General features: G+C 33.2%; 54 protein-coding genes (2 of these 54 running past the window's edge). 31 read left to right on the top strand and 23 right to left on the bottom strand.

The features are described from left to right. The 13 genes from NCC77_RS11295 to NCC77_RS11235 all read left to right on the top strand — a co-directional run. On the top strand, nt 1–452 hold the 3' portion of the coding sequence (locus NCC77_RS11295; protein ID WP_250835652.1) for a TlpA family protein disulfide reductase. It extends 46 nt beyond the left edge of the window; only the last 452 of its 498 coding nucleotides appear in the window; its start codon lies off the left edge, out of view; it ends in the stop codon at nt 450–452. 84 nt (nt 453–536) lie between these two features. Beyond that, the gene (tpiA, locus tag NCC77_RS11290; RefSeq protein WP_109192832.1) at nt 537–1,289 is read left to right on the top strand and encodes a triose-phosphate isomerase; all 753 of its coding nucleotides are present in this window, start codon (nt 537–539) and stop codon (nt 1,287–1,289) included. A 206-nt stretch (nt 1,290–1,495) separates the two neighbouring features. Continuing rightward, nucleotides 1,496–2,329 carry a 50S ribosomal protein L11 methyltransferase gene (gene prmA, locus NCC77_RS11285; RefSeq protein WP_250835651.1) on the top strand — a complete coding sequence of 278 codons (834 nt, stop codon included), beginning with the start codon at nt 1,496–1,498 and terminating at the stop codon, nt 2,327–2,329. A 36-nt stretch (nt 2,330–2,365) separates the two neighbouring features. After that, the gene (locus NCC77_RS11280; RefSeq protein WP_095927736.1) at nt 2,366–2,641 is read left to right on the top strand and encodes an ATP-dependent Clp protease adaptor ClpS; all 276 of its coding nucleotides are present in this window, start codon (nt 2,366–2,368) and stop codon (nt 2,639–2,641) included. A 176-nt stretch (nt 2,642–2,817) separates the two neighbouring features. Then, nucleotides 2,818–4,089 (top strand): sterol desaturase family protein, encoded by a 1,272-nt coding sequence (locus NCC77_RS11275; RefSeq protein WP_250835650.1) that lies wholly within the window; start codon nt 2,818–2,820, stop codon nt 4,087–4,089. A gap of 8 nt (nt 4,090–4,097) precedes the next feature. Further along, entirely contained in the window at nt 4,098–4,784 is a 687-nt protein-coding gene (locus NCC77_RS11270) for a lysoplasmalogenase (protein WP_250835649.1), read from the top strand. Between the two features lie 20 nt (nt 4,785–4,804). Then, nucleotides 4,805–5,251 carry a 2-dehydro-3-deoxyphosphooctonate aldolase gene (locus NCC77_RS11265; RefSeq protein WP_095927739.1) on the top strand — a complete coding sequence of 149 codons (447 nt, stop codon included), beginning with the start codon at nt 4,805–4,807 and terminating at the stop codon, nt 5,249–5,251. A gap of 20 nt (nt 5,252–5,271) precedes the next feature. Beyond that, the gene (locus NCC77_RS11260; RefSeq protein WP_250835648.1) at nt 5,272–5,604 is read left to right on the top strand and encodes a hypothetical protein; all 333 of its coding nucleotides are present in this window, start codon (nt 5,272–5,274) and stop codon (nt 5,602–5,604) included. 238 nt (nt 5,605–5,842) lie between these two features. After that, nucleotides 5,843–6,661 carry a 3-deoxy-8-phosphooctulonate synthase gene (gene kdsA / locus NCC77_RS11255; RefSeq protein WP_095927741.1) on the top strand — a complete coding sequence of 273 codons (819 nt, stop codon included), beginning with the start codon at nt 5,843–5,845 and terminating at the stop codon, nt 6,659–6,661. 34 nt (nt 6,662–6,695) lie between these two features. Further along, nucleotides 6,696–7,601 carry a hypothetical protein gene (locus tag NCC77_RS11250; protein ID WP_250835647.1) on the top strand — a complete coding sequence of 302 codons (906 nt, stop codon included), beginning with the start codon at nt 6,696–6,698 and terminating at the stop codon, nt 7,599–7,601. Between the two features lie 100 nt (nt 7,602–7,701). Next, nucleotides 7,702–8,379, top strand: coding sequence for a YiiX family permuted papain-like enzyme (locus NCC77_RS11245; RefSeq protein ID WP_250835646.1), 678 nt, complete (start codon nt 7,702–7,704; stop codon nt 8,377–8,379). A 93-nt stretch (nt 8,380–8,472) separates the two neighbouring features. Continuing rightward, a complete protein-coding gene (locus tag NCC77_RS11240; RefSeq protein ID WP_250835645.1) occupies nt 8,473–8,925 on the top strand; it encodes a ubiquinone biosynthesis protein COQ4 in 453 nt (150 codons plus the stop codon). 5 nt (nt 8,926–8,930) lie between these two features. Next, on the top strand, nt 8,931–9,233 hold the full coding sequence (locus NCC77_RS11235) for a hypothetical protein (protein WP_250835644.1): 303 nt from the start codon (nt 8,931–8,933) through the stop codon (nt 9,231–9,233). Nucleotides 9,234–9,487: 254 nt separating this feature from the next. Here NCC77_RS11235 and NCC77_RS11230 read toward each other — a convergent pair whose 3' ends face one another. The 15 genes from NCC77_RS11230 to dnaK all read right to left on the bottom strand — a co-directional run bounded on the left by NCC77_RS11230 (nt 9,488) and on the right by dnaK (nt 34,264). Continuing rightward, nucleotides 9,488–10,879: a M20/M25/M40 family metallo-hydrolase gene (locus tag NCC77_RS11230; RefSeq protein ID WP_250835643.1), complete on the bottom strand. Its 1,392-nt coding sequence runs from the start codon at nt 10,877–10,879 to the stop codon at nt 9,488–9,490. 166 nt (nt 10,880–11,045) lie between these two features. Further along, entirely contained in the window at nt 11,046–12,965 is a 1,920-nt protein-coding gene (locus tag NCC77_RS11225) for a discoidin domain-containing protein (RefSeq protein WP_250835642.1), read from the bottom strand. A gap of 29 nt (nt 12,966–12,994) precedes the next feature. Then, the gene (locus NCC77_RS11220) at nt 12,995–13,768 is read right to left on the bottom strand and encodes a glycerophosphodiester phosphodiesterase family protein (protein WP_250835641.1); all 774 of its coding nucleotides are present in this window, start codon (nt 13,766–13,768) and stop codon (nt 12,995–12,997) included. A gap of 91 nt (nt 13,769–13,859) precedes the next feature. Continuing rightward, a complete protein-coding gene (bglX, locus tag NCC77_RS11215) occupies nt 13,860–16,160 on the bottom strand; it encodes a beta-glucosidase BglX (RefSeq protein WP_250835640.1) in 2,301 nt (766 codons plus the stop codon). Nucleotides 16,161–16,256: 96 nt separating this feature from the next. Next, a complete protein-coding gene (locus NCC77_RS11210) occupies nt 16,257–16,970 on the bottom strand; it encodes a carboxylesterase family protein (RefSeq protein ID WP_250835639.1) in 714 nt (237 codons plus the stop codon). Nucleotides 16,971–16,976: 6 nt separating this feature from the next. Further along, on the bottom strand, nt 16,977–18,353 hold the full coding sequence (locus tag NCC77_RS11205; protein ID WP_250835638.1) for a glucoamylase family protein: 1,377 nt from the start codon (nt 18,351–18,353) through the stop codon (nt 16,977–16,979). Nucleotides 18,354–18,428: 75 nt separating this feature from the next. Next, nucleotides 18,429–19,907 (bottom strand): RagB/SusD family nutrient uptake outer membrane protein, encoded by a 1,479-nt coding sequence (locus NCC77_RS11200; RefSeq protein WP_250835637.1) that lies wholly within the window; start codon nt 19,905–19,907, stop codon nt 18,429–18,431. A gap of 4 nt (nt 19,908–19,911) precedes the next feature. Further along, complete coding sequence (locus NCC77_RS11195) at nt 19,912–22,926, bottom strand: SusC/RagA family TonB-linked outer membrane protein (RefSeq protein ID WP_250835636.1); 3,015 nt, start codon at nt 22,924–22,926, stop codon at nt 19,912–19,914. Nucleotides 22,927–23,170: 244 nt separating this feature from the next. Continuing rightward, nucleotides 23,171–25,915 carry a helix-turn-helix and ligand-binding sensor domain-containing protein gene (locus tag NCC77_RS11190; RefSeq protein WP_250835635.1) on the bottom strand — a complete coding sequence of 915 codons (2,745 nt, stop codon included), beginning with the start codon at nt 25,913–25,915 and terminating at the stop codon, nt 23,171–23,173. Nucleotides 25,916–26,014: 99 nt separating this feature from the next. Continuing rightward, the gene (locus NCC77_RS11185) at nt 26,015–27,199 is read right to left on the bottom strand and encodes an acetate/propionate family kinase (RefSeq protein WP_250835634.1); all 1,185 of its coding nucleotides are present in this window, start codon (nt 27,197–27,199) and stop codon (nt 26,015–26,017) included. A gap of 74 nt (nt 27,200–27,273) precedes the next feature. Beyond that, nucleotides 27,274–29,367, bottom strand: a complete 2,094-nt coding sequence (gene pta / locus NCC77_RS11180; protein ID WP_250835633.1) for a phosphate acetyltransferase — start codon at nt 29,365–29,367, stop codon at nt 27,274–27,276. A 66-nt stretch (nt 29,368–29,433) separates the two neighbouring features. Continuing rightward, nucleotides 29,434–30,507 carry a magnesium/cobalt transporter CorA gene (gene corA / locus NCC77_RS11175; protein WP_250835632.1) on the bottom strand — a complete coding sequence of 358 codons (1,074 nt, stop codon included), beginning with the start codon at nt 30,505–30,507 and terminating at the stop codon, nt 29,434–29,436. A 151-nt stretch (nt 30,508–30,658) separates the two neighbouring features. After that, nucleotides 30,659–31,099, bottom strand: a complete 441-nt coding sequence (locus NCC77_RS11170; protein WP_250835631.1) for a hypothetical protein — start codon at nt 31,097–31,099, stop codon at nt 30,659–30,661. Next, a complete protein-coding gene (locus NCC77_RS11165) occupies nt 31,089–32,276 on the bottom strand; it encodes an AAA family ATPase (RefSeq protein ID WP_250835630.1) in 1,188 nt (395 codons plus the stop codon). Before NCC77_RS11165 ends, NCC77_RS11170 begins: the two co-directional genes overlap by 11 nt. A gap of 104 nt (nt 32,277–32,380) precedes the next feature. Next, on the bottom strand, nt 32,381–34,264 hold the full coding sequence (dnaK, locus tag NCC77_RS11160; RefSeq protein ID WP_248726323.1) for a molecular chaperone DnaK: 1,884 nt from the start codon (nt 34,262–34,264) through the stop codon (nt 32,381–32,383). Between the two features lie 387 nt (nt 34,265–34,651). Between dnaK and NCC77_RS11155 the strand changes: the two genes are divergently transcribed. The 5 genes from NCC77_RS11155 (at nt 34,652) to NCC77_RS11135 (ending at nt 38,176) form a co-directional block, all read left to right on the top strand. Continuing rightward, nucleotides 34,652–35,701, top strand: a complete 1,050-nt coding sequence (locus NCC77_RS11155) for a hypothetical protein (RefSeq protein WP_250835629.1) — start codon at nt 34,652–34,654, stop codon at nt 35,699–35,701. Between the two features lie 80 nt (nt 35,702–35,781). Further along, complete coding sequence (locus NCC77_RS11150) at nt 35,782–36,228, top strand: hypothetical protein (RefSeq protein WP_250835628.1); 447 nt, start codon at nt 35,782–35,784, stop codon at nt 36,226–36,228. An 81-nt stretch (nt 36,229–36,309) separates the two neighbouring features. After that, complete coding sequence (locus NCC77_RS11145; protein ID WP_250835627.1) at nt 36,310–36,765, top strand: SRPBCC family protein; 456 nt, start codon at nt 36,310–36,312, stop codon at nt 36,763–36,765. Nucleotides 36,766–36,830: 65 nt separating this feature from the next. Then, the gene (locus NCC77_RS11140; RefSeq protein WP_250835626.1) at nt 36,831–37,616 is read left to right on the top strand and encodes a TlpA disulfide reductase family protein; all 786 of its coding nucleotides are present in this window, start codon (nt 36,831–36,833) and stop codon (nt 37,614–37,616) included. A 122-nt stretch (nt 37,617–37,738) separates the two neighbouring features. Further along, on the top strand, nt 37,739–38,176 hold the full coding sequence (locus tag NCC77_RS11135; protein ID WP_057122622.1) for an acyl-CoA thioesterase: 438 nt from the start codon (nt 37,739–37,741) through the stop codon (nt 38,174–38,176). 94 nt (nt 38,177–38,270) lie between these two features. Here the strand turns inward: NCC77_RS11135 and NCC77_RS11130 are convergent, their stop codons facing one another. Continuing rightward, entirely contained in the window at nt 38,271–38,963 is a 693-nt protein-coding gene (locus tag NCC77_RS11130; RefSeq protein WP_250835625.1) for a hypothetical protein, read from the bottom strand. A gap of 281 nt (nt 38,964–39,244) precedes the next feature. Here NCC77_RS11130 and NCC77_RS11125 point away from each other — a divergent pair, with 281 nt between their 5' ends. The 6 genes from NCC77_RS11125 to NCC77_RS11100 all read left to right on the top strand — a co-directional run bounded on the left by NCC77_RS11125 (nt 39,245) and on the right by NCC77_RS11100 (nt 44,700). Next, entirely contained in the window at nt 39,245–40,234 is a 990-nt protein-coding gene (locus tag NCC77_RS11125) for an alpha/beta fold hydrolase (RefSeq protein ID WP_250835624.1), read from the top strand. A gap of 129 nt (nt 40,235–40,363) precedes the next feature. Continuing rightward, a complete protein-coding gene (locus NCC77_RS11120) occupies nt 40,364–40,753 on the top strand; it encodes a DUF1398 domain-containing protein (RefSeq protein ID WP_095927817.1) in 390 nt (129 codons plus the stop codon). 14 nt (nt 40,754–40,767) lie between these two features. Continuing rightward, on the top strand, nt 40,768–41,625 hold the full coding sequence (locus NCC77_RS11115) for a ThuA domain-containing protein (protein ID WP_250835623.1): 858 nt from the start codon (nt 40,768–40,770) through the stop codon (nt 41,623–41,625). A 3-nt stretch (nt 41,626–41,628) separates the two neighbouring features. After that, nucleotides 41,629–42,474: a sulfurtransferase gene (locus tag NCC77_RS11110; protein ID WP_250835622.1), complete on the top strand. Its 846-nt coding sequence runs from the start codon at nt 41,629–41,631 to the stop codon at nt 42,472–42,474. Between the two features lie 208 nt (nt 42,475–42,682). Continuing rightward, nucleotides 42,683–43,906 (top strand): ATP-binding cassette domain-containing protein, encoded by a 1,224-nt coding sequence (locus NCC77_RS11105; RefSeq protein ID WP_250835621.1) that lies wholly within the window; start codon nt 42,683–42,685, stop codon nt 43,904–43,906. A gap of 176 nt (nt 43,907–44,082) precedes the next feature. Next, nucleotides 44,083–44,700 carry a 3-keto-alpha-glucoside-1,2-lyase-like domain-containing protein gene (locus tag NCC77_RS11100; RefSeq protein WP_250835620.1) on the top strand — a complete coding sequence of 206 codons (618 nt, stop codon included), beginning with the start codon at nt 44,083–44,085 and terminating at the stop codon, nt 44,698–44,700. A gap of 223 nt (nt 44,701–44,923) precedes the next feature. Here NCC77_RS11100 and NCC77_RS11095 read toward each other — a convergent pair whose 3' ends face one another. After that, nucleotides 44,924–45,964, bottom strand: coding sequence for an RluA family pseudouridine synthase (locus NCC77_RS11095; protein WP_250835619.1), 1,041 nt, complete (start codon nt 45,962–45,964; stop codon nt 44,924–44,926). After that, the gene (locus tag NCC77_RS11090) at nt 45,954–46,574 is read right to left on the bottom strand and encodes a PASTA domain-containing protein (protein ID WP_095927824.1); all 621 of its coding nucleotides are present in this window, start codon (nt 46,572–46,574) and stop codon (nt 45,954–45,956) included. Before NCC77_RS11090 ends, NCC77_RS11095 begins: the two co-directional genes overlap by 11 nt. 424 nt (nt 46,575–46,998) lie before the next feature. Between NCC77_RS11090 and NCC77_RS11085 the strand changes: the two genes are divergently transcribed. The 4 genes from NCC77_RS11085 (at nt 46,999) to NCC77_RS11070 (ending at nt 50,002) form a co-directional block, all read left to right on the top strand. Next, nucleotides 46,999–47,970, top strand: coding sequence for a D-alanine--D-alanine ligase (locus tag NCC77_RS11085; RefSeq protein ID WP_250835618.1), 972 nt, complete (start codon nt 46,999–47,001; stop codon nt 47,968–47,970). A gap of 109 nt (nt 47,971–48,079) precedes the next feature. Beyond that, nucleotides 48,080–48,772, top strand: a complete 693-nt coding sequence (locus NCC77_RS11080) for a DUF421 domain-containing protein (RefSeq protein WP_250835617.1) — start codon at nt 48,080–48,082, stop codon at nt 48,770–48,772. A 116-nt stretch (nt 48,773–48,888) separates the two neighbouring features. Further along, nucleotides 48,889–49,347, top strand: a complete 459-nt coding sequence (gene coaD, locus NCC77_RS11075) for a pantetheine-phosphate adenylyltransferase (protein WP_250835616.1) — start codon at nt 48,889–48,891, stop codon at nt 49,345–49,347. A 76-nt stretch (nt 49,348–49,423) separates the two neighbouring features. Beyond that, nucleotides 49,424–50,002: a PhnA domain-containing protein gene (locus NCC77_RS11070; RefSeq protein ID WP_250835615.1), complete on the top strand. Its 579-nt coding sequence runs from the start codon at nt 49,424–49,426 to the stop codon at nt 50,000–50,002. A 401-nt stretch (nt 50,003–50,403) separates the two neighbouring features. Here the strand turns inward: NCC77_RS11070 and NCC77_RS11065 are convergent, their stop codons facing one another. Beyond that, entirely contained in the window at nt 50,404–50,847 is a 444-nt protein-coding gene (locus NCC77_RS11065) for a hypothetical protein (protein WP_095927830.1), read from the bottom strand. A 221-nt stretch (nt 50,848–51,068) separates the two neighbouring features. Next, nucleotides 51,069–52,430 (bottom strand): DEAD/DEAH box helicase, encoded by a 1,362-nt coding sequence (locus NCC77_RS11060; RefSeq protein ID WP_250835614.1) that lies wholly within the window; start codon nt 52,428–52,430, stop codon nt 51,069–51,071. A 261-nt stretch (nt 52,431–52,691) separates the two neighbouring features. Here NCC77_RS11060 and NCC77_RS11055 point away from each other — a divergent pair, with 261 nt between their 5' ends. The 3 genes from NCC77_RS11055 to NCC77_RS11045 all read left to right on the top strand — a co-directional run bounded on the left by NCC77_RS11055 (nt 52,692) and on the right by NCC77_RS11045 (nt 56,030). Beyond that, complete coding sequence (locus tag NCC77_RS11055) at nt 52,692–54,419, top strand: M14 family metallopeptidase (RefSeq protein ID WP_250835613.1); 1,728 nt, start codon at nt 52,692–52,694, stop codon at nt 54,417–54,419. Between the two features lie 268 nt (nt 54,420–54,687). Beyond that, the gene (locus NCC77_RS11050; RefSeq protein ID WP_250835612.1) at nt 54,688–55,026 is read left to right on the top strand and encodes a cyclic-phosphate processing receiver domain-containing protein; all 339 of its coding nucleotides are present in this window, start codon (nt 54,688–54,690) and stop codon (nt 55,024–55,026) included. Nucleotides 55,027–55,220: 194 nt separating this feature from the next. Continuing rightward, nucleotides 55,221–56,030 (top strand): hypothetical protein, encoded by an 810-nt coding sequence (locus tag NCC77_RS11045; protein WP_250835611.1) that lies wholly within the window; start codon nt 55,221–55,223, stop codon nt 56,028–56,030. Nucleotides 56,031–56,224: 194 nt separating this feature from the next. On the opposite strand, the gene NCC77_RS11040 is transcribed toward NCC77_RS11045, so the two are convergent. From NCC77_RS11040 to NCC77_RS11030, 3 genes are all read right to left on the bottom strand, one after another. Then, nucleotides 56,225–56,638 (bottom strand): helix-turn-helix domain-containing protein, encoded by a 414-nt coding sequence (locus NCC77_RS11040; protein WP_250835610.1) that lies wholly within the window; start codon nt 56,636–56,638, stop codon nt 56,225–56,227. Nucleotides 56,639–56,783: 145 nt separating this feature from the next. After that, nucleotides 56,784–57,182 (bottom strand): hypothetical protein, encoded by a 399-nt coding sequence (locus tag NCC77_RS11035; protein ID WP_250835609.1) that lies wholly within the window; start codon nt 57,180–57,182, stop codon nt 56,784–56,786. A 16-nt stretch (nt 57,183–57,198) separates the two neighbouring features. Continuing rightward, nucleotides 57,199–57,671, bottom strand: the 3' portion of a protein-coding gene (locus tag NCC77_RS11030; RefSeq protein WP_250835608.1) for a hypothetical protein. 316 nt of this gene lie beyond the right edge of the window; the window shows 473 of its 789 coding nt (coding positions 317–789); the start codon falls outside the window, past its right edge; it ends in the stop codon at nt 57,199–57,201.

Here is a 57,671-nt window from a genome sequence, read left to right as displayed (position 1 = left end):
GCTCACAAGCTCAAAAAACAGCTTTTTCTAAAGAGGCTCTGTCTGAGAAATTACTAGCCACTGATGGAAGTCAGGTTACATTCAAAAACAGCTTAAAAAAATACAAAGGCAAAACTTTAGTGATAGAAGTTTGGGCTTCTTGGTGTGGTGATTGTGTGAAAGCAATGCCAAAATTAAAAGAGCTACAAGCTAATAATCCTGATGTGTCTTACTTATTCATTTCGGCTGATAAAACGGCTGATAAATGGAAAGCTGGAATCGAAAAACATGAGTTAAATAAAGGCGATCATTATATGATGAATGATGGTATGAAAGGGCTTTTTGGAAAAGCTATTGACTTAGACTGGATTCCAAGATACATTGTAGTTGATAAAACTGGAAAAATCGTTTTATACAGAGCGATTGAAACTGATTTTGAGAAAATCAATTCTACTTTACAATCATTGAAATAATCTTTCAATAATAATAACAATGTCAAAATTCAATTTAAATTTTGACTTCTTTCAAAAACAAAAAAATAATATAAAACTACCAAAATGAGAAAATCGATTGTTGCAGGAAACTGGAAAATGCATAAAAATGCTGCGCAAACTGAAGAATTATTAAACGAATTAGTGGCTAAAATTCCAGCTAAAACAAATGCACAAGTTATTGTAGCTCCAACTTTTGTAAACTTACAAGCTGCTGCTGCGAAATTAAAAAATACAACTATTGGTGTTTCTGCTCAAAACGTTCACCAAGCTGAAGGTGGAGCTTTTACAGGAGAAATTTCTGCAGATATGTTAACTAGCATTGGCGTTAACACCGTAATCTTAGGTCACTCTGAGCGTAGAGCTATTTTCCACGAAACAGATGCTTTAATTGCAAACAAAGTTGATACAGCTTTAAAACATGACATGACAGTTATTTTCTGTTTTGGAGAAGAATTAAAAGATCGTCAATCTGATAATCATTTCAATATTGTTGAAAATCAATTACGTGATGGTGTTTTCCATATTGCTAAAGAATCTTGGTCTAAAATTGTTTTAGCTTACGAGCCGGTTTGGGCTATCGGAACTGGAGAAACTGCTTCACCAGAACAAGCACAAGAAATGCACGAATTTATCAGAGAAACTATCCGTAAAGCTTTTGGAGCTGAAATCGCTGATGAAGTTTCTATTTTATACGGTGGTTCTGTAAAACCAGAAAATGCTAAAGAAATCTTCTCTAAACCAGACGTAGATGGTGGTTTAATTGGAGGTGCTGCTTTAAAAGCTGACGATTTCCTAGCAATTGTTACTGCTATCTAATTTTAGATTTTAGATTTTAGATTTTAGATTTTAGATTTTAGATTTTAGATTTTAGATTTTAGATTTTAGATTTTAGATTTTAGATTTTAGATTTTAGATTTTACAAAAAACCATTCGCGGTGCGAATGGTTTTTTCGTTTTAGAATTTGGAATTTTTAAATTGAAAATTTATAATTTAAGGATTATCTTTGCAAAAATTTTTATTTATGTCAAACATCTATTTAGGATATCATTTTACAATTGAGCCGAAAGAATTAGGTTCTGAAATTTTAGTGGCTGAATTGGGCGAAAAAGCGTTTGAAAGTTTTACAGAAACAGAAAACGGAATTTCGGCTTTTGTGAAGAAGGATTTATGGGATGAGAATATTCTGGATGATATTTACATTTTACAATCTGAAGAGTTTAAAATTGAATATACAATTGAAGAAATCGATCAGGTGAACTGGAACGAGGAATGGGAAAAAAACTTCGAGCCAATCGATGTTGATGGAAAATGCCACGTAAGAGCTCCTTTTCACCCAAAAACGGATGCTGAGTTTGATATTTTGATCGAACCTAAAATGAGTTTCGGTACTGGTCATCATGAAACTACTCATATGATGATTCAGCATTTATTGGAAATGGATGTAAAAGGCTTAAAAACACTTGATATGGGTTGCGGAACTGCAATTTTAGCAATTTTAGCAGAAATGAAAGGCGCTGAACCAATTGACGCTATTGATATTGACAATTGGTGTTATTTAAACTCTATTGAAAATGCCGAACGCAATAATTGCAAACATATCAGCGTTTATGAGGGCGATGCGGCTTTATTAGCGGGTAAAAAATACGATTTAATCATTGCCAATATCAACAGAAATATTTTGTTGAACGATATGCAGGCTTATGTTGATGCTTTGAACCCAAAAGGAATTATTCTTTTTAGCGGTTTTTATGAAGAAGACATTCCATTTATTGATGCTTCATGCGTTGAAAAGGGATTAACTTATGTTAAAAAGTTTCAAAGAAACAACTGGGTATCTTTAAAATACGTAAATTAGATACTGCTAATCAACTCAGTACAAAACCTATAAGATATGAGTACTAAAGAAAAAGTAAGAGAAAGAGTTCGCGAAAAAGAAGCCATTGCTTTTAATAACGAGATCATTGTTTATAATGATGATGTAAACACTTTTGATCACGTAATCGATACTCTAATGCGTGTTTGCGACCATACGGCTGAACAAGCTGAACAATGCTCTTTGATTGTTCATTACAACGGAAAATGCACTGTAAAAACGGGTCCGATTGAAAAACTTAAACCTCAATGCACACAACTTTTGGAAGCTGGACTTAGCGCCGAAATTGTCTAATTGATCCATAATTTAAAAACGCATTCTGTTTTGTTCTATATTCGAATAAAATGGAATGCGTTTTTTATTTGTCTTATTTTAAATCAAAATATCACATTAAAAACCGTTTAATTTAACAATAATTTAAAAAGCATTCGATTTTATTCTATATTTGAACGAAATAGAATGCTTTTTTTATGGAAGAATATGGAAAGATATTGATTATTGCAATGCCCATTTTTTTGACGTTAATTATCATTGAAAAAATATACGGCATTTATGTAAAAAACGATACAGCGCCACTAATAGACAGCGTATCGAGCATTAGTTCTGGAATAACCAATTCTGTAAAAGATGTTTTAGGACTCAGTATCACTTTTCTTTCTTATGAATGGCTAGTTTCTAAAATTGCCTTACAGCACTTAGAATCCAATGTTTTATCCTATTTCATAGCCTTTTTTGTGATTGATTTTTATGGATATTGGAGTCATAGACTAGCACATCAGGTTAATTTTCTTTGGAACAAACATGCTATTCATCACAGCAGTGAAGAATTTAATCTTGCCTGCGCGTTACGTCAGCCCATTGCTAGTGTGGTTAATCTCTTTACTTTTTTATTGATTCCTGCGGCTTTACTAGGTGTTCCTGCTTCAGTAATTGCGATAACGCTTCCTGTTCACTTGTTTTTACAATTTTGGTATCATACCAAACACATCAAAAAAATGGGCTTTTTGGAGCATATTTTAGTAACTCCTTCGCATCATCGCGTTCATCATGCTATCAATCCAGAATATCTAGACAAAAACCACTCTCAGATTTTTATTTTTTGGGATAAACTTTTTGGTACTTTCCAAGAAGAATTAGACGAAGTTCCTCCTGTTTTCGGAATCACAAGACCTGCCAATACCTGGAATCCTATTAAAATAAATTTTCAGCATTTGAGCTTACTTGTAAAAGATGCCTGGCGCGCTCCAAAATGGAAAGACAAACTCACCATTTGGTTTAAACCAACAGGCTGGCGTCCCGAAAACTTTGAAGAAAAATATCCTGTAAACAAAATTGAAAATGTTTTTAATTTTGAGAAATACGGCACTCAAAACTCTCAAAAATTAATTTACTGGTCGGTTGTACAAGTTTTAATAACATTACTATTTGTAAGCTATCTGTTTGAAAATATTGCCAAAATTGGTTTGCCCAATATTTTTATCTACGGTTTTTTTATTTTCATAACCATATATAGCTACACAGAGTTAATGGATAAAAATAGATTGGCTCTTTTATGGGAAGGCATCCGATTAGCAATAGTAATGAGTATTATTGGCTATTACGGAGACTGGTTTGGGCTAAATCGCACAATTCCAATTAGTAATTATATTATTTTTACCTACCTGATTTTATCTTTTTCAGCAACACTTTATTTTGTTAATTTTGACTTTAAAACCAACCAAAACCAATATACCAATTCATAACCCCTATTATGAGAAACTCATCTTTTTTTAAAATTTATGCTGCATTTAGTGTGGTTTACCTCATTATTCTGCTCACTGGCCACGAACGTTTTGATCTTTTTCTTAAACCCATTCTAATACCAATTATTGGGTTTGGCGCTTACTTTTATAGAAATTTTCCAACGCAGAATATTTTATTAGCCGCACTTGTACTCTCTTGGCTTGGAGATGTCATCTTACTTTTTACAGATCTTGGTGAAATTTATTTTATTTTAGGACTTGTATGTTTCCTATCTGCACATATTATCTACTGCATTCTTTTCAATAAGCAGAAGAGAATTAGAAAAAAACAAAACAAACCAATTTTTATATTTGGCAGCATATTAATCGCAGTCTATTTAATCGGGATGGTTTCTGTATTAATGCCCCATTTAGGAGATCTTGAAATTCCTGTTTCTATTTACGCTTCGGTAATTTCAATTATGCTTCTATTTGCTTTCAACGGATTTTTAGTGTGGGAAAAACCAGGAAATCAGCTTGTGTTTTTAGGGGCTATTTTCTTTATTATTTCTGATAGTATTCTGGCTGTAAATAAATTTTATGCTCCCATTCCTAAAAGCTCCTTTTTTATTATGCTAACTTATCTTCTGGCACAATATCTGATTGTAGTTGGTATTTTAAAACTAAATCCAAAAAAAGAACAGCAAACAGTTTAACTTTTCCAACCACCTCAATCATGAAAAAAATAGCACTTTTAATTGTTTTAGTAATCTTTGCTTCTTCTTGTGTAAGCACAAAATCGACTTTAAAAAATGTTGATGATAATGCACCTGATTTGATTTTGAAGAAGGACAATACGTTTGCTATAACGCAATTTGCTAAAGACAAAAAGTACGGTTATGATCCTGATTATCCTGTTAATATATTTTTTCAAAATACAAATAGTGAGACTTTAAACGAAACTCGTTTCTTAAATGCTTTGGCTGGTCCTAATGGCGAAAAAATCACTTATACTAGATTAGAAACTTGTTGTCCGTTTCCAACTAAAAGAAGCAATATGGGCGCTGGATTTTTGAATGTTTATGAGTTGAAATGGGAAGGACAGAAAAAGCCTGTAAAACTGTATTTGAATATTTATGAAAAAGGAATTTTAATGGTTCCGATGGGATTGAGGTTGAAATAGAATAATCTCAGATTAACATTATGCTTACTATATTACCGTTATTGCTGATTATTTTACCTGTATTATCACAGTTAATCTGGGGAACATTTTCTATCTATAGACCTGCATTATTTAAATTCAGCCAAATTTCTTGGATCAATTTTATCCTGCAAATTGTACTTTCTCTTGTGGCTTTTAATATTGCTGATTATAATTTTTCTAAACAATATGAACAATATCCCAATCCTATGAGATGTGGTATGCCACTTGTAGGAATGGCTGTAGCTTGTTTCTTTTCACTTTTTGTTCTGATTTTAATCCTTGTGATTCAATTTCTAATTAAAAGATGGAGAGCAAAAAGAAATACGATATAAATCTTAATATTTCTTGAATTAAACTGTAAAGCTTTAGAACATGATAAATGTCATTTATTAATTTCTTTTCATGCTTTAATATTGCCACGGAAAAAGCATTTAATCGTTTTAAAGAAATTTTAGCAATTCGTTAATTCTACTCAGCTCCTAGTCAGCTATTCGAGTTCTTAAAATAATCTTAAATCTTCATCTGCTATTCATAAATCATAACTACCTTTGCAGTGCAAAAAATAATTTTATGAACTTACAACATATTCCACAAATTAAGCATACTGACAGCGGAAATTTCTTTTTATTAGCAGGGCCTTGTGCTATCGAAGGAGAAGAAATGGCGTTGCGAATTGCTGAAAAATTAGTTGGTATTACCGACAATCTTCAGATTCCTTATGTATTTAAAGGATCTTTTAAAAAAGCAAACCGTTCTAGAATTGACAGTTTTTCTGGTATCGGTGACGAAAAAGCTTTAAAAATCTTAAGAAAAGTTTCAGAAACTTTTCATGTTCCAACTGTAACAGATATCCATACAAACGAAGATGCTGACATGGCAGCTCAATACGTTGACGTTTTACAGATTCCTGCATTTTTAGTACGCCAGACCGATCTTGTTGTGGCTGCTGCGAATACTGGAAAAGTGGTAAACTTAAAAAAAGGACAATTTATGAGTCCGGAGAGCATGAAACATGCTGTTCAAAAAGTTTTAGACTGTAATAATGAGAATGTTATGGTTACAGATCGTGGTACTATGTTTGGCTACCAAGACATGATTGTTGATTTTAGAGGTATTCCTACTATGCAGCAATATGCTTCTACAGTTCTAGATGTAACACACTCTTTACAACAGCCAAATCAGACTGCTGGGGTTACAGGCGGAAGACCTGACATGATTGAAACAGTGGCAAAAGCGGGTATCGCAGTTGGTGTTGACGGTATTTTTATCGAAACACACTTTGATCCTGCAAATGCAAAAAGTGATGGTGCTAATATGCTTCATTTAGACTATTTTGAAGGCTTAATGAACAAACTAGTTGCTATTAGAAAAACAGTAAACGCCTTTTAACTTATATCTTTTTAATTTATAACACTTAAGTTCTTTGAAAACAAAAATTTTATTTTTCTTACTGGCTTGTGTTTCTTTAAACACATTTGCTCAGGAAGAAATACCAGTACAAAAATATGCTGCCCATAATAAAGGAAAATTCTTTGTTATGTGGGGTGGTAACAGAGAAAGCTACTCAAAATCTGATGTAAACTTTAGAGGTAAAGATTACAACTTTACAGTTGAGAATATGGCTGCTCATGACAAACCAAAAGGATGGCATGTTGATTACATCAATCCTGTTAACATGACTATTCCTCAAACCAATTTGAGATTGGGTTACTTTTTTAGTGATCATTATAGTGTTACAATTGGTATTGACCATATGAAATATGTAATGTCACAGAATCAAATCGCAAATGTTACCGGAAACATCAATTTACCTGCAGATGATCCCGCGTCAATTTACAATGGTAACTACAACAATACTCCTGTCGATATGTCCCAAGGAGGAGCGAAAGAAGGCGGTTATGGCAATGGTGAAATAAATGTAAATGGTCCAGCTTTTTTAATGTACGAACATACAGATGGTTTAAACTACATTAATACGGAAGTTGCAAGATTTGATGATGTTTCTAAATGGTTTGGATTACCAAATATTGATAAAGTTCAGATTAACTTAACCGAAGGTATTGGCGCTGGAGTTTTATATCCTAAAACCAATACTACTCTTTTAGGTAAAGAACGTCACGATGATTTTCACGTTTCTGGTTATGGTGTTTCTGCAAAAGCTGGTTTAAACGTTACTTTCTTCAAGCATTTCTATATTCAGGGAGAACTAAAAGGTGGTTACATCAATATGCAAGACATTAGAACAACTACTAGCAATGAAGATAAAGCTTCTCAGCACTTTACTTATTTTCAAAGAATTATTGCTGTTGGAGGTATTTTTAGACTCTAATATTTCGTAAAATATATTTTAGAAAATAGCTGCCATTTTATTTGGCAGCTATTTTTTTTATTATTTACTTTGCACTTCAAAGTACTTTAAATTTTACTTTATGAAAAACAAAAAATATTTATTTCCGATTATTACTTTTTTCTTAAGCTTTAGCTGTGCCTTATTCGTGGCTATAAAAGTTTTTCCGAATAATCCGTTTACTGGAACATCCAAAACAGAAAAAACAGCTGTTAGCAAGTTTAAAGACGGAGATCTTATTTTTCAAACATCAGAATCTAAACAGTGTGAGGCAGTTCGCATTGCCACAAATTCGAAGTTTTCTCATTGCGGAATCATTTATGATATTAACGGAAAATGGTTTGTTTTTGAAGCAGTTCAACCTGTAAAGCTTACTCCGTTAGAAGATTGGATCCAACATGGAAAAGATCATAAATATGTCGTTAAACGACTAAAAGACGATAGTGTTTTAAAACCCGAAGTTTTACAAAAAATGAAAGACTACAGCCAGCAGTTTGACGGTAAAGAATATGATGCCTATTTTGAATGGACTGATAACAGGATATATTGCTCTGAATTGATCTGGAAAATTTATAAAAATGCTGCAGGAATCGAATTGTCTCCACTTAGAGAATTGAAAGATTTTAATTTGCAAGATCCGAGAGTTCAGAAAATACTAAAAGAACGTTATGGTAACAACATACCATTAGAGGAAAAAGTTGTTGCTCCTTCTGACCTTGCCGATTCTACTATTTTAAAAACTGTACTAGACACTTATTAATATTTTTAAAAAGCTAGATTGCTTTATTATTTCTAGCTTTTTTATTTATCTATTTACTTTGAAATTCAAAGAACTTTACAAAAAAACTAAGCTATGAGAGATTATTTGATTGAAAAACTGTATGAATGTTCTAAAAAACCGTATCAAAAATATTTCAAGAAGAATCAGCCTTGGAATATTGAGAAAGGCCTTTTAATGGATTATCCTGAAGAGAGCCTAGGATTTAGCTTGGGTAGTTTTCTTTATAAAAATCATTTTGATATTCAGGAAAAACTGGAAGATCACGACATCATTCATGTTCTGACCAATACGGGAATTTCAGTTTATGAAGAAATCGGAATGCAGTATTATTTACTCGGAAATGGAAAGAAAAGCTTGTATTTGTTTATGGTCATACTAACAGGCACTATTTTTTATCCGAAACGTATGAGCTATTTCATTCAGCAATTTAAAAGAGGGAAAAAGGCAAATGCTTTTCATTACCTCGATTTTTCAAAAATGCTTTTTTTGCCAATTCAAACTATTCAGCAAACTTTTAAAATTTAAAAATCATGAAAACAATTTATAATCCTTCTGAAGAAAAACAGTCTACAGAATTAGCTATTGGCACATTTGCAATCAGTACAATACTATTTATTCTTTACATCGTTTCAAACGGAAATGGTATGGTATTAGTTATTGCATGGCCTTTTGCTTTAGCTGCCATTGTGGTTAATTTAATCATGTTTGTTCATTTAATGGAAAGATTTATCCATCTACCTCAACAGCGAAAAGAAATTGCAATAAAAATACTGCTTCTCCTTTCTAACATTCCGATAACATTTTTGTATTATCTGGTTGTAATGAAATCTTGACTTTTAAAATCATATTAACAAAAAAAAACACTACTACGAACCCCAGAGGGGTAAGATATTTATAGAATTTCAATAAGAAAATGAAAAAAGCTCCAGAGGAGCGACATATAGTATACATTAAAAAAAAATATGTCGCTCCTCCGGAGCTTTATATTTGGAAACATTTTCCCTTTTCTATAAATATGTCGCTTCTCCGAAGCTTACAAAAAAGAGCTATCCTTTTGAGACAGCCTCTTTCGATTTATTATTTTGTCTTAATTTGCTTTTTTAGTTTCAATTCCGTTTTGGTCTAATAAATACATTAATGTAGTCATTGTCGCTGCACCAAGCTCAAGCTCTCTTTTGTTGATTGCATCAAATTTATCGTTTGCTGCGTGGTGGTAATCAAAATAACGCTGAGAATCTGGTTTTAAACCTGCTTTTACAATAGCTTGAGAAGTCAAATGGCTAATATCTGAACCTGCATGGCCAATTGTGAAACTGTGTACCAAATAAGGCTCAAAAAGGTCTTTGTAACCTTGAATTTTTTTCAAATTAGCATCATCTGCTTCAATTGAAAATCCTCTTGGAGAAAATCCGCCTGAATCACTTTCTAAAGCAAAAATGTGGTTTTCTTTATTTTGTTTTGAAACCTCTTCATATTTGGCTCCGCCTCTTCCTCCATTTTCTTCGTTCATAAACAATACAACACGAATCGTATTTTTTGGCTTGTAGTTTAAGTTTTTCAAAATACGAATTACTTCCATACTCTGTACTACTCCTGCTCCATCATCGTGAGAACCATCTGCTAAATCCCAAGAATCTAAATGTCCTCCAACAACCATAATGTTTTCTGGAGTTACGCTTCCTGTCAATTCACCAATTACATTATAAGACAATGCATCTGGTAAAGTTTCGCAAGATTGTTTAAAATAAAATTTCAAAGCTGGATTTCTTTTTAAAGATTTACTCAACAATTCTGCTCCATTTGTACTAATAGCAGCTGTTGGAATATATTGTTCTTTTGGCAAATCACCGTAGCTTTGAGCACCTGTATGAGGGAAGTCGTCTAGACGTAAGTTCATAGAACGAACAATTGTTCCAACCGCACCTAATTTTGATGCTTCTTTTGCTCCAGCATATCTTTGGTCAACACAAGCTCCATAAGACGTAAAAGTTTCAATATTTTCAGGATTCATTGGTCTGTTATAAAAAACAATTTTTCCTTTTACTTTATCTGCTCCAAGTTCATTTAGTTCTTTAATTCCTTGAACTTCGATTATTTCTGCTGTAAGACCTGTTTTTGCAGTAGCTACAGAACCCCCAAGTGCGCAAATCGGCACAGTAGTTTTCACTTTTCCATCAAGAATGTAAGCCGTTTCTTTTTCGCCACGTACCCAATGAGGTACCATAACTTCTTGTAAATAAACTTTATCTAGTCCTAAACTTTCTAATTGTCTTTTAGTATAGTCAACTGCCAGTTCTGCACCTTTAGATCCAGACAAACGAGCCCCGATATCGTTAGACAAATATTCTAACCAAGTGTAACATTTTGATTCGGTTAAAGCTTTTTTATAAAATAATTTGATGTTTTTTTCATCATTTGTCTGAGCAAAAGATGTCAATCCGCTTAAAACTAATGCAGTTAAAAGAATTGTTTTTTTCATAGTTTTGATAGTAATTTTGGAGTTTATAGTGCTTTTGGCACGTTCACAAAGGAACAAAATTATTGACAGTTCTAAGTTCTTTTTCTTAACCTTTTCTCAAAAAAAAGCTCCAATTACAAATTTTTCAATTTGCAATTGGAGCTTTTACAGATTTTATAAATAAAGACTATTTAACTTCAATAATCTTATTTTTCGTTCCGATTCCGTTTTCATTAAAAGGCTCAATAGTAAAATAATATTTTGTTCCTTTATCTAAACCTCTAAAATCATATGTATTATCACCGAAAACCATAATGCTGTTATACAATTTATCTGGTTCAATTCCGTAATAAATATTGTAACCAATTACATCAGCTTGTTTTTTCCACGAAATCATAGCATTTCTAGAATCTGCCTTGTTTCTGTCTACTTTAAAAGAAGCAACAGCTTTTGGTTTTGCTGCCAATCCGTTTCCAAAAACTCTAAAATCTGAAATTGCAAACAAACCAGATGCATTATGAATATTTTCCATTTTAATGTAACGTGCTTTAATCGATTTTGAAAGCTCTACATAATCATGTGGTGCATCTTTATCATTTTTAGACTTATCTACAACCAAAGTCCAATTTTGAGCATCATCAGACATATAGATTTTATACTGATAATAAATATCCATTGCTTTATTAAACTGCGTTGCTTTATGATCTGCATAATTAATCTGAAGAGCATTAATTTCCATTTCTCTTCCCAAATCCATTTGAAGCCATTCTCCTGGATTGTCAGTTTTTGCAGACCAATAGGTTTGAATGTTTTCATCGGTAAGATTTTCTGGACCATAACAGAATTTCTCATATACTTTTTTACCGCCATTATCCATCCTATGTGTTTCTACTTCCATACATTCTTCTGAAGAAGAAACCGTTACTGGCTTTTTATAAGAAAGCAGCATCCATCCAGAAGAAGCTCCTTTTGTTTGATCACGTTGGGCTGTTGGCAATACAATTGGAAAATCCCCATAAGCTGTGATCGAATACATTACATCATCTTTGTCAAATCCAGCAGGAAACATATCTATACGACGCTCAAAACGATCTTTAATAGAGATTTTGCACGTTCCTGTATTCCAGTAATTTCCATAATTATCTGCGAAAGTATTTCCGTGCCCTGCTCCAATTACAAATCCGCCTGGTTTATATGACATCGGATTATGTTTTTGGTACGTAAATGGCCCTAACGGATTATCTCCAACATGAACACCGTTTGCGTAGCCTTTAAATTCGGTAGCAGGCGCTCCATATTGCATGTAATATTTTCCGTTATGTTTGGTCATCCAAGCTCCTTCAATGAAATTCCCCCACGGCGCAGGTTCCATATCGTTGTTTGGTCCAAAACGTTCCCATCCGTGAGCAGAAGGGTCTAAAATAGCTACTTCTTTAACTTGCCCATAGACTTTCTGAATATCCTCTACTTCTGTTGCTTTATACAATTCTGCATAGTCTGCTTGATTTCCTTTTGGAAGCCAAGTATTATAATCAACCTCAACACCTACAAGAGGTAGTTTTCCGCTAGAACCGTAGTACATATATACTTTTTTGTCATCATCTTGAAAAATCGCTGGATCCCAAGTTGGCAACATTGCTTTATCAACGTGACGTGTCCATCTTCCCGATTTCGGATCTGCCGTTTTCCAAATCGGATGATCTCTTTTCCAGGTTGAACCTACATAAAATAAAGTATCGTTTACAACCCACGCTGCTGGAGCACATTGGTCGTCATCACCTGGCTGTCTTTGGAAACTTCCGTAAACAAAATTCCAGTCTGACATGTCTTTACTCCAAAAGAAACCAGCCTGATTGGTAGCAAATAAATAATATTCGCCTTTATACGTAATAATTACAGGATCGGCGCTTGAACGGCGTGATTCTGGAATTCCGTTGTGATTATGAGTTGTAAAATTGTACCCAATATTTATCGGATTACAGTATGTTGTTGCTGGTCTGCTAGGGTCAAACCATTCTGTTTTACCAGAATTTTGTGCCGAAAGACTACTTCCTAAAAGCATTGAAAGCAATAAAATTGGCTTAAATTGTTTATATATATTCTTCATGGTTAGATTCTTTAGTTAAGCTTTACAGCTTATTTTTTAACCTCTTTTCTTTCCTTTAAAAGTTCGGGTTCGTTTGTGGTGATGTAATTGAATTTGTGTTCAATAATCCAATCCATATCTTTAGCGTCGTTAACAGTCCAAGCGTTTAGAATAATTTTATTATCCTTTGCTTCTTGTATCCATTCAGGATGTTTTTGAAAAACAGAATAATGATAATCAACTCCGTTAATTTTATCCGCTTTTACCTCTTTTGGAGATTTATTCCCTTCTAAATATTGCAAAGAAGTTTTAGGGTCTATTGCTCTGATTTTTTTTAGAATATCGTAATCAAAACTGATGTAGCAGGTATTTTTATCGGCTTTTAATTTTTTAATGGTTTCGACTGCTGCTACACCCGTTTTTTGTCCTCTTTCTTTACTGATTTCCGAAGGTTTAATTTCGCAAACTAAAAGTGTGTGCTTGTTATTTCGCATTCCTTCGGAAATATATTCATACAGCGTTGGAAGTTTTTCTCCGTTAGAAAGTTTAAACTTTATCAAATCTGCATAATTTGTTTCTTCAATAAGCAGTTTGTTGTAGTGGGCATCATGATTGATTACAAGTGAATCATCTGCTGTTCTCCAAACATCAAACTCTGATCCTGGCAATTTTAAATCTATTGCATGTCTTAATGATGCAATAGAATTTTCAGGCAGATTATTCTTTTTCCAAGCTCCGCGATGCGCTACTATTGCGTTCTTTTGCGCATTGCAATAGGAGAAAGCAATAAGACATACGGCACTAAATATTTTAATTTTATTCATAATAACGTAGTTAAAAAATTACAAAAAGGTTTTGTCATTTTAGAAAAAAAGCCCTCCAAACGAAGGGCTTTTCACTAATCAAATAAACCAACTATTTAGTTAACTCAAAACTAACTTTCTTATCGGCATTTGAATTTCCTCCAACGAAAATATCAAACTGCCCTGGCTCTGCTACGAATTGTAAATCAGAGTTATAAAATTTTAAATCTTCAACAGTAATATCAAAACTTACTGTTTGTTTTTCACCTTTTTTAAGTGTTATTTTTTGGAAACCTTTTAATTCTCTAACTGGTCTTGTTACTGAACCAACTAAATCTCTAATGTATAATTGAACAGTTTCTTTTCCGTCAAAATTTCCAGTATTTGTTACATCAACAGTTACTTTCAATTTTCCAGATGGATTCATTTTATCAGAAGAAATTTTCAAGTTTGAATAATCAAAAGTCGTGTAGCTTAAACCAAATCCGAATGGGAATAAAGGTTCGTTTCTTTCGTCAATATAATTTGATCTGAATTTCTCGAATTTTCCTTCTGTGTTAGAAAGTGGTCTTCCTGTATTTTTGTGTGCATAATAAATTGGTAACTGTCCAACACTTCTTGGGAAAGTTGAAGTCAATTTTCCTGAAGGATTTACATCTCCGAATAACACATCAGCAATTGCATAACCAGCTTCTGTACCAGCAAACCAAGCATTTAAAATTGCTGGAACTGTTTTTTCTTCGTCTGTAATTACTAACGGACGTCCGTCAAATAAAACTAAAACAACTGGTTTTCCAGTTTTTAATAACGCATTTAATAAATCTTTCTGCGCTTGTGGAATTTCTAAGTTTGTACGGCTGCTAGATTCTCCGCTCATTTCTGCAGATTCTCCTAAAGCTGCAACAATTACATCTGACTGCTCTGCCACTTTTAAAGCTTCTGCCAATAAATCTTCTTTTGAACGAGCATCACGGTGTAAGGTTTTACCGAACATTGTCGCATTAGTTTCAAAAGTTTCATCGTAATCTAAGTTACTTCCTTTTGCATATAAAACTTTAGTTCCAGCTCCCGCTACTTCTTTAATACCTCTCAATAATGAAACGGCGTTTTCCATTTTTGTAGCCACACTCCAAGTTCCTGGCATGTTTTCTTTAGCATCTGCCAATGGTCCGATTAAACCAATTGTTCCAGATTTTTTAAGTGGTAAAAGCTGGTTTTGGTTTTTTAATAAAACTAAAGATTGTGCAGCAATATCACGTGCTTCTTTTCTGCTGTCTGTTGTAAAAATCTCCGTTTTTGCTCTCTTCTCATCACAATATTTATACGGATCTTGGAATAATCCTAAGTCGTATTTTGCTTCTAGAATAAGTTTTACAGCATTATCGATTGTTTCGATTTTTACTTTTCCTTCATCTAAAGATTTTTTCAAAGTTCCTAAGAAACCTTCTCCAACCATATCCATTTCAACACCAGCATTTAGAGATTGAGCAGAAACTGCTTGTAAATCTCCCATTCCGTGCTCAATCATTTCAGGAATTCCAGTAAAATCGGTTACTACAAATCCTTTAAAACCCCATTGTTTTCTTAAAACATCTGTCATTAACCATTTGTTTCCAGTTGCTGGAATTCCGTCAACTTCGTTGAAAGAAGCCATAACTGAACCTACACCAGCATCTACTGCAGCTTTATAAGGAGGGAAATAGTCATTAAACATTCTAATGTGGCTCATATCGACAGTGTTGTAATCACGTCCGCCTTCAGGAGCTCCGTATAATGCAAAGTGCTTAACACAAGCTAAAATTGAGTTGTTTTTTGAAAGATCATGCTGCTGATAACCATTTACCATTGCTTTTGCAATCTGGCTTCCTAAGTATGGATCTTCTCCTGAACCTTCAGAAACTCTCCCCCATCTTGGATCGCGAGAAACATCAACCATTGGAGAAAATGTCCAGTTAATACCGTCTGCACTTGCTTCTTTTGCAGCAATTTGTGCACTTCTTTCAATTAATCCCATATCCCAAGTACAAGATAATCCTAACGGAATTGGGAATGTGGTTTCATAACCGTGAATAACGTCCATACCAAAAAGCAACGGAATTTTTAAACGGCTTTTTTCAACCGCAATTTTCTGTACTTCTTTAATTTTTTGAACTGATTTAATGTTGAACAAACCACCCACTTTTCCTTCAGCAATATTTTTTGCCACATTTGAGCTGTTTGCCTGCCCAGTGGTAATATCACCAGATGTTGGCAAGTTTAACTGGCCCAATTTCTCGTCTAAAGTCATTTTTGACATTAACTCCGCCACAAATTCAGACTTTGGTTTAATTTTCACTGTATTTTTAGCTGGCTTTTTTTGAGCATAACCCAAAACAGCGCATCCTAAAAAAAGTAAGACTAATTTGTTTTTCATGTGTATTTAATATTTGTTTTTAATCGGAACATGGAATCACTTTTCTTCGTTCAATTTTTTGTTTGAATCAAAGTGATTTCATTCTATTCTATTTATTTATTTGTTTGTATTCGTTTTTCTTTGCTGTAACATCCAATCATAGATCTCTTTGTTATCATAAACTCTTGTCCAGCTGTCGTGATTTGCATCGTCAAAAATGGTTAGCTTTATATCTTTGGCATTACATTTTTTCAATTCATTATAAATCGTGATGGCATAATTTACATTTACCACATCATCCTGTAATCCGTGGAAAATTCTGGTTGGAATATTAGCTATTTCACAAGCATGTTCTAACTGAATTAAATCTACAAAACCCGCGACAGGTACATTTGCGGCAAATAGATCCGGATATGAAAAAGCTAAATTCCAAGAAGCCCAACCCCCTGAGCTCAAACCAGTAACATATATTCTTTCTGAATCGATTTTATTCTCTTTCTGAATTTTCACAATCAGCTGATAAATTGATTCTATATCCCAATTTTCATCTTCTTTGCATTGCGGAGCCAAAACATAAGCGTCTAATTGGTGTGTTTTTAAATATTTTAAAGGACCATTAATTTTTACTTTCTCCAAATCGATTCCTTTTTCTCCATCGCCCGAAATAAAAACAATCAATGGCTTTTTCTCCTTAACATTCGCTGGACGATGTAAAACATATCCCAGTTCATATTTAGACATTATAACTGTATTGATTTTTCCAGTTGTTTCACTCTGCCCAAAAACAACTATAGAAAACAACAGAAATATAAATGCTAACTTATTTTTCATAGAATCTTAAATTCCGTATTTTCCAGATTTAAATCCAAGTTTTGTCAAGCCTTGTTTTACTTCTGGAGCATTCATAAACAATTTCCATAATAATCCTGTTCTGTAATTTTCTATCATTACAACTTCTGGACCTTGATCAATTGCCAAATAACGTTTTGCCACCCATTTATTTCCTAAACTAAGAGCATCATAAAAACCTGCATTCCCCCAAGTTTCCTCTTTATGATTCTCATATAAATTGCGAATAAATGTCATTGATTCTTTTGGCGTATAAACGATTGAGCTAATTGCCGCTGTTGGCGAAATCACACCTTGATCGTTACTTGGCATATGTGCATTGTATCCAATAGAACCGTCAGGGTTTCTTGAATATGATGCTGTTAATCCCCAATATTCTGGTCCATAACCCGCAATTTTTTTCGGATTTTCAACACAATATTCGTAGTTAATTTTAGTCTGATTAACATTTAAATCCCAATAGTTAGCATATTTATCTGTTAACTGATTTGGATCTAAACCTACATAAGAATAATGAGCCCAGAATAATGGACCCCCAAATTCTTCTGCACCATTATGCTTTAAAATAAGTGGGATATTGTATTTTGTTTTTGAAGAAACTATACCACCGCTTCTCGCCCATCCTTCGTGATAGGCTTTCGCATCGATTGTATGCGTTGGTGAAGACGCTGCTAATACATAAGTAATTAAGCATTCATTGTAACCCTCCAACGGAAAATTCATCTCCCAAGCATAGCTCGGAGACCAGTGCCAGTACAAAACATTTTTATTATTTGTGTACCATTGCCAGTCAACACCTTTCCAAAGTGCATCGTATTTTGCCGCAACTGCTTTCTCTTTTTCATTACCTGTTTTAAGATACTCGCGAACTGTAATAAATCCTGATACCAAAAATGATGTTTCGACTAAATCTCCTCCATTATCTTTGGTTCCAAAAGGTTTTACTTTTCCTGTATTTCCATCAATCCAGTGTGACCATGCTCCATGAAAGCGATCTGCTTTTGCAAGGAAATCTGCAATTTTGTCTAATCTTTTTACTCCTTCTTCTTTAGACACATATCCTCTATCTATTCCTGCAACTAATGCCATTAATCCGAAACCTGAACCACCTGTTGTAACAATATTCGAATCATTTTCAGGATAAACTCCGTCAGGATGATAACGTTCTCTCGCTAACCCAGAATTTGGTTCTGCATAGTCCCAGAAATATTTAAATGTTTGTTTTTGAACAGCATCTAAAAGCTGTTCGTCTGTTAATGCAGTAACGCCAGAAGTATTTTCCTGTACATTTTCTTTCGACTTATCGGCATTGGATCCACAACTAAAAAAAGTAAAAGCTAAAAATAAAACTGAAATTCTAACCATTATAAAAATTTAAGATTTTAATAAATAATCACTTCCCTTAGAAAATCTAAAGGGAAGTGATTTTTAAGATTTTGATTAATAACCAGGGTTTTGTGTTGTTACCCCTCCAGACTGTTGAACCACTAAAGCTGGAATTGGATATAACTCATGTTTACCCACTATAAAAGTTTTTCCGTTAGGGAAAGTAGCACTAACATCTGCTTTCATAGCTGCTTCTGCCTGTCCTGTTCTTACAAGATCAAACCATCTGTCGTGCTCAAAAGCAAATTCTAATCTTCTTTCTTTATAAATTGCTTTTCTAACATCTGACTGACCTGTTGCTGGAGTATCACCTAATCCAGCTCTATGTCTAATTTGATTGATCAAAGGAATCGCTTCTGAAGTTTGCCCTAATTCATTTAGAGCCTCAGCCTTCATTAAAATTACCTCAGCATATCTTAAATATCTAAGATTTACGTCTGTAAATTCCTGATTGTAAAACGCTGATGAATATGCTTTATAATTGTACATTGGGTTAGATACAGTAGATGCTACAACTGTACCATCGTATAAAACTGAACCTCTAAAAATTATAGTTGCAGCTCTTCTTACATCTCCAGCTTCATAAGCATCGGCAAGTCCTTGAGATGGTGTATTGAAACCCCATCCCCATCCTCCAGCACCTCTAGGCGCTTGAGACACAGTATAATTTCCTATTCCATATCCTGGAGAAGAAGTTCCTCCAATTCCATTAATTTCAAAAATTGACTCTGGGCCAAACTCTCCTTCTTTCTTGTATTGTAGAGAATAGTCTGAAACTAAAGAATAACCTGTTACTTGATTGCAATTGTCAATTACTTTTTGCCAGTTTTTTTGGTATAAATTAACCTTAGCTAACAAAGCATAAGCAGCCCCTTTAGAAGCACGTGCAACGTCAGTCCCACTATATGAAGATTTTAGTGGTAAAGCTACGATAGCATCATTTAAATCTTTTTCAATAAAAGCATAAACTTCTGCTGGAGTTTTACGCGTTAATTGCATAAGTCTATCATCATCATTTCCAGGAATTGGTAAATGATCTATAATAGGCACCCCACCATATCCTTTTACTAAAGTAAAGTACATAAAAGCTCTTAAAAACTTAGCTTCTCCTTCTAATCTTGTTTTTAAAGCAGGAGATACTTGCGTAAGTTTTGGAAACATCGCTAATGCTTGATTTGCTCTGTTGATTCCTGCATAATTATAATTCCAGATACTACTAAAAGATGGTGTAGAAGAATTGAAAGTTAAAGCATCTAAAACGTCTTTATCTGTACCAGTATCTCCTGGATCTGAACCTTTATCTGCGTCGTCAGTCATAATACTGCTTACCCCGTTCCAAGCAAAAGAAGACATGTCCCAAGATAAAAATATATTATAAACTGCATCAACCATTGATGTAGCCCCTGCATCGCTATCCACTAAAGCAGGATCTGCTGGAATATTTTTTGTCTGATCTACTTCCAAAAATTCATCTGAACATCCAGATACAAACAAACCAGAAAGTATAAAAAGTGATATATATAATCGTTTCATGATATTAAAATTTTAAGTTTGCACCAACTACAAATGTTTTTAATGCTGGATAAGCATCTAACTCTACTCCCTGAGTACCTTTAACCAATTCACCATCTCCTAAAACCTCAGGTGAGAATCCTGAAAATTTTTGACTAATGAAAGGGTTCATAGCATTTACGTAGATTCTACAATAGCTAATAAAACCTTCTTCTCTTAACGGAAGTTTATAACCTAATGTAATGTTATTGATTCTGAAGAAATCTCCAGATTCTAAATAATAAGTTGATGCTACTGGAACCTGATTAAATGGAGCTGGATTAGATCCTGATGTATTTGTAGGTGTCCACATATCATTAAGTAAAGAAGTCTCTACATTTTCTCCATAAAAACGCTGTGCTTTTTTTCCGTTATATACTTTTGCTCCATTTGTTCCGTATCCGTCTACAGAGAAATCAACATTTTTGTAATTTAATCCTAAAGTAACCCCATAAGTAGAAGTTGGTAAAACTGAACCTACATATTTTCTATCTTTAGTTTGATCTAAAGCACCTTGAGCTACCTTATTTCCGTCTGCTGTATAGTACAACATTTGTCCGTTTGCTGGATCAACCCCTGCATATTCGTACATATAGAAACTACCTAAAGGCTGTCCTACTGATGTATTATCAAGTATTTTTGTTACTTGACCATTTCCTAATGAACCACCATTAATTGTTGCAAGTCTTACATTTTTCAAACTAGCTAATTCATTTTTGTTATGAGAGAAATTTCCTCCTACCCAGTAACTTAAGTTATCTGTGATTTTATCATCCCAACGTAAAGCGATTTCGTACCCTTTATTAGATACCTCACCTACGTGTGTTGGAGATTCTACAGTAATTCCTGAAGTTGAGTAAGGCGTAACATTTAAAATAGCATTGTTAGTATTTTTACTGTAAACATCAAACGATCCTTTCAATCTGCTATTAAACAACTCAACATCTATACCTGCAGAAGCTTCTTCTACAATTTCCCATGATAAACTTGGATCAATTTGCGAATTAATAGTTGTTCCAGAACCTCCATTATAATCTACTCCAGATGTAAATGACTGAATGTTTAATGGCACTTTTTGGTTTCCTAATTTACCCCAAGAACCTCTAACTTTTAATAAATCTAAATTTTTAATATCAGATAAGAAGCTTTCTTTTGTTACAATCCATCCAATACCTACTGATGGGAATGTTCCCCAACGGTAGTCGCTAGAGTAATTTGAAGATCCGTCACGTCTTACAGTACCTGTTAATAAATATCTGTCCAATAATTTATATTGAAAACGTGCAAAATATGATGCTAATCGAGCTTGATTATCATTTACAGCTTTATATGTAGTTACACCTCCATTTTGTGCGTAATTAATACCATCAAGTCCCCAATAGTTACTATTTGGATTTACATTTCTAATATCTGCAGTAGTTTTTGATCTAGTTCCAATTACGTTAGCCTCGATACCTGCAGTAACTTCAACATCATGAATTTCCGCAAAAACTTTATTATATGTAAAATAGTTCGATAAATTCCAGTTGAAATAATCATCAGTGTTTCTTGTCAAAGTGTTTGTATTCAAACTCTTTTTGTCATATGCAGATTCTACTCTGCTCGGATCAGCTGCTAACCAAAGACCTAAATTATCAACGAAATTATATTGTTTATAAGTAAAATATTCTCCATTAAATTGAGATGTAAACTTCAATGATTTCATGATGTCCCAATCTAATCTTAATCCACCTTGAAGTGTAACTGTTTTTTGTTGCTCGTTGTTATAATCTAAGGCAACAACAGGGTTTCCAACTGAGTTAAAAGAATCTCCCGTTTGAGAAATAACTCCATTTTGTATGAATGGCACACCATATTTCCCATTAGGATAACGTACCGGAACTAAAGGCGATTGTCTGTAAGCAGATGTGAATGCAGACATTGGCTGTGGAGTATTTTTTATAGAACTAACACTGAAATTTTGGCTAATTTTAAGTTTCTCCGAAATTTTGTACTCATTATTACTTCTAAAAGTTGTACGCCCGTATTCAGTTCCTTTTAAGATACCCTCTTCTTCGTAATTACCAACACTAAAGAAATATTTAATATTTTCTCCTGATCCAGAAAGCGATACGTTATTTTGAGTGTAAACTCCTGTTCTTGTTATTTCATCAAACCAGTTTGTATTATACGGTTGATTTTGAGAAAATCTTCCAGCAGGAAACTGACTAATAAATGCCGCATTATTATACTGAATATATTGGTCAGCATTTGCCATTTTCACTTTCTTTAGCGGAGATCTAAAACCAGCATAGCTATCAATATCTACAGTAAGTTTTCCTTTACCTGTTTTAGTAGTAATCATGATTACCCCATTTGCACCTCTTGTTCCATAAATAGCAAGTGCAGAAGCATCTTTTAAAACCTCGTAAGAAGTAATATCATTTGAGTTGATATTATTAATGTTATCAGTAGGCATACCATCCACAACATATAATGGATTTCTTCCTCCTAATGCAGTACCAACCCCTCTAATAACAATAGAAGGTGTACTTCCTGGTGCGTCTGAAGTAGCAACTTGTACCCCTGCAGCTTTTCCTTGAATAGCTTGAGAAGCATTTATTACTTTCATTTTGGTAATCTCTTCGGACTTAATTGAGCTTACAGCCGAAGTATTATCAATTTTCTTTCTTGTACCGTATCCAATTACAACTACTTCTTTTAAAGCAGTATCACCCGCTTCTTTTAAGGTTATTGTCATTGGTGCGGCGGTAGCCGGTACAGAAACCGAATCAAAACCCAACATAGAAACTTTTAAAATGTCTCCAGGTTTTGCATTAATTGTAAAGTTTCCGTCGAAATCTGCATCTGCAGTTGCTCTAGCATCAGCTGAAGCGATAATTGCTCCTGGAATTCCCATTCCATTACTGTCTACTACTTTTCCTTTGATTGCTTGCGCTTGCCCCATCATATAGGTAGGTAGCAGCAAGAGCGCTAAAAAGCTAAAAATAAAATTTTTCATACAGTACGTAATCGTTTAAGTTAGTAGAGCCAAATTAAGCAATTACAACGTTGTAGTACATCAAATACCACTACAACATAACTACATCATTGTGTTAAAATTTTACATTATAACAATGATTATCAACAATATAAATGTTAAAGAAATTTGTTTAACATAACATTATGATGTAGTAATGATGTATCACAATTATATAAAAAATGATATGCAAAAATATAAATTCTGTAAAAAACAAAAGCAAATCTTACAGAGTTAATAAAAACTTGGACAGGTTTTCGTCCTGAGTAAGGTTTAGCTTCTTTCTAAGACGATATCTATGCAATTCTACACCTCTAAAAGAGATATTCATCATAGGAGCAATTTCTTTAGAAGACAGGTTCATTTTTAGATAAACACACAGTTTTATATCCTTTGGAGTTAATTGTGGGTATTTTTTAGAAAGGTTAATAATAAACTCATTGTGAATTTGATTCAGATTGGTTTCAAAAGTTTCCCATTCGTGCTTATTCACTTCATTTATCTTAATCGCTTTTCTAATTTCATTCTTAAGTTTGCCAAAATCTTTTTCGGTTTCCAAAATACCTTGAATTTTATCAATCATTTCTGTTTGTTTGGCAATTGATAAAGATTTACCCGCTACTTCTGAAGATTTTGCCTGCAATTCTAATTCCAAGATATGTTTTTCATATTCTTGAATATTAAGTTCGTTTTCTTTCTTCAACTCCATTTTAAGAATTTCTCTCTGATGTTTTAATTCTTCAGCCTGCAATTTTAATTTTTGCATATAGCGAAGTTTATTCCATTTATAATAGAAAAATAAAACTGCTCCAACGGCAAGAAGATATAACAGAATCATCCAAAAAGAAAAATACCACGGCTCTGCAACTTTAAATTTATAAGAAGAAACTTTATCATAAGTTGATCCATCATGTTTGAATATTTCTACTGTATGATCACCACTGCTTAAATTGTTCAAAACGATTAATCCATCTGAAATAGAGATAAATTCTTTTTCCTTATCAAGTTTATAAAACAAATTTGGTCTGCTCGCACCATAAATTCCAGAAATGACGTTAATCTTTAATTCCGTATTAAATTTAACTTTCTCTTCGCTAGGAACTAAAACATCATTGCTAAACGCTTCAATTTTTACTCCAGAATTTTGTTTGTTTTCATATTCAAGTTTAAGTGAAACAAATCCGTCATCGAGATTAAATAGATAATAATTATCTTTCTTAAAAATCCTTAAATTCTCATTGATTAATTTCCCTTTATAATATTTCTCCTGAATAATATTCCACACAAACTTGTTTCCTTCGGCATAAATATGATATAAGATTCCGTTTTGCAACACCATAAAATGATCATCGTCTATGGAAACAATATCTGTTACATTTTTAAAACTTGTATCAAACAATTCATTTTCTTCCAATTTACCTGCTATCGAATTGTAGATATACCAAGAATTATTAATTAAGAAAAGTATTTCTTTCCTAAACTCAAAAATCTTTATCCCAAAATCATTTTGTATTTTACTCTGCTGTGTGACATTTTCAACTTTTAGTGTGTTGTAATTATCATCTAGTAAAACACGATACAAACCGCGATAATTATCTGCAGCCCAAATTTCATTTTTTTTATTCTGAGCAACATATTTTATAGGTTTTGCCAGATCTTTTATGATTTTATAATGAGACATGTTTGAGGGATTGTCATAAACAAGAATACCGCTATAAGTCGATTGAAAATAAGTGTCGTTAATACTACTCTTAGACATATTCCAACCTCCGCTAACGCCATTTATTTTGGTCAAAGTATTATTTTCATACGAAAAAGTACCATCATTATGACCTATAATATATTTTCCGTCAATAAGAGAAATATTCCAGCCCTGCCCTTGCGTATTGGGCATCATATTAAACTTTCCATTACTATATTGAAAGATTCCATGATTAGAAGCAATTAAATAGCCATTATTAATTGAAGCAACCGCATAAACTGATCCTAAAAGTCCTGAATTATCATAAAAGAAAGAAATAGGAGAATTAACCTCAACGTGCGCAATACCATTATCTAAACCAACCCACAAATCATTTTCTTTATCCAACCCTAAACTTAAAACCGAATTATTCATTAAGACATTATCGCGTTCAATATTTTTAAATGAATTGGTTTTTAAATCTAAAATGATAATTCCACGATTTCCAGTTCCGACAATTAGTTTTTCATTTTTGACAAATTTTGCCACATTAATTGTAGCCGATTTTAAAACTTCATTTATGGGATGATCCCAACTTCTTAATCCATTTTTTTCTACAATAAAAACTCCTTTTTTCTGTGTAAAGATGTAAGTCTGGTTTTGATACTTTTCTATGGCATGAACAACAGTATTTTTTAGAACATTCCATCCTTTTGGATTGGCAATGTATTTCCCATTCATTTTAAAAATTCCGTCTCTAACTGAAGCAACATATAAATCTTTATCTACACCAAAACAATAAGAGATAAGAAAAGGAAATTTAATTTTCTTAATTGTTTTTCCATTATAAATAAAAACATCATTAAAAGACTGAAAATAAAGCGAACCATTAAATCTGAATATTTTCCATATTTCCTCGTTGTCCTTCTCATCAAACAATCTGAGGTTTTTGGTAATAGAAACATAGTACATAGTTCCTTCTTTTCTATACCAATAGCCAAATTCTTTATAAGAACCAGAATAGATTTTATCTCCCTCAATCAGGATAGATCGAATGATAGTTTTGTTTGGAAGTGTATATTTTTCCCATTTTACTCCGTCGTAACGAAGCAAGTAGTGATTATTGGCAAAATACATCGCATTATCATTTCCTTGTGCCACATTCCAGATCTGATTATCACCCTGATAATCTGATTTGCTGTAATTTTCGACAAAGGGAAGTAATTCTTGTGCTTGAAGTTGTAAAGCGATGAAAAAGAAGATAACTGATTTAAAAAGTATCGATTTCAAAGTATTCGTTTTTAACTTCAAAGATACTCACAAATATTTAATTTTTAGGCCAAAAAAAACTCCTCAAGCTTGAGGAGTTTTTCTGATCGTATTTCAATTTTAATTTTCCAGTAATTGATAAACCTGATTGGCAATTTCATACTCTTCATCTGTCGGAACAACTAAAACTTTTGTAGTAGCATTTTCTGAATTGATTTCTCTTAATTCTTTAGAACGAATTTGATTTTTTGCTGCGTCAATTTCAATTCCAAAATAATTCATATCTGTACAAATCAAATTACGCATATAAGATGAATTCTCGCCAATTCCTGCTGTAAAAACAATAGCGTCAAGTCCGTTTAGAGCTGCTGCGTAAGCACCAATCGTCTTTCTGATTCTATAAGCATTCATCTGTAACGCCAACTGGCAATCTTTGTTTCCTTTTTCGGCTTCAGCTTCAATATCACGCAAATCGCTATAACCTGTAAGACCAAGCATACCACTCTGTTTCAATAAAACAGCATTTACTTCATCTGGAGTATATCCTAAATTTTTAATCATATAAAAAACCACAGACTGGTCAATATCTCCAGCACGTGTTCCCATAATTAAACCATTTGAAGGAGAAAACCCCATTGAAGTATCAATACATTTTCCATTTTTAACAGCGGCCATACTGCAGCCATTTCCTAAGTGAATCGTAATTATTTTAGAATTATTTTTTAAATAATTAATGGCTTTTTCAGACACATATTTATGGCTCGTTCCATGAAAACCATAGACACGGACTTTATTTTCTGTCAAAAGATAATTTGGAATAGCATATTTATAAGCGACTTCTGGCATAGTCTGATGAAAAGCGGTATCAAAAACAGCAATTTGCTCTGCTGAACTGAAAATCTCTTCTGCTACATTAATTCCTTCTAAATTTGCTGGATTATGCAAAGGCGCCAATTCAAAAAGCTGTTTAATCTTTTCTTTAACTTTCTCATCGATTTTTACGGTGTCACTAAAATCGCTTCCTCCATGCACAACACGATGTCCCACTGCCAAAATTTCCGAAGTCGATTTAATAACTCCTTTTTCAGCATCCAAAAGCATATTGGCTACTTTTTGCAAACCTACTTTATGATTCGGAATTGGAAGCATTTCTTCTATTGAAGCTGTTGCTGTTTTAAAAGTTACATTTGAAGTTTCTAAACCAATTCTGTCAATCATTCCAGAACAGATTACTTCGTTTTCTGGCATTACCATTAATTGGTATTTAATTGAAGAACTTCCTGAGTTTATTATTAGTATTTTCATTCTTTTTAAGTTGCTAAGGTTCTAAGAAGCTAAGATTCTAAGAGTTTTAGTTTATTATTTTTTTTTTATTGTTTTTACATTCCCTGCGCTTGAATCGCCGTAATAACTACCGTATTAATAATATCGTCTACAGTACAACCGCGACTTAAGTCATTTACGGGTTTATTTAAGCCTTGTAACATTGGACCAATTGCCAATGCTCCAGTTTCTCTTTGAACGGCTTTATATGTATTATTTCCTGTATTTAAATCAGGAAAAATTAATACGCTAGCTTGCCCTGCTACTTCTGAATCTGGCATTTTGCTTTTTCCTACAGTTAAATCTACCGCAGCATCGTATTGAATTGGTCCTTCGATTTTTAAGTCTGGTCTTTTTTCTTTTACAATTGCCGTAGCGGCTCTTACTTTGTCTACTTCATCCCCTTTTCCAGATGATCCAGAAGAATAAGAAAGCATCGCAATTTTTGGTTCAATTCCGAAAGCTAAACTTGATTCTGCAGAAGAAATTGCAATTTCTGCCAGTTGTTCTGCTGTTGGATTTGGATTAATAGCGCAATCTCCGAAAACAGAAACTCGATCTTCTAAACACATAAAAAATACCGAAGAAACTACAGATGAATTCGGTTTTGTTTTAATGAATTGCAGTGCTGGTAAAATGGTATGCTGCGTTGTGTGTGCTGCACCTGAAACCATTCCGTCTGCGTGGCCTTTGTACACCATCATAGTTCCAAAATACGAAACATCTTCCATTAAATCTCTTGCCATTGTAATGCTTACGTTTTTCGCCTTTCTTAGCTCATAGTACGTATTAGCATAATCTTCATACATTTCAGATTCGATCGGATTGATAATGTTTACTTTAGAAAAATCAAATGTAAGTCCGAGTTCTGCAACTTTGCTTTCAATTTGTTTTTTATCTCCAATAATAGAAATATCAACCACATCCATATCTAATAATCTTGAAGCTGCAGCAATAATTCGGTCATCATTCCCTTCTGGCAAAACAATATGTTTTCTATGCTTTTTAGCTCTTTTAACCATGTTGTATTGAAACATTTTTGGCGTCATTCCTTCAGGTTGGAAAGTGATAACTCTTTGCGATAGAGCTTCAATTTGAACGTACTTTTCAAAAGTGTTAATTGAGGTTTCAATCTTATGCGTGTTGTTTGCATAAATCTCCGATTTAATCGAACCTATTTTATTGGTAATATGATAAGTTCCGCCATCAACAGCAATAATCGGGACAATTGCAGAAAGTCCTTCTATAAGCTTTAAAATACTTTCTTCTGGAACAATATTTCCTGTTAGGATAATTCCTGAAATAGTTGGGTAATTTGCTGATTCATTTGCTTGTAAAGCTCCTAAAATAATATCAGAACGATCTCCTGGAGTAATAACTAGTGCATTGTCATGCAAATGAACCAGATAATTATGCAATTGCATTGCTCCTACACTATAATGTCCAATTTCATTATTCAAATAATTTTCACCAAACAACACTTTAGCATTCAATTCGTGTACAATTTCCTGCATAGTCGGATTATTCAAACTCGCTATAAGTGGAATTGTATTAATCAAAACATTTGAAGGCAAACTTTTTTGTAAACTAGTAGTAACCAATTCTATATTTTCTGGTTGCACTTTATTGGCAAAAACTGATAATACTTCAACCTCTTTTACTTTGAAAGAATCATAAACCAAGTATAAACTATCTAAAAGTTCTTCTAAGGTTTTACCTACTCCTGAACCTACAATTATAGTTGGAATTCCGAGGTTTTTGGCAATTAAAACATTTAAGTCTAATTCGATAGAAGTTCCTTCTCCCGTAAAACTTGTTCCTTCCACCAAAACAAAGTCAAATCGTTCTTCCAGCTTCTTATATTTCTCAATAATTAAATCTAGAACCTCTCCTATCTTACCTTTATTCTTTTTCTTGATCAATCTGCTCTTGGTAATCGCATAAGCATCGTCAAAAGCAATATCAAGATTAAAATACGACAAAACAGTTTCGATATGATTATCTACCTCACCATCCACAAAATCTTCGATTATAGGTCTAAAATACCCTACTTTAGCCGTTTTACCAATTAAGATACTCATTAAACCGAGCGTAATAATTGATTTACCACTGTTATGGTCGCTAGTGGCTATATATATTGCTTTACTCATAATTATTTATATTTATTCTAAATAACAAAATTACATAAATACTATTTCTCTGGTTTATAACAAATGTTAAAACCAGCGTCTTTTTTTGAAATAAATGATCAGGGCGACTACCAGCAAGAACATAATACCCATGACAACAAAATAGCCATTTTGGGTTTTAAGTTCTGGCATGTTTTCAAAGTTCATTCCGTACACTCCAACTATAAAAGTAAGCGGAATAAAAATTGCTGAAATAATCGTCAGCGTCTTCATGATTTCGTTCATTTTTCGGCTTTGTTCCGAGAAATAAAAGTTTGAGGCACTTTCCAGTGCGCTCATGTCAGATTCTATCTGCTCTAAAAGCTCTAGACTTTTTTGATGAAGTCTGATAAAGAAATTAAATGTTTCTTTCTGAATTAAACCGTTTGATTCGTCATCATCTTTAATCGTTTTTAAATAATAAAGAGAATCTCGAAGTGGCACAATGGAACGTTTTAAGAAATTAAAATTGTCACGATGGTTTTCAATTTTTTCAAGAATAACGGGATTCGCTCCTTTTTTTGCCTGATTAATCAATTCTTCGATTTTATCTTCTTCATCTTCAATAGTTATGTAGAAGTTTTCCATTACGGCATCAAGCAATAAATAAAGCAGATAATCTACTTTTTTACTTCTCACAATTCCTGCATGTGTACGAAGGCGCTCGCGTATGTGCGTGAAAAAATCGCTTCGTTTTTCCTGAAAAGAGATTAGAAGTCCTTCCTTCAAAATAAAACTGATTTGTTCGACACTAAGATTGTCTGAATACTCCGAAGGTAAAAGTGATTTTATATTAAAGAATAAAACGTTTTGCTGTTCTTCTAACTTGGTTCTTTTGGTTGTATTTAAAATATCAGCTAAAAGAAAATCGTCAAGTTTAAAATGCGTTCCGATAGTTTTTATCAGATTAATATCGTTTAAACCATGAATATTAAGCCAATTGTTTTTAGTATAATCGAAACAAGAATTTAGAGCCAAGACAGTAAACTTATCATATTCTACAACATCTGCATCATCATATACAAAAAGTTGCATTTCTGTTTCGTGCTCTTTATGCGTGCCAGTATACTCTAAAGTAATGTGTTGCAACTTACGCCCTTTCTTGTATTTGATCTTTCTCATCCATGAAAATTTACAATAGTAATATTACGAAAAAGAATCCGAACAGGAAATGACAATTATCAGTTTGTGGAAAACCTAGACTTAGACGCACTGCAGTGCGTCTCTACAGTAATTCATACCCATAAAAAAACCGAGCCATTTCTGACTCGGTTTATTTTGGTATATATTTAAATTCTCTACTTTTAATCTCTAAGAGTCTTCCATATCTTTTAGCAAAAGCTTGTTTTAAATTATTAGTTTCTGTACTTGATAAAGGATTTCTAGAACTAATAATAAATCCAAACCTTTTATCTTTTGGAATTCTTATTATTGTAGATTCAAAAATACTTATTGTGCTAATTATTTGATCTAAAGCAATCTTAACATCTTTCCCTTTTAATTCTATAAAATAAAAATCGTCGTTTAGATGTCTAACAAATCCAAAATCACATTTTTGAACCTTTTTCGAAGCGATTAAACAATCGTCTATTCTTATTTTTGTAAAATCTTCTTTAGAATCAATTTCAAGTCTTTTTCCATTTTCATAAGCTACTTTACTTTTTGAACAACAACTTTGATTCGCTTTAATTAATTCATCAAAACTATTGTGCATATCGTAACTCTGTTAATTTATCAAACTCGTCTGAAATAATATCAGAAACTCCATCAATTGCATTTGTATCTATACTTCTAAACTCTTCATTTTTGATTGAATATACTTTCCCATCATTTCGTACTTCATAAACAGAAATTTCATCGTAATCAACCCACTTATTTTCTGAAACAATTAAGTTTATCTCTTCTTTCAAATCAGTATGTTCATTGAAAGTATTTTTCGCTAGTATTAAAGTGTCTAATGAAGAGAGAATATAAGGGCTATGAGTAGTAATTACTAGATTATTCTTAGTTTCTTTTATTTTTTCTACTAAATAATTAATTAAGTTTTTTTGTTTAATTGGGAAAAGATTAAGTTCTGGTTCTTCCATCAAAATAGTTTTAACTTCTCCACTATCTGAATAATTAATCTCATATTCTAAAACCAATAACAATGGAAGCAAAGATTGTATTCCGCTTGAAGTCTTAGATAAAACATACTCTTTTTCTTCAATTTTCACATATTCTGATTCATTATCCCATTTGAAATTAATCCCAAATGATTCAAAATAAAGTTCTTTTATTTCTTTTCTTGCAACTTCATATCTTGCAGAAAAATCCTTAAAACAATTAGGCAAAGCAACATTATTTGCCCATAAACCAGATATAGATGAACTAAGCATAGAAACTAAAATCCTTTCAGCAGGAATGTATATTGGCGATGAATGAAGTGACTTATCAATATTTATAATTTGCTTAATCATTTTTTTTAAATCATCAACAACTCTATCTGCATATTGATTATTTTCATTATTTAAAATCTCATTAATTTTATTATTAAGATCTATTAAAGAATCTTTTTCAATTTTTTTTTTTGTATCATTTGTTGGAGTAAATAAGAATTTACTTTTACGCGATTTCAAGTCATTTTTAGAGATCGTAATTCGTAAATTATCATGGATATATTCAAATGAAGATTCCTCTGTATCAAAACCAATATTGTAATGTCCTAATAGTCTATTGAACTCTCCAATTCTGTCAGCACCAAAAGTTAAATCATTATCTCTAAAGATCGTTATCAACTTCGCCAAAACGCTTTTCCCTGTAGAGGTATCTCCAATAAACACAACATATTTAGTCAAATCAATTTCTGCTTCCTTTATCGGGCCAAAATTTTTAACTATTAATTTTTCCATTTTTTATTTTCTAATTACAATGTAAATGTAACAAAAAAAACCGAGCCATTTCTGACTCGGTTTTCTATCTTAATACTTTGTACTAATTACTTAGTACTAAAGAATTATTTTACCTCTTCGAATTCAACGTCTTCAACGTTATCTCCAGAAGACTGCTCTTGTTGTGGAGCAGCTTGTTGTCCTTCACCACCTTGAGCGTACATTGCTTCTGTAGCTGTTTTCCAAGCTGCATTAACATTGTCTAATCCTTTTTGGATTGCGTCAAGATCTTGAGATTGGTGAGCCATTCTCAATTCAGTTAAAGCGTATTCGATAGCTGTTTTTTGATCGTCTGTCAATTTATCTCCTAACTCTTTCAATTGAGATTCAGTTTGGAAAATAGTACTGTCAGCTTCGTTCAATTTCTCAGCTCTTTCTTTTGCAATTCTGTCAGCATCAGCGTTAGCTTCAGCATCTTTTTTCATTTTTTCGATTTCTTCAGCTGTTAATCCAGAAGAAGCTTCGATACGGATATCGTGAGATTTTCCTGTTCCTTTATCAGTTGCAGAAACTTTGATGATACCATTAGCATCGATATCGAAAGTTACTTCGATTTGAGGAACTCCTCTTGGTGCTGGCGGAATACCATCTAAGTGGAAACGACCGATAGTTTTGTTATCAGCAGCCATTGCTCTTTCTCCTTGTAATACGTGGATTTCAACAGATGGTTGAGAATCAGCAGCAGTAGAGAATACTTGAGATTTTTTAGTTGGGATAGTTGTGTTAGACTCGATTAATTTAGTCAATACACCACCCATAGTTTCGATACCTAAAGAAAGAGGAGTTACGTCAAGTAACAATACATCTTTTACATCTCCAGATAAAACTCCACCTTGAATAGCAGCTCCAATAGCAACAACCTCATCAGGGTTAACACCTTTAGATGCTTTTTTACCGAAGAATTTTTCAACTTCGTCAGCGATTCTTGGCATACGAGTAGAACCTCCTACAAGGATAACTTCGTCAATATCAGATGTAGATAAACCTGCATCTTTTAATGCTTTAGCAACTGGCTCCATAGAACGTTTTACTAAAGAATCAGATAATTGCTCAAATTTAGCTCTAGATAATTTTTTCACTAAGTGTTTTGGTCCAGAAGCAGTAGCCGTTACGTATGGTAAGTTGATTTCTGTTTCAGCAGAAGATGATAATTCAATCTTAGCTTTCTCAGCAGCTTCTTTCAAACGCTGTAATGACATTGGATCTAAACGTAAGTCAATACCTTCTTCAGTTTTGAATTCGTCAGCTAACCAGTCAATAATAACTTGGTCAAAATCATCACCACCTAAGTGAGTATCACCATTTGTAGATAATACTTCAAATACACCGTCTCCTAATTCAAGAACAGAGATATCAAAAGTACCTCCACCTAAATCGTAAACAGCAATTTTTTGATCATTTCCTTTTTTATCTAATCCGTAAGCAAGTGCAGCAGCAGTTGGCTCATTGATGATACGCATTACTTTAAGACCAGCGATTTCTCCAGCTTCTTTTGTAGCTTGACGCTGAGCATCGTTAAAGTATGCAGGAACAGTGATAACTGCCTCAGTTACTGTTTGACCTAAATAGTCTTCAGCAGTTTTTTTCATTTTTTGAAGTGTCATTGCAGACAATTCTTGAGCAGTGTATAAACGACCGTCAATATCCACACGTGGAGTATTATTGTCACCTTTTACAACACTGTAAGGAACTCTTTTTGCCTCTTCTTGAGTTTCAGCAAAAGTGTGTCCCATAAAACGTTTAATAGAAGCAATCGTTTTTGTAGGATTCGTTACTGCTTGTCTTTTTGCAGGATCACCTACTTTAATTTCTCCACCTTCAACAAAAGCGATGATAGATGGTGTAGTTCTTTTTCCTTCTGCGTTAGGGATAACAACTGCTTCGTTACCTTCCATTACAGAAACACAAGAGTTCGTCGTACCTAAGTCAATTCCGATTATTTTACCCATTTTTTATATATTTAATTTTTGATTTAATTTTATAACTCAGGTGGCATAAGTCAATCTTTATGCCAATATAAAAAACTAAATAAAATTGTCAGTTTTAGCGTCAGTGCCCTAAAAATCATCTGACAACATGACATTTCTAAAACCTGACATTCGTGGCAAAACATTGTATAACTGTCATTTTTTTTAGTATTATTAGCTTTTCATTATGATTTGAAAACTAATAATTATGACTTCAAAAATCTCTTGTAAGGGAAAATGAGAAATGGCAAAGAAGCTTCGACAGAAAGAAAAATAAATTTATGTTTTTAATTTTTTGCTTTTGACTGAAGTGCTAAAAAACTTACATTCGTATTCTAGTTGCAAAAAACATACAATCCTTAACCAATCATGAAGCAAATTTTATTATTACTGATTTTAGGTTCAATAACTGCGTGCCAAAACAAAAACTATCCCGATTTAATAAACAAAGAATCGAAATTTTCAGATTCAGATTTTACAAAAGAACATTTTCAAGAATTTTTGATTTACGAAGATATCACCACTAAAAACAGTAAATTACCTAAACCTAAACCTTCTGCAAAAAAACAATATCCTTGGATGTTGTCAGTCTCTAAGGAACGTACAGAAGAAACTGTTAATCAAATTGAGAAATCTATAATCGCAATAACAGACGGTGCCTCTGATTATAACAAAGAACCTTCAAATTCTATTAACTTTTCTTCGCTGGTAGATAATTTTTATACAGAACAACAACTTTCAGAATATAGAAAAAATAGAACCATAACTACACAATCTTCAATTTTAGATTATATAAAAGCCACGATTAAAACGTACGATTTGACCAACGAAAAAAATGAAAAAATAAAATTGAATGGAGAAGTTCTAGGTTTAGGTGGGGGTGGTTTTGAAGAAAAAAATGGAAAGCTTTTAGAAGGAATTGTATTTCAAACCCTTGGAATGGGAGATTCAAAATATTTAAGACTGAAAGGTTATGTAGATATTGAAGTAGAAATTCCAGTAGAATATGAAAAGATAGAAATTACCAAAAGTGATATTGGAGACAAATTTAGCATTGGAGGCCAAAAAATACAGATTTTAGAATTTGATGCTAATGCAATTCACTATAAATTATTTAATTCTGATTCTCAAAATTTCAGCGTTTATATAGACAATTGCAACGGAAATTATGGAAGTGTGCAATCTCCTGAAAATATTTATGATAAATTTAGAGACAATCAAGGACTAGACTATGCTTCCTTTTTGAAAAAATATAAAGAATTTGGTTTAGACAAAATGGAGAATCCTAATGAGGGGAATTTTGTTTCAGTATTAAAATCAGACGACTGCCAACTCGAAAAAGTCTTTTTCTATTGTCCAATAACTTCGAAATTGGCAAAAAAGACCATTAGGGTTCCTGTTAACATTCAAATAAAATAATAGGATTGACCGAAGCTTAATTTAATTCAAACCTAAAGAATAATTTGACTATGCACCACACTTAATAAAAGACAGTAAAAATGAAACTAAGCCTCAAATTTATATTCCTTACGATAATATTTATCCCTATCTTAACATTGTCGCAAACAAACAAAAATTACATTGCTATAACTTACTCAAGCATATGTTGTGGTACACTATCTGAAAAACCTGTAATGGATTTTGTAAAAAAGGCTGAAAAAAAATTGAAACTAAAACCTTTTGAAATATTTATAGAAAATGGCCTAGGAAAAGAAGGTGAACATAGTTTTTATATTGGAACAGATAACTTGATTAACAACCAGTTAAAATCTTTTTGGAATAATCTAAAACATATAGCATCTAATCAAAATCAATCCAGATCAAAAAATGAAAATGGGTTTGTAAATATAGAAGATAAACTTATATCTAATTCTACTTTGAAAAGTATAAAAGCAAATCCGAGAACCAGAATTAGTTCGTTGAAAATTTACAATTACAAAGAATAAAATTGTATAAATAATTCTTAATTAAAAATTAAACCCATTAACTTTACTATAACAATTTGATTTTCAATAAAAAAACTCAAAATGACTTCAGATATTCTTACTACAACATCAGATTCAGAAATTGTAACCACACGTGTTCTGAATTTCCCGCAAGAACTTGTTTTTAAAGCTTGGAGCGATCCAGAACATTTACAAAATTGGTGGGGACCAAAAGGTTTTACCAACACTTTTCAGGAGTTTAACTTTTGCGAAGGCGGAAAATGGAGATTCATTATGCATGGTCCAGAAGTTGGAAATTATGCCAATGAATGCGAATTCATCAAAATAGACAAACCCAATCTTATTGCTTGGAAACGCCATACGAAACCACTTTTTCAAATCTTAACCACTTTTGAAACTATTGCCGAAAACCAAACCAAAGTAATTTTTAAAATGCTTTTTGAAACTGAGGCAGAATGCCAGAAATTAAAGCCTTATGTTGTCGATAAAAACGAAGAAAACTTTGATAAACTGGAAGTTGAATTATCTAAAATGTAATTATGAAAACTTAATTCCTTATTTTTACCTTATCATCAATCATTAAACAATCAAAAATCAATCACATGAAAAAAATCATTTTTCTAGCAATTTTTCTAATTGCTCAATACTTTTATGCGCAAAACCAAGTCGCAAAAAAACCTGAAACCGTTATTATTATCAACAACGAAATTGCCACAATGGATCAAGTGATGAAATATGGCAATGAGGGTTACATCAAATCAATGAATAAAGGCGTTAGTGAAGAAAAGCGAAATGAATTAGCAAACAAGTTTGGCGATAAAATTGGCGATAGAGAATTTATAGTTGTCGTAGAAGTTTTTACCGAACAAGAAAAAATCGAAAACGATAAAAAGACTAAAGACACTGCCTTAGATCCAAAACCTCAGGTCGAACAAAAACAATTTCTCTTAAATATCAACGATAAAGCCAAAGACTTTACTTTAAAACTTGTAGACGGAAAAGAGGTAAAACTTTCTGACTTAAAAGGAAAAGTGGTACTGGTTAATTTCTGGGCAACCTGGTGCGCACCTTGCCTACAAGAGTTCTACGATATTCCATCAAAAATTCTCGAACCTTTTAAAAATGATAATTTTGTCTTTTTAGCAATCTCAAGCGGAGAAAAAGAAACTGCAGTTGCTAAAAAAGTATTGAAACTAAAAAATGATGGTCTTAATTTTAATTTCGGCATTGATCCAAATAATATAATATGGAATCAATATGCTACAAATGCAATTCCGAAAAACTTTTTAATTGATCAAAACGGAATTATACAATATGTGGCAGTAGGAAATGCTGAGGGAAACCTAGACAAGATAGCAAGCGAAATCAAAAAACTGCTTTCAAAATAGATTATTGGACCGCTATTTATAATGTAAAAACGAAAAAAAAATTATGCATGCATAGTAATTTTGTGCTATTCGTTTGTTTTTTATTTGTAATTTCGGTTTTTCAATAAAATACAATAATAAAAATGGCTTCATTTACAAAAGAAATATCTTTCCGTTGGTCAGATCTTGATCCTAATTTTCACGTTCGTCACAGCGCTTATTATGATTTTGGCGCGCAACATCGTATCGAAATTTTAGAAGAATTGGGTTTAACATTAAAAGTAATGCAAACGCAAGGTTTTGGTCCTGTTTTGTTTAGAGAAGAATGCGTTTTTAGAAAAGAATTAAAACTTTCTGATAAAATATTCATTCATACTAAAACTTCAAAAATGAAAGCCGATGCTTCTCGTTGGTCGATCATACATGAATTTAGAAGAGAAGACGATACACTTTGCGCAACAATCACGGTTGATGGTGCGTGGATGGATACAAAACTGAGAAAACTAGCTTCTCCAACGCCCGAAATCGCGATTCAGGCTTTGAGTATCTTTCCCAAAAGTGATGATTTTGTTGGACTATAAACCAGCTAATCTTAATCTTATAAAAAATCCCAAAAACAATTTTAAAGCTTGTTTTTGGGATTTTTCTCTTAACCAAACTGTATTTTTAAATTCGCTATTCAAACTTTAATCCAAAATTTACTTTTTCAAAAGTGGTACTGCACGAAAAGGCAAATCGTCCGACATTAACAGTTCCGAAAATGCCGCCAACGGAATGTCCAGAATAAAATCCACCAGCAGAAAATCGGCGAACCTGATATTTTAAAGCAATATCATTTACCCTCGAACTCAACTGCCCAAAAGCAATTACATGCGGGATAATTTCATAACTCCCAAAAACTTTGGGAACCAGTTTTTTGTAATAATCAAAACTTTCGTCAGTTTCATAATCAATAATTGACGAATGCAAATTTTCGAGGTTTCCGCCAATATAGGTATTTTCAGAAAAATGCCATGAGATACTGAAACCTGTAAAAGTCCCCTCATAACCGCTTCTAGAATCTACATAACCGATACCAATTGTAGCTCTAAATTTTTCGCAAATTTTCCCTATATAACCCACATAAGTGCGATCGATTTCGGATTTGTCAATTCCAGCACCAAAAATGATATCGTCTTCACACATCGTAAGAGCGTACTGAAAATAAGCTGAATATTGATCTTGATTTGCTGCGACGACACTCCGGCCTTTATCGAGATCTATATTTGGAGAAATTAAGGTTGAGTTTATAACAGCGAAATCAAAAGTATTGAGTTCTTGAGCAAATGTGGGGACAGTGAGCAGGAGCAAAAGTAGTGTCTTTTTCATAATACTATTTTTTAAGGCTTACAACATTCTGATACTAAATTACATACATTTTTCCTGTTAATAAAAGAAGTTCTTTGAAGTGCGACATTACTCGTCAAAATACATTATTTTCACAATCAGCTTCATTTAATCGATAAAAGCTCAATAAATCATCGATTATTAACACTAAAAACAATGAAAACATTTTGAAAGCTTTTTTTCTGATAACTTTAAGATATTACGCTTTGTTTTAAAAATGGTTCGGTTTAATTTTATAAGACGTAATAGCAAATACTTTTAAAATGAAAATACTCAAACTAATCTTTATACTAATTCCTTTCTTAAGTTTTGGCCAGCAAGGAAATATAAAAGCACTGGATATTAATTTAAGTAATTATGAATATCCGTTCCCTGTTCACTTTATCGAATTGAGCAGTCAGCGTCAGTACATGAAAATGAGCTACATGGATATCATTCCAGAAAACTACAATCAAAAAAATATCGTGTTACTTCACGGAAAAAATTTCAATGGCGCTTATTGGGAAACTACTATCAAAGCCTTGACAAAAGAAGGATTTCGCGTAATTGTTCCGGACCAGATTGGATTTGGGAAATCGACAAAACCAGACCATTTTCAATACAATTTTCAGCAGTTAGCCGAAAACACCAAGAAACTTCTAGATCATTTGGGAATTCAAAAAACCACAATTTTAGGACATTCTATGGGCGGAATGCTGGCGACACGTTTTGCATTGATGTATCCTGAAACAACAGAAAAATTAGTTTTAGAAAATCCGATTGGTTTGGAAGACTGGAAATTAGTTGTTCCGTACAAACCTGTTGATTGGTGGTACGAATCGGAATTAAAACAGAATTACGAAGGCATCAAGCAATATCAAATGGCAAATTATTATGATGGAAAGTGGAATGCAGATTATCAAAAATGGGCCGAACTGGGCGCAGGATGGACAACGGCACCGGATTATGATCGCGTTGCTTGGAATTCTGCTCTTTTATACGATATGATTTTTACGCAACCTGTTTTGTACGAATTTAAAAATATTAAATGTCCCACGCTATTGATTATAGGAACGAGAGATAAAACCGCTTTAGGAAAACCACTGGTTTCTGAAGAAGTGAGAAAAACAATGGGTAATTATGCTGAATTGGGCAAAAAAACACAGAAAGCAATTCCGAATTCAAAACTCGTAGAAATTCCAAATACAGGGCATTTGCCACATATCGAATCTTTTGATTCGTTTATAAAATCATTAATCGTATTTTTGAAATAATTTATCAGCTATGAATTAATTTTTCTTTTAATTAAAATAAAATTAGTGCCAATACGTGTAATTGCTTCGCCTTTTCGCTACCGCTCGGGTCGTGGCAAAATCTAAAATCTAAAATCTAAAATTAAAAATATGTTTACAATCGAACAAATAAAAGAAGCACATGGAAAAGTAAAAAGTGGTGCAGATTTTCCAAATTATATCCAGGATTTAATCATTTTAGGCGTAAAAGGATATGATACTTACGTTCATGACGGAAGCACTGTTTACTATGGATTAAACAATTATACCGCAGCTGCCGAAGAAAAATATCCGGAAATTAAAGTTGCTGATTCTCCAAACAAAGAACTTTTTATAGAAAATTTGGTAAAACATCAGCATGGCGAAACCGATTATATGACTTTCTGTAATCATTGCGCACAAGCTGGAATTGCAAAATGGCGCGTTGATATTATTGAAATGACTTGCACGTATTTTGATAAATCGGAACACGAAATTTTAATTGAAAAAATTCCTGTTTAATCGCTTCAATATTCATGGCTTTTTTCAACCAAAACCAAAAAACCATTTTTAAGAAAGGTATTTTACTTTTAGCTTTAATGGTCTTTTTCTTTGGCTTTTCTCAAAACAAAAAAGAACATTCAAAATTTAAAGTCATTGCTTTTTATACGGCTAAAAACGATCAGGCACATATTAGTTTTGTGCACGAAGCCAATAAATACTTTCCAAAATTAGCTGCAGAAAATCATTTTCAATACGATTCGACAAGCAATTGGGATAATTTAAATGCTAAGTTTTTAGCAAAATATCAGGTTGTTTTATTTTTAGATACAAGGCCTGAGAAAAAAGAACAGCGAGAAGCTTTTCAAAAATATATGGAAAATGGCGGCGGTTTTATTGGATTTCATTTCTCTGCATTCGCTTTAAATGATTCTAGCTATAATCAAGATTGGAACTGGTATCACAACACCTTCTTAGGTTCTGGCGAATACGGAAGCAATACTTGGAAACCAACTTCGGCAGTTTTGAGAGTAGAAAATGAGCACCCAGTAACTAAAAATCTGCTTAAAACCTTCTCTTCTGCTCCAAATGAATGGTACAGATGGTCGAATGATTTAACTAAAAATCCTGACATTGAAATTTTATTGGCTATTGATGAATCTAGTTTTCCATTAGGAACTGGTCCAAAAGCTCATGAAATCTGGCATAGCGGTTATTATCCAGTTGTTTGGACAAACAAAAAATATAAAATGCTGTACGTAAATATGGGACACAATGATATTGATTATGAAGGCGGAACAAACAAAACTTTATCGTACACTTTTGAAAACAAAACACAAAGTCAATTAATTTTGAATGCTTTGCTTTGGCTTGGAAATTCAAAGAAAAAATAAAAAATGTCAACTACCCTTTCTCCTATCATTACGGCTCAAGAATTAATTGCTAATTCTAAAATCATTTTAGTTGATGCTAGAGCTGGCGTGAATACTTTTGAAAAGTATCAAAAAGAGCATTTAAAAGGCGCTCGTTTTGTCGATTTAAATCGTGACTTGGCTGCGATTCCAGAAAATCCTGCCAATGGCGGAAGACATCCGTTACCATCTCCAGCAGATTTTTCTAAAGTACTTTCTTCATTGGGAATTTCAACTTCTGATCATATTGTCGTTTACGATGATAAAAACGGGTCTAATTTCGCTGCACGTTTCTGGTGGATGATGCGTGCCATTGGACATGAAAAGATTCAGGTTTTAAATGGCGGTTATCAAGCTGCGATTCAAGCTGGTTTTCTAACCAATTCTGGAAATGAGACTTTTGAAAAAACAGACTATCCTTCTCAAGAATGGAAATTACTTTTAGCAGATATTGAAGAGGTAGAAAAAGCTCGTAAAAACGATCAAAATATCGTAATCGATGTTCGTGACAAAAACCGTTACGATGGCTTGGTAGAACCACTGGATTTAATTGCCGGGCATATTCCTGGAGCTATCAACGTTCCGTTAACTGAAAATTTAGACGAAAACGGATTATTTAAATCAGCTAATGAATTGGCTGAAAAATACAAAGCTATTCTTCAAGACATAAAACCAGAAAACACAATCGTTCACTGCGGTTCTGGTGTTACAGCGTGCCATACTTTATTGGCAATGGATTACGCTGGACTTCCAATTCCGAAACTATATGTGGGTTCTTGGAGCGAATGGTCAAGAAACGATCGCGAAATGGCAACACAACAAACAGAATAATTTTTAGCCACAGATTTCACAGATTAAAGTGATTTTTTTAGCCACGACCTGAGCGATAGCGAACAGGCGAAGCAATTCCACTAATTTCACTAATTATAAATGATAAAAAATTCGTGCGAATTCGCGAAATTCGTGGCAACACATTTTTTTTAATCTTTTTAATCTGCGAAATCTGTGGTAAAAAAAAATAATACAAATAAAAATTACAATGCAACACTGGGATATACTTTTATCAAATCAGGTAAATAAAAAGAAATTAATAGACAACATATTAAACGGTGAAGCAACGGGCGAATTAGCCGTTTTTAACCATCAAAAAGGAATACTGTTTTCTGATATTGCCATCGAAAAATTCATCGAAAAAGAGTTTCAATATGACAGCGTAGAAGCTTCTCCAGATTCGCACAGACAACTTCGCACTTTTTCGTCTGGCGAACGTAAAAAAGAGTTTTTAAAATACTGCATCAATCAAAAACCGGATTATATTATTTTCGATAATCCTTTTGATCATTTGGATCAGGCTTCAAGAGTAATTTTAGCCGAGTCATTAAAAGATCTAACCAACGATATTGCAATTATTCAGCTTTTAAATCGTACTGTTGATGTGCTTGAATTTGTGCCCAATAAAGCTCAAATTAAAGACAATACATTCGAATTACATCCATTTAAAAAAGCCGAAAATCATTTCAAAACATTAAATACAACTGCAATTCCTAAAGCAACAGAAACTCATACTTTTCCAGAAGATGAACTAATCAGACTTGAAAATGTTTCGGTAAGTTATGACGAAAGAAAGATTCTCGACAACATTTCCTGGACAATCAAACAAGACGAATTCTGGCAGTTAATTGGTCCAAATGGTTCTGGAAAAAGCACCATTTTATCTTTGATTACAGGAGACAACCCGAAAGGATTTGGACAAAATTTATTCTTGTTTGGAAGAAAAAAAGGAACTGGCGAAAGTGTTTGGGATATTAAAAAACAAATCGGGATTTACACTACTGCTATGATGGATCTGTTTCAAAAAGGCCACACTGTGGAACAGATGATCTTATCGGGATTCTTTGACCAAATCGGATTGTATACAGAACCTACAACACATCAAAAAAATATCGTAACGCAATGGCTTGAAGTAATCGAAATGACGCATTTACGCAAAAAACGTTTTATTGATCTTTCTATCGGCCAGCAGCGTGTGGCATTAATTGTTCGCGCCGTTTTAAAACATCCGCCATTATTAATTTTAGACGAACCTGTTGAAGGCTTAGACGATGAAAATGTAGATTTGGTAATTCAGCTTATCAACACCATAAAACAAGAAACCAATGTTTCTATACTTTATGTTTCACACCGAATCGAACAAGGCCTTGCTCCTACTTCTGTTTTCGAACTTTTGCCATCACAAACGGGATCAACCGGAAAAATAAAATAGCAATCAGAATTGAATTAAAATGAGTTAATTAGATAATAGGTCAATTAGATAATTTATCGGCAGAATGCAAAGCATATCTGTAGAGATGCACTGCAGTGCGTCTCTACAACGAATATCCATAATACGTTAGACGTACAGCAATGCACCCCTACGCAATACCGCAACAATACCAAATTATGATAAAGCAAATAAGCATTACATTTATTTTTTTACTGATTTTAAGTTCGTGTTCAAGCACGATATCGACTTCTAAAAAAGAATACATTTTACAGGATTCAAAAAAACTAAAATCAAATTGGAAAATCGATTCTAAAGAATGGGTTTTAAAAAATGATACCCTTACAGGAAACGGTTCTCTTTCTCCTTGGGGAGTTTTGGTTTCAAAAAAACAGCTTCCAAATAATTATGAGATTGATTTTAAAGTCAACATGACAAATTCATCTTTATTCGAAATCATGCTCAATTTGGATAAAGGAAAATACATTAGAACCTACTTATACCAAATTGATCAAAACATTGTAATTGGTGACGGAATCTATGATAAAAAAGACGATTCATATGGAAAACGAGGTGGAAAAACCTTATTCAAAAAACCAATGAAATTAGAAAACAACAAGTGGTATGCTGTAAAAATCAGAGTTACAAATAACCAATTATATTATTCCGTAGACAACAAAACTTATTTAGAATGTTCCGTTGAAAAAAGCAACCTAAACCAAAAAGGAAAAATAGGTTTCATAACCAACGGAGAAGTCAAAATAACGGATTTAAAAATCAAATATATTCAGAATTAAATTAGATAATTAGTCAATTAGACAATGTGCCCAATTAGAACGCAAAGTATTTCAGTAGAGGCGCACTGCAGTGCGTCTAACGTATTGTAGATATTCGTTGCGAAGACGCATTGATTGCAGTGCGCCTCTACAGAATATTGGAACGATAAAACAAAAAAGCTCCATGAGGAGCTTTTTTTCAGTATAAAGAATTATCTAATTTTCAAATTGACAAATTATCTAATTATTCCTCATCAACATTATGAGACTTCACATAAACACGCCATTTCTCGATACAATCCTGAAAATCCTGAGGCAATTCTGTATCAAAACGCATTAATTCTCCTGTATTCGGATGAACAAACCCTAACGTTTTTGCATGCAGCGCCTGACGTGGTAAAGCTTTAAAACAATTCTCAATAAACTGTTTGTATTTGGTAAAAGTCGTTCCTTTCAAAATCAAATGCCCACCGTAACGCTCATCATTAAACAACGGATGACCGATGTGTTTCATGTGCGCACGAATCTGGTGTGTTCTTCCCGTTTCCAATTTACAAGAAATCAGAGTCACATAACCAAAACGCTCCAAAACTTTATAATGCGTAATAGCTGGTTTTCCAATTTCTGGATCATCAAAAACCGCCATTTGCATACGGTCTTTTAAATGTCTCGCTAGATTTCCTTCAATTGTACCGCTTTCAGCCGCAACATTTCCCCAAACTAAAGCAATATACTCACGTTCAGTCGTTTTAGCTTCAAACTGCTTTGCTAAATGCGTCATAGCAGCTTCTGTTTTGGCTACAACCAAAAGACCAGAAGTATCTTTATCAATTCTATGAACCAAACCTGGGCGTTCGCTGCTGTTCATTGGCAAATTATCAAAATGATGCGCCAAAGCATTTACCAAAGTTCCGGTATAATTTCCGTGACCTGGGTGCACAACCATTCCAGGCTCTTTATTAATCAATAAAAGAGCATCGTCTTCATAAACAATATTCAGCGGAATATCTTCAGGAAGAATATGATTTTCAAACGGAGGATGCGACAACATAACCGTAATCACATCAAAAGGTTTTACTTTGTAATTTGATTTTACTGGAATCTCATTCACAAAAATGTTTCCATTAGTTGCCGCATTCTGAATTTTATTTCGTGTGGCATTCGGAATCAAATACATTAAATATTTGTCAATACGCAAAAACGCTTGACCTTTTGGGACTTCAAATCTGTAGTGCTCAAATAATTCGTCTTCCAGATCTAAGTTTTCTTCAATATTATTGTTCATCACTTGGGGTTTCTACAGGCGCTGCAGTACTATCTGTTGCCTGACTTTCATCTACATAACTTGCTTTTCCGTCACCTAAAACCAAATCGATTTTAGACGCTTTCAAAACGCGATCTCCTACTTTTAAGTTTCTTCCTTTTAAACGCATTTCCAAAACCATATCTTTTCCAAGATTCGGAATATACGTAATCGTTCCTGGCTCAAGACCTAACGCTTTCAACGTTGGCACAGCTTCACGATATGTTTTTTCGATTAAATCTGGAATTTTCACAGAAGAAAAACCAGATGCATTAATCTTAATATAAATTTTTCTACCCACTTTTACCATCGTTCCAGGCAGTGGATCTTGCTCTACAACACTATATTTTGGGTATTCACTTCTGTAATCAACACTGTCCAAAAGAACATAATCTAAATCCAGTTCATCCAATTTATTTTCAACTTGCTCTTCAGTTAGTTTCGACAAATTCGGCACCGCAATTTCGTGACCGTGATCTGTTGTAAAAGTTAACCAATGCATGAATAAATAACCAATAACCGCAATAATAGCTGCGGCCGCAAGCAATTGCAAGAAAAAAACTCGGCTTGTTAAATACTGACGTAAACTCATAAATTTATTTTTAATAGCGACAAAGATAAAGTATTTCGTTTCAAAAAAAATGATAATTTTGTTTAAAACAAGAAACTCGCATGATTGTCATCCTGAGCGAAGTCGAAGGATAATTTTCAGGAGCTGTTTCCTGCTATCCGCTGTATCTTTTGCGCCGAACCCCGGCACAAAAGGATGCCGCTTCTATCAGGGCTAGGACACTCGGTTTCATAAGAACGTTTTCTTGTTGTCAGACTGAGCGAAGTCGAAGTCACACAAAGTGATTTAGCACGCGGGACTTCGACTTCGCTCAGTCTGACAATCAAAACGAATAAAAAACATTTAAGAAAAATTAGTTCACCCGCTTCGTCTTTTCGCTATAGCTTGGATTGTGGCAAAAACTTAAAACATTAAACTTGAAACAATTAAAAAATAAAAATATACAATGAAAAACATTGCCATCATCATGGGCGGCTATTCCAGCGAATACAAAATATCTTTAATCAGCGGGAATGTCGTGTATCAATATCTTGACAAAACAAAATACAACGGATTCCGTATTCACATTTTTAAAGAAAAATGGGTTTATGTTGATCAAAATGATGCCGAATTCCCAATCGATAGAAATGATTTTTCAGTTACCGTAAACGGCGAGAAAATTACTTTTGACTGTGTTTTCAATGCCATTCACGGAACTCCAGGCGAAGACGGATTAATGCAAGCCTATTTTGAATTAATTGGTCTGCCACAATCTTCTTGTGATTATTACCAATCGGCACTAACATTCAATAAAAGAGATTTATTATCGGTTTTAAAGCCATACGGAATTAAAACAGCAGTTTCTTATTATTTGAACAAAGGAGACGAAATAAATACTGCAGAAATCGTTAAAAAAGTTGGATTGCCATGTTTCGTAAAACCAAACAAAGCCGGTTCAAGTTTCGGAATCTCAAAAGTAAAAACCGAAGCTGAATTGCCAATCGCGATAGAAGTTGCATATAAAGAAGACAACGAAATCATTATCGAAAGTTTCCTTGACGGAACCGAAGTTTCTGTTGGCGTAATTAACTATCAAGGAGAAATTAAAGTATTGCCAATTACAGAAATTGTATCAGACAATGATTTCTTCGATTACGAAGCAAAATACGAAGGGAAATCGCAGGAAATCACGCCAGCGAGAATCTCTGACGAAATGACTAGAAAAGTTGGCGAAACAGCAAAACGTGCCTATGAAGTTTTAAAAATGAAAGGTTTCTCAAGAAGTGAATTCATTATCGTAAACGACGAACCGCACATGCTGGAAATGAACACCATTCCAGGTTTAACAACCGAAAGTCTAATTCCGCAGCAAGCAAAAGCAGCCGGAATTTCTCTGGAAGATTTATTCACAAATGCGATTGAGTTAGCGCTTGTGTAAAGATGCTAAGATACTAAGGTGCTAAGATTCTAAGATTTTAGCACCTTTATTTTTTTTAGACACAAAACTTAGTAACTTAGAATCTCAGAACCTTAGCACCTTAAAAAAAATGAAAGAAATCTTCGAATGGAATAGACTGTTTTTTAATGAATTGCCAGAAGTTTTTCTTTTGGAAGTAATATTTCGTTCGACAGTAATGTTCACCATTTTACTGTTAACACTTAAACTGGCTGGTAAACGAGGTGTTAAACAATTATCAATTTTCGAAACCGTAATCATTATTGCATTAGGTTCTGCTGCTGGCGATCCTATGTTTTATGAAGATGTCGGAATTGTTCCGGCAGCAATTGTTTTTTTAGTCATTATTATTTTGTACCGATGTGTGACATGGCTTACAGGAAAAAGCAAAAAATTCGAAGAGTTTATAGAAGGCAAAACAGAATGTTTAATTAATGATGGAAAATTTTCTATATCGAGTTTTAAAAAAGAAACTTTGGCACAAGACGAATTTTTCTCAGAACTTCGCGTAAAATCAATAGAACATTTAGGACAAGTAAAACATGCTTTTATAGAACCAAGTGGAGAAATAAGCGTATTTTTTTATCCAGACGAAAATGTAAAATACGGATTGCCTATTTTGCCCTCTTTATTTAATGCTAAGAACAAATTCATTCCGACTGACGGAATCTATGCTTGTTCTTTCTGCGGACACACACAAGAAGTTAAAAAAGGAACAGCAAAGTGTAATGAGTGTAAAAGAGAAGAATGGGTCGAAGCGATAAATACCCTTAGAATAACTTAAAATAAATTCCAAAAAAAGAAAAATTCCAAATTCCAAAATAAAGAAAAACTAAGATTCAGCACCATCCGAATAAAACTTAGAATCTTAGCATCTCAGAACCTTAGAAACTTAAAGAAATGCGAAAAGCCATATTTCCAGGATCATTTGACCCAATTACGTTAGGACATGAAGACATTATCAAAAGAGGAATTCCTCTATTTGACGAAATTGTGATTGCCATTGGTGTCAATGCCGAAAAAAAATACATGTTTTCATTAGAAGAAAGAAAACGCTTTATTGAAGAAACTTTCAAAGACGAACCAAAAGTTTCCGTAATTACTTATGAAGGACTAACAATTGATTTGGCTAAAAAAGAAAAAGCCAATTTCATCTTAAGAGGCCTACGCAATCCAGCCGATTTTGAATTCGAAAAAGCCATTGCACATACCAACAGAAAACTGTCTAAAATAGAAACTGTTTTCTTATTGACAGCTGCAAGCACCTCATTTATCAGTTCGAGCATTGTACGCGATGTATTGCGTCATGGTGGCGAATATGAGATGCTGGTTCCAGATGCGGTTAGAGTTGCGAAATAAAGCAATAACAAACCATAAAACTTGCCAGCGAAGCAAATTATAAGTAATTTCGCATTTTTAAAACAAACAATAAATAATGAGCATCGAAAGAGAATTAAGCAAACGAAGCGGATCTAAATGTGAGCTTTGTGGTGCTGAAGAGAATTTAAAAGTTTATCAAGTCCTACCAACTAAAAAAGGCGGAATTGATGAAGCTGTATTAGCCTGTAACACTTGTATTGACCAAATTGAAAATCCAGACAACGTCGATTTAAATCACTGGAGATGTCTTAACGACAGTATGTGGAACGAAAATATTCCTGTACAAGTTGTAGCTTGGAGAATGTTAAGCCGTATGCGAGCTTCAGGATGGCCACAAGAATTGCTAGATATGATGTACCTAGATGAAGATACACTAGAATGGGCAAAAGCAACAGGAGAAGGCGAAGATGACGAAAATAAATTAGTGCACCGCGACAGCAACGGCGTGGTACTACAACACGGAGATTCTGTAGTTTTAATTAAAGATCTTAAGGTAAAAGGTTCTAGCATGGTTGCCAAACAAGGAACTGCTGTTAGAAACATACGTCTAGACCACGAAAACGCCGAATACATCGAAGGAAAAGTCGATGGCCAACAGATTGTGATTATTACACAGTATGTGAAGAAGATTTAAATAAAGTTGCTAAGGTGCTAAGATTCTAAGTTTTTTTTTAGAATACTAACTATTTAACCACAAAGCACACAATGATTTACGCAAAGTTCGCAAAGTTTTATCCACAAAGCTTTGCGAACTTTGCGCTTTTATAAAGCCATAAATTAGAAAAAAACTTTGCGTGCTTTGCGGTAAAATCAAAGACAAAGTTTATCAATTGAAACCTGAAGCATCTACGCAAAGTTTCACTCACAAAGCTTTGCGAGCTTAGCACATTTAAAAGCCTTCAAATAAAAAACTTAGCGTGCTTTGCGTTAAAACTAAAGACAAAGTTTATCAACGTGAAACTTGAAACTTGAAACAAAAAAAGCCCGTCCATAAAACTGAACGGGCTTTTTAAATATATTGTTTTTAATCGAAAATTATTTCTGAAATAATTTATTGATCTGATCTTTTACGAATGGCTCAGAAACGTTGTTTGTTGCTGCGTCTCTTTCTTTACCAGAAACCATAAACTGAACTGTAGCTTTGTCTGGAACCACATTTCCTGTGTAGTGCAACCAAATGTAGTTGTTAGGTAACTCTAATTTGATATCGTACAACGGAGAAGCTGTAAATCCGCCCATGATAATGTTGTATAAAGCGTTATAAGCATTATCGATGTTCTTAAATGAAAATTTTCTCAAAGTCGAATCGTCATCACTTTGAACAATAGTGTAATACACAGTGTATTCGTCACCAATTTTCTGAATGTAGTTGTTATTTACTTTTCCTAATTTTTCTACAGGAACCGTTTCTAGAACCTTAACCTGTGCAAACGAAATAAAAGTAAAAAACAATGCGGCAAGAGTAATAATCTTTTTCATATAGTATTTGGGGTTACAATTTTACGAACACAAAAAAACACAGAAATATTGAAAAAACACCTATCAATTCGTTATTTTTTTAACATAAAATTGTAAAACTTAGCCAAGCAATTCTAAACTACTGAAATACAATAAAATAAATATTATAAATTCCAAAATCCAAAATCCAAATTCCAAATTCCAAAATCTAAATTCCAAATTCTAAAATCTAAATTCTAAAATCAATACTTCCCTCTCTTCTCCTCTTCTTCTTTCTTGATGACATTACGAGCGACTTCTATTTTAAACTTCTTCCCTTTCATTTTTTCATCCTTAATATTCTTAAGAAGATCTTTTACTTTATTGTATTTTACCGCTGCAAACGAAACAAAATCTTTTACTTCAATCAAACCTAAATCGTCTTTTTCTAGTTTTCCCTTTTGCGAAAAGAATCCAACAATATCAAATTTGTTCAGTTTGGTCTTTTTACCGCCGCTGATATAAATAGTCTGAAATTGAGGCGGATTTGGTAAAGAAACTTTACCTTCAACATCCAAAACCTCCATTTCGTAATCAATGTAGTCTAATTGTTTTTCACTTTCGTGAATAATTACATACGCCGTTCCTGTTGCCTGCATACGCGCTGTACGTCCGTTACGGTGTGTAAACTCGTCTTCTTTTAAAGGCAGATGATAATGAATAACATGTTTCATTTCTGGAATATCCAAACCTCTTGCTGCCAAATCGGTTGTAACCAAATACGTAACACTTCCGTTTCTAAACTGAATCAAGGCACGCTCACGTTCTTCCTGATCCATTCCGCCATGATAATACACCGAATAGATTCCTTTTCCGTTTAAAGTATCGCTAATGCGTTCTGCAGCATCACGGTGATTACAGAAAATAATTGCCGATTCTGATTTTAAAGAACAAATCAAATTGAATAAACTTTGCAGTTTATCCTTTGCTGGCGAAATCACCATTTTCATCGAAAGATTGGTTTTCTCTTCTTCCTCTGGAATAAAATCCAAAACAACCGGATTTACAACTCGCGTATATTTCGGAATTTCAATATCTGAAGTAGCCGAAACCAAAACTCTTTTGTTTACTTTCGATAGTCTTCCAATGATAAAAGACATCTGTTCGTGAAACCCTAATTGAAGCGATTTATCAAATTCATCCAAAATTAAAGTCTGAATTTTATCTGTTCTAAAAGTTTCTCTTTCAATATGATCCGCTATTCTTCCAGGCGTTCCAATTAAAACTGCTGGCGGATTGCTTAAATTCTTAATTTCAGTTTCGATTGAATGCCCGCCGTAACAAATATTGACTTTGTACTGCGTTCCCATTTTTTTCCAAACCTGTTCAATTTGAAGTCCCAATTCGCGTGACGGAACCAAAATCAAACACTGAACAGACAATACTTCTGGCTGCAACAATTCCAATATCGGAAGTAGGAAAGCCAATGTTTTTCCAGATCCTGTTGGAGAAAGTAATAAAGTATTGTTTTCGTTTAAAATAGCATCATGTGCCATTTCCTGCATTTCGTTTAGGCTTTTAATCCCTAAATTCGAAAGTATATCGTTGGAATGGTGTTTTTTCATGCTGCAAAAGTAGGTAAAAAAGTTGTTTCAAGTTTTTCTTGTTTCAGGTTTCAAGTTTATTTAACCGCATTCAAGTGCAAAGATTTTGTTTCACGCAGATTTTGCAGATTTAAGCAGATTCTACTTTTAATTATAAAATCTTTTTTGATCTGCCTAAATCTGCAAAATCTGCGCGAAACCATTAACCACAAAGCATATCAACCTGAAACCTGAAACTTGAAACAAATAAAACTATTATATTTGACCATCAAAACCAAAACCATGAAACTTTTTACCATTCTCTTTTCACTTTTCAACATTACTATTTCTGCTCAAAACAATAAAAAATACGATACTTTTTTTGAGAAAGGAAACGGAAACCAATCGGCTTCGTATCAAGAAACTATTGCTTATTGGAAGATGCTCGCTGCCGATTTTCCGACTATTCAAATGAAAGAAATGGGACTAACCGATTCTGGTGAACCTTTGCACATGATTACCTTCAATCCTGACAAGGAATTTGATTTTGATAAAATCCAGAAAACCAAAGCTGTTCTATTTGTGAATAACGGAATCCATGCGGGAGAACCAGACGGAATCGATGCAACCATGCAGTTTTACAGAGATCTAGCAACAGGAAAAATGAAAGCGCCTAAAAACACTGTTTTGGTTACCATTCCAGTTTATAATATTGGCGGGGCTTTAAACCGAAATTCGACAACGCGCGCCAACCAAGACGGACCTGAGATTTATGGTTTTAGAGGAAATGCCAGAAATTACGATTTGAATCGTGATTTAATTAAATCGGATACGCGAAATACAAAGAGTTTTGTGGAGATTTTTCAGAAAATAAACGCCGATGTTTTTATCGATAATCACGTAAGCAATGGTTCTGATTATCAATACAAATTGACGTACATTATGACACAGCATAACAAACTGGGAACGGTTTTGGGTGATTTTATGAATAATGAAATGATGCCGGCTTTGGTAAAAGATCTTCAGAAAAAGAAAATCGAAACTACACCTTATGTCGATTCGTTTAAAGATACTCCAGATAAAGGTTTTGGGCAGTTTGTAGATAGTCCGCGATATACAACGGGGTATACTTCGCTATTTAATACGATTGGTTTTGTGGTCGAAACACACATGCTTAAAAAATATGTCGAGCGTGTAAAAATGACCTACGAATACATGAAATCGACTTTGGATTTTACCGATGCGAATTATCAGAAAATAAAAAATTTAAGAGTACAAAATTTAGAACAATACCAGCCAAAGAAATCATACACTTTAAAATGGGAATTGGACAGCACAAAAGCGACCACTTTTTCGTTTTTAGGTTATGAAGCAGGTTACAAAAAAAGCGACGCTACAACGGGAAATCGTTTGTATTATGACCGAAGCAAACCGTACAAAAAAGATGTTCCGTACATCAAAGAATTTAAATCGGTTAAAGAAGTCGTGATTCCTACGGCTTATATTGTTCCGAGAGGTTATTGGAATATTATTGAACTTTTGAAAAACAATAATATCTCGTTTAAACCAATTAAAAACGATACGATTATAGAAGTCGAAAGCTACAGAATTGCCGATTTTAAAACCGTTCCATCCGCTTATGAAGGACATTATTTACACAGAAACACAACCGTAACTTCTAAAATCGTTAAAATGGCTTTCGCCAAAGGAGATTATATTGTTCCAACCAACCAAAAAGGGGTAAAATATCTTCTAGAAGCTTTTGAACCTGAAGGCGTAGATTCGTTCTTTAACTGGAATTTCTTCGATCCAATTTTACAGCAAAAAGAACATTACTCAGAATATATTTTTGAAGATACTGCAGGACAGCTTTTAAAAGAAAATCCGTCTCTAAAAGCAGAATTAGAAACCAAAAAACAAAACGACCGCGAGTTTGCAAAAAATTCCGAAGCGCAATTGGATTGGATTTACAAACATTCTGTTTATTATGAAAAGGCGCATATGCAGTATCCTGTTTATCGTGTTTTGTAGATTTTTTTGCCTGTTTTTTTAACGCAAAGTGCGCTAAGATTTTTTTGATTTGGATTGGGTTTGGCTGGCGATAAGAACGCAAAGCTAGAAGTGTAGAACTTTGTCAAAATTCTTGCTCAAAGTATTGTTGCACAACGTTTGTCATTTCGAGGAACGAGAAATCACACTCGTAGATCGACAAAGATTGTCAATATTCTGGATGGAATTATTAGTGTGATTTCTCGTTCCTCGAAATGACAAAATATTAAATAATTTTAAACCTTTAAAAATGACATACAAACTTTTTCTTGACGACATTAGAGATGTAAATATGGTTTACAAAAAATTAACTAATGATGATTTCGTTGTCGTTAGAAATTTCGATGATTTTAAAAAAGTAATTCTTGAAAAAGGCCTTCCTGAATTAATTAGTTTTGACAATGACTTAGGTCTTGATGAAAATGATAATGTTGCCAAAGATGGTTATGCATGCGCCAAATGGCTGGTTTATGAATCTGGAATTGATTTGCAAAATTTAAAGTTTAATGTGCATTCTGCGAATCCTGTAGCTAGCCAACAAATTCAAGGTTTATTGGATAATTATATTAAACATTTGAAATCACAATAGTGGAGATTAGCAATCTGTTCAAATAACAAAAACAACTAAAAAAAGCAAGGTTGCTTTACTTTGTGGGCTCGGATTACAAATCCGCGCTATCGGAGTATTTACCAGAAATGATAAAGAGCAATTAATGCTAACCTCTCATGCTAAAGATTTTATGAAATATTTAAAAGACCATTTATAAAAAATTACAGATACATATGACATTTCCAGATTTATTAAAAGAATTAAATGAAACAGCAAAAGAGCGCATTAAAAACCCTATCATAGGAGCTTTTGTGTGCTCCTTTCTTATTTGCAATTGGCAAGCAATTTTTATCTTGTTTTGGTCAGATATGTCAATTGAGGAGAAAATAGAATTTATTAATACTAAGTGGAAGATTTCTCTACCAATTATTTTTTCACTAGGATATACTTTAGCTATTCCATTAATAATGATTCTTATGGACTACGCTTTAATGCCAATGAAAAGAAAAAGAATTGCCAATATTTACAAAAATAAAGGTTTTACAACTGACCAAAAGATTGTTCATGCTGAAAAAGAGTTTCAATTAAAAAGTGCTGAAAGTGGTAATAAAGATAGGCAAGCTCTTTTAGATCAAATAAAAAACTTAGAGGAATCTAAAGCAAAAATAGAAGAAACAAACTCCTTTATTATCTCAAACCTTAACGAAAAATTAGAAGAAGTTAACAAATCCTTTGGTGAAAGTATTGAACAAAAAAATCTAAAAATTTCAGATCTTTTGAATAATTATGATATAGCACGCAATGATTTTGCAAAGTATAAAACACTGTTCGCAATTATGGCAAATCTTGATCAGTATGAAGTTGATGCAATTAAACAGTTAGGTAGCGACCTTATTAGTTTAATAAGCACTACCAAAATTGACGAAGATAGTTTACGAGCATTAAAAAGAATGGGGCTTGTTGTAGAAAAGGGCACAACATATGAACTAACTTCTTTAGGAAAACAGATGTATTCAGCAATTATAGAAATAGGAATAGAATAAAAAAGTATTTGATTAAATACACGTATTTTTATACTGTCCCACACTAGCGCGAGCGTCCCGCTCGTGAACGCAATCTAAGTCAAAACTAAAAGCACGAGCAAGATGCTCGCGCCAGCGACAATAAACCAAATAAAAAAGCCTAATAAAAAACAAATTTTATTAGGCTTTTCTATATTCCAAAAAAAACAAAAATCTTATTTATCCTTCAATATTTTTTCTAAATACTCTACTTTATCTTTCTCAGCTTGAACCAAACGTTCGTAAAGCTTTTTATTTTCTTCATAAGCTTCAATCAATTTATCTAAAGGATTAAAAGTGCAATTATTATTAGTTCCGAAATTAGTCCCGTTACTATTATCATAGAAATTATTAAAATAATTAATCGCGGCTTCTTCTGAAAAGTTTTTCAGCGCTTCAACATTTACTCCCAAAGCTTTTGCAATCTGTTTTAGCTTTTCATCATCTATCGTTTCACTATTTTCTAAAGCAGATATAGCCTGTTGGTTTGTTCCTAAAGCCTGCGCCAAAGCTTCTTGCTTCATGTCACGAAGTTCACGAATTCTACTAATTTTTCTTCCTATATGGCTTGGTTTTGTAAATGTGCTCATAATTGTAATGTATTGCTTATTAAACAAAAGTACGATTTTTGAGACATGAAATTAAATAAGTTTTAAGTTTCTCAGATTCTAAGATGCTGAGTCTTCTTTTTAATGCTTAATTGAGCGAACTTAAATTGATATAAACTGAAAAATTTTATTCAATTTCAAAACTTGCTTCTACTTGTAAGTAACTTTTTTTACCATTTTCAGTTTTGACTAAAAAAATAACATAATTTTTAAGGTAATCCCAAAGATCATAATCTCTTAATTTTAACCTTCTATTTTCATTATAGAATTTAGACGACCTAATAAATTCTTTAAGATTAATTTCTCTTTTTTTAGTCTTGTAATTCTTCATCTCTTGAACTCCAGTAAAGTAAAATCCTCCTTCAGTAGCACCACTACCATCTTCTATGTAAAAATGATTTGGAATTTCGATATGCGTATTAATGTATTGACTATCATAAGAAAAGAAAAGTGTGTCCTTAGCTTTTTCTTGTGCTTTTGCAGATGTTAAAAATGTAGCTAATAATAAAAAGATAATAGTTTTCATAAGGGTTCTCAAAATACTAATCATAAACAACCTCTCCAGCACTTACTTTAATAAATTCATTTTCATTTACTTTAACAAAATAAACAACATAATTGCTAAGGAAATCTGCTAAGGCAGTTTCATTCAATTTTTGTTTCTTGTATTTGCTACAAAATCTTTGCGATTGAACAAATTCTTTAAAATCAATTAATTTGTTTATTGTTAAGCCTGTATATATCCCTTCCTTTTGAAAAAATATATGTTGGTTCCCATTACTGCCTTTAATTAGATACCATTCAGGATCAGTTGTTGATTGGTAAATGTATTCATTATCCAATTTGAAATAAAGTGTATCTTTTATTTTATTTTGTACTACATTCCAGTCTTTATCACGTCTAGGATAATAAGAAACATAGTTTAATTGTAGAGATTTAATAAATTCATTTCCATTTACAAAATAAATAACATATTTATCAATCAGAGAATCCTTGACCTTTTTTTCATCTACAA

Origin of the sequence: Flavobacterium tyrosinilyticum (genome assembly GCF_023656565.1) — a bacterium.
GTDB classification, from domain to species: Bacteria; Bacteroidota; Bacteroidia; order Flavobacteriales; family Flavobacteriaceae; genus Flavobacterium; species Flavobacterium tyrosinilyticum.
The sequence above is the reverse complement of the archived record's forward strand: the minus strand, read 5'-3'. Positions and strand labels throughout refer to the sequence as shown.

Bases quoted from the DNA above. Each gene is read 5' to 3' on its own strand.
- tpiA (WP_109192832.1), top strand. From the start codon at position 537: ATGAGAAAATCGATTGTTGCAGGAAACTGGAAAATGCATAAAAATGCT.
- prmA (WP_250835651.1), top strand. From the start codon at position 1,496: ATGTCAAACATCTATTTAGGATATCATTTTACAATTGAGCCGAAAGAA.
- NCC77_RS11280 (WP_095927736.1), top strand. From the start codon at position 2,366: ATGAGTACTAAAGAAAAAGTAAGAGAAAGAGTTCGCGAAAAAGAAGCC.
- NCC77_RS11275 (WP_250835650.1), top strand. From the start codon at position 2,818: ATGGAAGAATATGGAAAGATATTGATTATTGCAATGCCCATTTTTTTG.
- NCC77_RS11270 (WP_250835649.1), top strand. From the start codon at position 4,098: ATGAGAAACTCATCTTTTTTTAAAATTTATGCTGCATTTAGTGTGGTT.
- NCC77_RS11265 (WP_095927739.1), top strand. From the start codon at position 4,805: ATGAAAAAAATAGCACTTTTAATTGTTTTAGTAATCTTTGCTTCTTCT.
- NCC77_RS11260 (WP_250835648.1), top strand. From the start codon at position 5,272: ATGCTTACTATATTACCGTTATTGCTGATTATTTTACCTGTATTATCA.
- kdsA (WP_095927741.1), top strand. From the start codon at position 5,843: ATGAACTTACAACATATTCCACAAATTAAGCATACTGACAGCGGAAAT.
- NCC77_RS11245 (WP_250835646.1), top strand. From the start codon at position 7,702: ATGAAAAACAAAAAATATTTATTTCCGATTATTACTTTTTTCTTAAGC.
- NCC77_RS11240 (WP_250835645.1), top strand. From the start codon at position 8,473: ATGAGAGATTATTTGATTGAAAAACTGTATGAATGTTCTAAAAAACCG.
- NCC77_RS11235 (WP_250835644.1), top strand. From the start codon at position 8,931: ATGAAAACAATTTATAATCCTTCTGAAGAAAAACAGTCTACAGAATTA.
- NCC77_RS11230 (WP_250835643.1), bottom strand. From the start codon at position 10,879: ATGAAAAAAACAATTCTTTTAACTGCATTAGTTTTAAGCGGATTGACA.
- NCC77_RS11225 (WP_250835642.1), bottom strand. From the start codon at position 12,965: ATGAAGAATATATATAAACAATTTAAGCCAATTTTATTGCTTTCAATG.
- NCC77_RS11220 (WP_250835641.1), bottom strand. From the start codon at position 13,768: ATGAATAAAATTAAAATATTTAGTGCCGTATGTCTTATTGCTTTCTCC.
- bglX (WP_250835640.1), bottom strand. From the start codon at position 16,160: ATGAAAAACAAATTAGTCTTACTTTTTTTAGGATGCGCTGTTTTGGGT.
- NCC77_RS11210 (WP_250835639.1), bottom strand. From the start codon at position 16,970: ATGAAAAATAAGTTAGCATTTATATTTCTGTTGTTTTCTATAGTTGTT.
- NCC77_RS11205 (WP_250835638.1), bottom strand. From the start codon at position 18,353: ATGGTTAGAATTTCAGTTTTATTTTTAGCTTTTACTTTTTTTAGTTGT.
- NCC77_RS11200 (WP_250835637.1), bottom strand. From the start codon at position 19,907: ATGAAACGATTATATATATCACTTTTTATACTTTCTGGTTTGTTTGTA.
- NCC77_RS11195 (WP_250835636.1), bottom strand. From the start codon at position 22,926: ATGAAAAATTTTATTTTTAGCTTTTTAGCGCTCTTGCTGCTACCTACC.
- NCC77_RS11185 (WP_250835634.1), bottom strand. From the start codon at position 27,199: ATGAAAATACTAATAATAAACTCAGGAAGTTCTTCAATTAAATACCAA.
- pta (WP_250835633.1), bottom strand. From the start codon at position 29,367: ATGAGTAAAGCAATATATATAGCCACTAGCGACCATAACAGTGGTAAA.
- corA (WP_250835632.1), bottom strand. From the start codon at position 30,507: ATGAGAAAGATCAAATACAAGAAAGGGCGTAAGTTGCAACACATTACT.
- NCC77_RS11170 (WP_250835631.1), bottom strand. From the start codon at position 31,099: ATGCACAATAGTTTTGATGAATTAATTAAAGCGAATCAAAGTTGTTGT.
- NCC77_RS11165 (WP_250835630.1), bottom strand. From the start codon at position 32,276: ATGGAAAAATTAATAGTTAAAAATTTTGGCCCGATAAAGGAAGCAGAA.
- dnaK (WP_248726323.1), bottom strand. From the start codon at position 34,264: ATGGGTAAAATAATCGGAATTGACTTAGGTACGACGAACTCTTGTGTT.
- NCC77_RS11155 (WP_250835629.1), top strand. From the start codon at position 34,652: ATGAAGCAAATTTTATTATTACTGATTTTAGGTTCAATAACTGCGTGC.
- NCC77_RS11150 (WP_250835628.1), top strand. From the start codon at position 35,782: ATGAAACTAAGCCTCAAATTTATATTCCTTACGATAATATTTATCCCT.
- NCC77_RS11145 (WP_250835627.1), top strand. From the start codon at position 36,310: ATGACTTCAGATATTCTTACTACAACATCAGATTCAGAAATTGTAACC.
- NCC77_RS11140 (WP_250835626.1), top strand. From the start codon at position 36,831: ATGAAAAAAATCATTTTTCTAGCAATTTTTCTAATTGCTCAATACTTT.
- NCC77_RS11135 (WP_057122622.1), top strand. From the start codon at position 37,739: ATGGCTTCATTTACAAAAGAAATATCTTTCCGTTGGTCAGATCTTGAT.
- NCC77_RS11130 (WP_250835625.1), bottom strand. From the start codon at position 38,963: ATGAAAAAGACACTACTTTTGCTCCTGCTCACTGTCCCCACATTTGCT.
- NCC77_RS11125 (WP_250835624.1), top strand. From the start codon at position 39,245: ATGAAAATACTCAAACTAATCTTTATACTAATTCCTTTCTTAAGTTTT.
- NCC77_RS11120 (WP_095927817.1), top strand. From the start codon at position 40,364: ATGTTTACAATCGAACAAATAAAAGAAGCACATGGAAAAGTAAAAAGT.
- NCC77_RS11115 (WP_250835623.1), top strand. From the start codon at position 40,768: ATGGCTTTTTTCAACCAAAACCAAAAAACCATTTTTAAGAAAGGTATT.
- NCC77_RS11110 (WP_250835622.1), top strand. From the start codon at position 41,629: ATGTCAACTACCCTTTCTCCTATCATTACGGCTCAAGAATTAATTGCT.
- NCC77_RS11105 (WP_250835621.1), top strand. From the start codon at position 42,683: ATGCAACACTGGGATATACTTTTATCAAATCAGGTAAATAAAAAGAAA.
- NCC77_RS11100 (WP_250835620.1), top strand. From the start codon at position 44,083: ATGATAAAGCAAATAAGCATTACATTTATTTTTTTACTGATTTTAAGT.
- NCC77_RS11095 (WP_250835619.1), bottom strand. From the start codon at position 45,964: ATGAACAATAATATTGAAGAAAACTTAGATCTGGAAGACGAATTATTT.
- NCC77_RS11090 (WP_095927824.1), bottom strand. From the start codon at position 46,574: ATGAGTTTACGTCAGTATTTAACAAGCCGAGTTTTTTTCTTGCAATTG.
- NCC77_RS11085 (WP_250835618.1), top strand. From the start codon at position 46,999: ATGAAAAACATTGCCATCATCATGGGCGGCTATTCCAGCGAATACAAA.
- NCC77_RS11080 (WP_250835617.1), top strand. From the start codon at position 48,080: ATGAAAGAAATCTTCGAATGGAATAGACTGTTTTTTAATGAATTGCCA.
- coaD (WP_250835616.1), top strand. From the start codon at position 48,889: ATGCGAAAAGCCATATTTCCAGGATCATTTGACCCAATTACGTTAGGA.
- NCC77_RS11070 (WP_250835615.1), top strand. From the start codon at position 49,424: ATGAGCATCGAAAGAGAATTAAGCAAACGAAGCGGATCTAAATGTGAG.
- NCC77_RS11065 (WP_095927830.1), bottom strand. From the start codon at position 50,847: ATGAAAAAGATTATTACTCTTGCCGCATTGTTTTTTACTTTTATTTCG.
- NCC77_RS11060 (WP_250835614.1), bottom strand. From the start codon at position 52,430: ATGAAAAAACACCATTCCAACGATATACTTTCGAATTTAGGGATTAAA.
- NCC77_RS11055 (WP_250835613.1), top strand. From the start codon at position 52,692: ATGAAACTTTTTACCATTCTCTTTTCACTTTTCAACATTACTATTTCT.
- NCC77_RS11050 (WP_250835612.1), top strand. From the start codon at position 54,688: ATGACATACAAACTTTTTCTTGACGACATTAGAGATGTAAATATGGTT.
- NCC77_RS11045 (WP_250835611.1), top strand. From the start codon at position 55,221: ATGACATTTCCAGATTTATTAAAAGAATTAAATGAAACAGCAAAAGAG.
- NCC77_RS11040 (WP_250835610.1), bottom strand. From the start codon at position 56,638: ATGAGCACATTTACAAAACCAAGCCATATAGGAAGAAAAATTAGTAGA.
- NCC77_RS11035 (WP_250835609.1), bottom strand. From the start codon at position 57,182: ATGAAAACTATTATCTTTTTATTATTAGCTACATTTTTAACATCTGCA.